Here is a 55,504-nt window from a genome sequence, read left to right on the forward strand (position 1 = left end):
GAACCGGTGGCGGTCGATGCGTGGAGCCCGCTGCCGAGCCCGGACGCCATCCGCGTCTACTTCCTCTCCGGCACTCCCGCCTGCTACGGCGTCCGGGCCGTCACCACCGAGACCGCCGACGCCGTGACCGTCGAACTGCAGTCCGGGTTGCTACCCGAGGCCACGAACCGTTTGTGCACGGCCAAGGGCGTTCTCGCCGCCACGGACATCGCCCTCGAAACCCCGTTGGGCAACCGCGAGGTCCTGAGCCGCTACTGACGGTTCGCGATTACTTCTCGGCGAGATCGGGCATCCTCGGCCCGTGTGAGCCACCTCACACGGTGTAGCCGATCGCTTCGAGGGGGCATCATGACCGCCGACAACCCGGTCAAACGCACCGACGTCGACAAGGCGTTGCTCGGCAGCGCCACCATCGAAGTCTCGGTGAGCAGCGACTGACCCCCGCCGAAGAGCGGTTCGAGAAGGGCCGCCGCACGGTCGGCCTGTTCCTCGCACCCGCGCTCACGATCGTCTTCCTGCTGCTGCCGCTCGACATGCCGCCGCAGCAGCAGACGCTGGCCGGCGTGCTGCTCGGGGTGATCGTGCTCTGGGTGACCGAGGCGGTCCCGATTCCCATCGGCGGTCTGCTCGGGGTGGCGGTCGTGGTGTTCCTCGGGGTCGCTCCGGCCGACGACGTCCTCGGCCCGTTCGGTTCGTCGACGATCTTCACCTTCATCGGCGCCTTCATCCTCGCCCAGGCCATGCTCAAGCACGGCCTCGCCCGCCGCTTCGCCTTCCGCATCCTGGCCTTGCCGCGCGCGGGTCAGTCGACCACCGGAGTCATCATCGCGTTCGGGGCGATCACCTGCCTGCTGTCGGCCTTCGTCTCCAACACCGCCACCGTGGCGATGCTGCTGCCCACCGCGATCGGGATTCTCGGCGTGATCGCCAAACTGCTCCAGAAGCAGGGCAAGGTCGCCGAGGACTTCGATCCGCTGCGGTTGAGGGTCGGCGCGGCGCTCATGCTGATGCTCGCCTACGCCGCCAGCGTCGGCGGCCTGCTCACGCCCGTGGGCAGCCCGCCCAACCTGATCGGCCGCGGCCTCATCGAAGAGGCCACCGGCGAGCGAATCAGCTTCGCGCAGTGGATGTTCATGGCCGCGCCCATCTGCCTGCTCATGTTCGGGGTGCTGGCGCTGGTGCTGATCAAACTGAACAAGCCCGAGATCAAGCACATCGAAGGGGTCGCCGATTACGTGGCCCGGGAACGCGAGGAGATGGGGAGGCTGTCACGGGCCGAGAAGAACACCCTGATCGCGTTCGGGATCACGGTGTTCCTGTGGATCCTGCCTGGCATCATCGCGCTGGTCTTCGGAAACGACTCCGACATCTACTCCACAGTCAGTGACCGGTTGGACGAAGGGACGGTCGCCGTCTTCGGTGCGGCGCTGCTCTTCCTGCTGCCAATCGACTGGGAGCAGCGCGAATTCACACTGCGCTGGCGGGACGCGGCCGCGATCGACTGGGGCACGATCGTGCTGTTCGGCACCGGCATCATCTTCGGTTCGCTGCTCGCCGATTCGGGTCTGGCCGAGACGATCGGCACCTCGGTCGCCGACTCGCTCGGGCTGTCCAGCGTCGTGGCGATCACGATCTTCGCCGTCCTGCTCGCCATCGTGGTCTCGGAGACCACGAGCAACACGGCCTCGGCCGCAGTGGTGGTGCCGATCGTGATCCCGGTCGCCATCGCCGCCGGCGTGAACCCGTTCGTGCCCGCGCTGGCAGCCACGTTCGCGGCGTCCTTCGGCTTCATGCTGCCGGTCTCCACGCCGCAGAACGCGATCGTCTACGGATCCGGCGCGGTACCGATCACGACGATGATCCGCTCGGGCATCACGTTCGACATCGCCGGTGCCATTCTCATCATCGTCTTCCTGCCCTTGATGATCGCGGTGCTGGGGCTCGGTGCATGAGCCCGCAGCCCATCGCCGACATCCCCGGCGATGAAGTCGGCGCGGACGTGGAGGCGTTGGTCGCCCGGTTGCGCTGACGGACCGCCGCAACCGGTACGGCACACTGAACGGGACGCGAACAGGAAGGTGCCGGTGCCGATATGTCAGCAGAGGAGCCGTTGCGGCTCGGTGTGTTGTCCGGCGACGGGATCGGTCCCGAAATCGTCTCCGCGGCAGTGCAGATCGCCGAGCGGGCGCTTGCCGCGGTGTCGGTTCCGGTGGAGTGGCGGCGGCTACGGATGGGCGCCGACGCCATCACCCGTGACGGCACACCCCTGCCGGAACGCACCCTGACCGAACTGGACCGCCTCGACGCGTGGCTGCTCGGTCCGCACGACAACGCGAGTTATCCCGACACGTTCCGCGACGCCCTCTCGCCGGGCGGCGCCATCCGCAAGCGCTACGGGTTGTACGCCAACATCCGGCCCGCCACCCGGCTGAGCGACAGCATCCCCGCGGTGTGTCCCGCACTCGACGTGGTGGTCGTGCGGGAGAACACCGAGGGTTTCTACTCCGATCGCAACATGTACGACGGCGCCGGCGAGTTCATGCCGACCGCGGACGTCGCGATGGCGGTCGCGGTCTTCACCCGGGAGGCGTGCGAACGCATCGCCCACCAGGCGTTCCGGCTCGCCCGGGCCCGGCGCCGCTCGGTCACCGTCGCGCACAAGGCCAACGTGCTGTCGAAGACGACCGGGCTGTTTCGGGACAGCTGCCTGCGGGTGGCCGAGCGCTACCCCGACGTGATGGTGCGCCTCGAACACATCGACGCGCTCGCCGCGCTTCTGGTGGCCCGGCCCGCCGAATTCGACGTCGTCGTCGCCGAGAACATGTTCGGCGACATCCTGTCAGACCTGACCGGTCAGCTGGCCGGGTCACTGGGCATGGCGCCGTCGGTCAACGCCTCCGACACCAAGGCGATGGCGCAATCCGCCCACGGCTCGGCTCCCGACATCGCCGGGCGCAACGTCGCCAATCCGGTCGCGATGATCCTGTCCACGGCGATGTTGCTCGAGTGGCTCGCCGACCACCTTGGGCGCGCACCACTGGCGGATGCGGCGGCCGCGATCCGAAAGGCCGTGCGGCGCAGCCTCGATGACGGCGTCCACACCCCCGACCTCGGCGGAAAGGCGACCACCACCGGGTTCACCGAACACATGCTGGCGGTGTTGGCCGCGGCCTGACCGTCAGCGGTTGAGCCACCAGATGCGCGAGGACAACACCGTCGCGAACGCGCACCACAGCGGATAGGCCGCCAGCGGCGCCGCCCCAGCGCCCTTGGCCTCCACCGCGCGACGGGTCAGATCCGCGCTGCTCACCGCGAGCGCACCCGCACCGATCGCCGACAACGCCAGCTTGTGCTGGTTGAAGAACAGCCAGGACCAGCTCGCATTGAGGACGAGGTTGGCGGCCAGCGCCACGTTGTAGGCCTTCGCCTTGTCCTGATGACCCGTCTGGTTGTAGTGGTCGAGGGTCGCTGCGGAGACGGCCGCGATGTCGGCGTAGAGCGCGGGCCACACGATGCCGAACGCCTGCGCCGGCGGTTGGAAGCTGGGCTTCTTGAGCTTGAGGTACCACAGGGACGGCATGTCCCGGTTGGCGAGACCGCCAATCGCACCGGCGGTGAAGACGGTGGCCGCGGTCTTGGCGAGCGTGGAAGCGCGCATGGATTCCCTTTCTTCGAGTCAAGATCGGCGTACCCCGCGGCGGTCCGCCCGAACCGTGACGTCACGTTCGCGTCACCGCCTCGACGCTAAATCCAAGCGCCACAGGAGAAATCGGACGGCGCTCAGCCCCGCACACCCACCGCGGCGCGCGGCAGCCCGTTGGGTTAGCGTCATAGAAGTAAAGACAAGCTAACGATCGGAGTTCTGGTGGTGGACGCGCGGGTCACGCAGCCGGCCGCGGGCACCGCACGTCCCGCATTGCTGGTGGCCGGGCTCAGCGTCGTCGTCCTCACCGTCGCGGTGCTGCAGACCGCGGTGGTGCCGGTGCTCGGCGTGATCGGGCACCAGCTCGGCGCCTCACCGGTCGCGGTGAGCTGGGCGGTCACTGCCAACCTGTTGGCCGCGATCGCCGCGACGCCACTGCTCGGCCGCCTGGCTGACCTCTACAGCAAGAAACGTGTGCTGCTCGGCGTCCTGATTGTCGTGCTCATCGGGTCGGTGCTGGCCGCGGTCACCGCGTCGCTGCCGTTGCTGATCGTCGCCCGGGTGTTGCAGGGCGCCTCGTACGCGCTGTATCCGATCAGCATCGCGGTTCTGCGCGAGGAGTTACCGCACGGCCGGCTGGCCGGGGCGATGGCGGTGATGTCGGGCACCCTCGGATTCGGCGGCGGCGTCGGGCTCGTCGTCGTGGGGCTGCTGATGAGCGGTGACGCTGACTATCACCGGGTGTTCTGGCTGACCACCGCCTTCACCGTCGTCGTGGTCGGGATCGTGGTGTTCCTCGTACCCGCCCGCCCCCGCGGCGGCTCGGGTTCGGTCGACTGGCTGGGCGCGATCGGACTCGCGGTGGGGCTGTCGGCGGTGCTGCTGGCGATCACCCAGGGCAACGCCTGGGGCTTCGTCTCGGCGCGGACGGCCGCGTGCGCGCTGGGCGGCGTGGCGGTCCTGGTCGGGTGGTGGCTCTGGGAGCGACGACGCGAACACCCGCTGGTGTCGACGCGGATGCTCACCAAGCCCGCGATGCTGCTGACCAATCTCGCGACGATCTTCGTCGGCATGGGGCTCTACTTCGCGTTCCTCGGGCTCACCCAGTTCGTCCAGATCCCGCCGTCGGCGGCCGGTTACGGGTTCGGCGCCAGCGTGTTGCAGTCGAGCCTGGTGTACCTGTTGCCCGGCGCCCTGACCGGGTTCGTGGTCGCACTGGTCAGCGGCCGCTTCATCGACCGGTACGGCGCGCGGCGGGTGCTCGTCGTGGCCGCGATGGCCGGCGTCGTCGGGTTCGTGCTGCTCGCGGTGGCCCATGCGCAGCCGTGGCAGGTGATCGTCGCGGGGATCCTTGCCAACGCCTACATCAGCCTGGGGTACGGGGCGCTGCCCGCGCTCGTCGTCGCCGAGGTCGGCGCAGGCGAGACCGGTGTGGCCACCGGGATGAACGCGATCGCGCGCACGGTCGGCAGTTCGATGGCTGCCGCGGTGGTCGCGGTCCTGCTCGGTCGCCTCGCACCCGGCACCGTGGTGCCGATGGAGAGCAGCTTCGTCGTCGTCTTCATCGCGGGCGCCGTCACCGCGGCGTTGGCGATGACGCTCATCGCGCTCACCCGCACCCGACCGAAACCGATCGACGAGGAGGCGCGCTCACGCACCCGCGAGATGAATCACGAGTGGGGTTAACGCAGCTTCGCCAGATTGCTGACGGATTTGCGGACGTCGGATTCGATGACCTTCGCGACCAGTGAGCCGACCCGGGTGTTGAGCAGCCCGCCGGACAGGTCCGCGACCACGCGGAAGGTGGTCCCGTCCGTCTCCTCCTCGACGTGCAGCGACAATGCGATGCAGATCGCCGGGAAGCCCGTACCGATCAGCTCGATCTCCTTGGGTTCGTCGTAGCGCGTGACCCGCCAGTGGATGGTGTTGCGGAATCCCTTGACCTTGATCAGCGACGACACACAGGTGCCGACCTCGATCTCGGCGGGGACCTCGCTGCGCCAGCCGCCGAAGATCGTGAGCCATTCGTCGAATCGGCGGAGGTTGGAGGCCAACTCCCACGCCTTCTCGGGGGTGAGGTCCGACGAGACCGCCACATCAACCGAAGCCATGCCCCCTCCTTACCCGGCGCATGTGTCGAGGTAAACGAGCTGTGCGGTTTCCGGACGCGACGCACGTCACACTGCGAAACTGATCATGGCCGTGGTGTCCCGTCCCCCGCCGATCGAGGGTCTCGACCGGCCCTGTTGCAATCTGCTCAAAGCGCGGATTCGGCTGCCAGGACCCCCTCTCGATGCAGGAATCCTTTGTAAAAATGTTAAATCCGTGCGGAATCACTTGCGAAGGGTGCGGGGATCGGCGATTGTTTACGCACAGTCCACGGGGGCTGACCTGAGGAGGCGCATTCTGACCGGCACACACACCACTCCGGTGAACCAGACTGTCGACGGGTCAGCCCCGAAGAAGGGCAAAGCTGTCATCGAGATCGACCACGTGACGAAGCGGTTCGCCGACTACGTCGCCGTGGCCGATGCGGATTTCTCGATCGCCTCCGGTGAGTTCTTCTCGATGCTGGGCCCCTCGGGCTGCGGGAAGACCACCACCCTGCGCATGATCGCGGGTTTCGAGACCCCCACCTCGGGGGCGATCCGCCTCGAAGGCACCGACGTCTCGCGGGTCCCCCCGCACAAACGCAACGTCAACACGGTGTTCCAGCACTACGCGCTGTTCCCGCACATGAGCGTGTGGGACAACGTCGCCTACGGCCCGCGCAGCATGAAGAAAGACAAAGCCGAGGTCAAACGCCGCGTCGACGAACTGCTCGAGGTCGTCCGGCTGACCGACTTCGCCAAACGCAAGCCCGGACAGCTCTCCGGCGGTCAGCAGCAGCGCGTTGCGCTCGCCCGTGCCCTGGTCAACTACCCCAGCGCCCTGCTGCTCGACGAACCGCTCGGCGCGCTCGACCTCAAACTGCGCCACGCCATGCAGTTCGAACTCAAGCGGATCCAGCGCGAAGTGGGCATCACGTTCATCTACGTCACCCACGACCAGGAAGAGGCGTTGACGATGAGTGACCGCATCGCGGTCATGAACGCGGGCAACGTCGAACAGATCGGCACCCCCACCGAGATCTACGACCGCCCGTCGACGGTGTTCGTCGCGAGCTTCATCGGCCAGGCCAACCTGTGGCCGGGCCGGCTGACCGCACATCTCGGTGACTACGTCGAGGTGGAGGTGCTCGGCAGCAAGCTCAAGGCCAAACCCGGCGACACCGCGATCGAGGCCGGTGGGCACGCCACGCTGATGGTGCGTCCCGAGCGCCTGCGGGTGTCGATGGAACCCCCCGCCGGCGACGTCACCGCGGTCCGGGCGACCGTGTGCGACCAGACCTTCCAGGGTCCCGTCGTCCGGCTGTCGCTGGCCGCGCCCGACGACTCCCCGATCGTCGCGCACATCGGACCCGAACAGAACCTGCCGATGCTCCGGCCGGGTGACCAGGTGTACGTCTGCTGGTCGCCGGATGCGTCGCTGGTGCTGCCCGCCGCCGACATCCCGACCACCGAGGATCTCGAAGAGATGCTCGACGAGTCCTGATCCCCCTGTCCCGCTCCGCCGACTCCCTTCCGCACATTACGAAAGGCACAGCCGCCATGCCCCGTGAGCTCGACCCGCAGTTCGCTGCCCGCCTCGCCGCCGCACGCACGTCACGGCGCCGCTTCCTCGGCGGCAGCGCCGCAGCGGCCGCCGCGCTGACGCTCGGCTCGTCGTTCCTCGCGGCGTGCGGTTCAGACGGCGGCGACTCGCAGACCACGACCGCCGACGACGGTGGTCCGGCCGCGGGCACGCTGCGGATCTCGAACTGGCCGCTCTACATGGCCGACGGGTTCGTCGCCGCCTTCCAGACCGCATCGGGTGTCACGGTCGACTACAAAGAGAACTTCAACGACAACGAGGAGTGGTTCGCCAAGGTCAAGGAGCCGCTGTCGCGCAAGCAGGACATCGGTGCCGACCTGGTCATCCCGACCGAGTTCATGGCCGCCCGGATCAACGGTCTTGGCTGGCTCAACGAAATCCGTGCCGACCGGGTGCCCAACAAGAAGAACCTGCGGCCCGATCTGCTGAACTCGTCGATCGACCCGGGCCGCAACAAGACCGCGCCCTACATGACCGGCATGGTCGGCCTGGCCTACAACAAGGCCGCGACCGGCAGGCCGATCACCAAGATCGAGGATCTGTGGGATCCGGCGTTCAAGGGCCGGGTCAGCCTGCTGTCGGACACCCAGGACGGGTTGGGGATGGTCATGCTCTCGCAGGGCAACTCCCCCGAGCGGCCGTCGACCGAGACCGTACAGAAGGCCGTCGACCTGGTGCGCCAGCAGAAGGACACCGGCCAGATCCGCCGATTCACCGGCAACGACTACGCCGACGACCTCGCCGCGGGCAACGTGGCCATCGCACAGGCGTACTCGGGTGACGTGGTGCAGTTGAAGGCCGACAACCCCGACCTCGAGTTCATCGTGCCCGAGGCCGGCGGCACCTGGTTCATCGACACCATGGTGATCCCCTACACCACCCAGAACCAGAGTGCGGCCGAGGCGTGGATCGATTACGTGTACGACCGGGCGAATTACGCGAAGCTCATCGCATTCACCCAGTTCGTGCCGGTGCTCGCGGACATGACCGACGAGCTGAACAAGATCGACCCGGCGGTCGCGTCCAACCCGCTGATCAACCCGCCGGAGTCGACGGTGGCCAACCTCAAGTCATGGGCGGCGCTGACCGACGAACAGACCCAGGAGTACAACAGCATGTACGCCGCGGTTACCGGAGGCTGACGAATCACCCATGGCAGGCGTAGCCAGCAGTAGCCGGCAGCGCAGCAGGATCGCCCCGTATTTGATGATCCTGCCCGCGCTGGCCTACCTCGCAATCTTCTTCGTATGGCCGATCATCTCGCTGTTGCGGACGTCGCTGTCATCCACGGGCGGGTCGGTGTTCCTCCCGACGCTGACCTTCTCGTGGGACTTCGCGAACTACGGTGAGGCGTTCAGCAGGTACTCCGATCAGATCCTGCGGTCGTTCGGGTACGCGTTCACCGCGACGGTGGTCTGCCTGCTGCTGGCGTATCCCCTGGCCTATGTGATCGCGTTCAAGGCGGGGCGGTTCAAGAACCTGCTCCTCGGCCTGGTGATCCTGCCGTTCTTCGTGACGTTCCTGATCCGCACGATCGCGTGGAAGACGATCCTGGCCGACGACGGCTGGGTGGTCACGGCGCTGGACACGATCGGACTGCTGCCCAGCGACGGTCGTCTGCTGTCGACGAGCTGGGCGGTGATCGGCGGGTTGATCTACAACTGGATCATCTTCATGATCCTGCCGCTGTACGTCAGCCTGGAGAAGATCGACGCACGGCTCATCGAGGCGTCCAAGGACCTGTACTCCTCGAACGTCCGCAGCTTCACGAAAGTGATCTTCCCGCTGTCGATTCCGGGTGTGCTGGCGGGCAGCCTGCTGGTGTTCATCCCGGCCGCGGGTGACTTCATCAACGCCGAATACCTCGGCAGTACGCAGACCACGATGATCGGCAACGTGATCCAGCAGCAGTTCCTGGTGGTCAAGGACTACCCGGCGGCCGCGGCGCTGAGCCTGCTGCTGATGGGCACCATCCTCGCCGGTGTGCTGCTCTACACCCGCGCGCTGGGCACGGAGGACCTCGTATGACGACCCAAGCCGGCGCCGCGGTGGCGGTCGCGGCCGAGCAGCCGCCCACGCCCAAGACCGTCAAGGGCATGCCGAAGTGGGGCGACTGGAGCCTGCGGATCGTGGCCGGACTGGTACTGCTGTACCTGTTCATCCCGATCTTCGTGATCGTGCTCTTCTCGTTCAACGATCCGAAGGGCAAGTTCAACTACAGCTGGCAGGGCTTCACGCTCGACAACTGGCTCGATCCGTTCAAGTACCCGGCGCTGACCGACGCGATGAAGTTGAGCCTCAACGTCGCCGGGGTCTCCACGGCCATCGCGCTGGTGCTGGGAACGCTGGTCGCGATCGCGTTGGTGCGTCAGCGGTGGCGTGGACAGCGCGCGGTGGACACGTTCCTGGTGCTGCCGCTGACCGCGCCCGAAGTCGTGATGGGCGCCTCGCTGCTCGTGCTGTTCCTCGACCTCGGCTGGGCGACGGGCTACGTCACGATCGTGCTCGCGCACATCGCGTTCGAGGTCAGTTTCATCGCGATGACCGTGCGCGCCCGGGTGCGTGGCTTCGACTGGACGCTGGAGGACGCGTCGATGGATCTGGGCGCCAGCCCGACCCGGACGTTCTTCAAGGTGACGCTGCCGCTGATCGTGCCCGGCATCGTCGCCGCGGCGATGCTGTCGTTCGCGCTGTCGCTCGACGACTTCATCATCACGTACTTCGTCAGCGGGTCGACGGTGACGTATCCGCTCTACGTCAACGCGGCGGTGAAGGCCGCGGTGCCGCCGCAGATCAACGTGATCGCGACCGCGATCCTGGTCGTGAGCCTCCTCCTGCTGGCCGCGGGCACGCTGTACCGCCGCAAGCGCATCGACGTCTGACCCTACCTCTCCGCCGAAACCGCATTCCCTGCTGCCAAGCCGCGCGCTTGGTGACAGGGAATGCGGTTTCGTGTCGGGGGTGGGTCAGCCGATCTCGGCGGGGACCGGCGTCTTGCGCGCCCCGCCGCGGGCGGCGCCGATCCCCGCGGCCACCACGAACACGATGCCCACCACCGCGACGACGCCCGGCACCTGCTGCAGTGCGACGAACCCGATGATCAACGCGAACGCCGGTTCGAGGCTCATCAGCGTCCCGAACGCGGCCGTGCTGAGCCGGCGCAGCGCCAGCAGCTCCAGCGCGAACGGGAACATCGGCAGCAGGATCGCCAGGCCCAACCCGATCAGCAGCAGGTCGGGCGTGAGGCGCTCGAACACCGCGGGACCGGCCACGATCGTGCCGACGATCCCCGCGACGGGCATCGACACGGCCAGCCCGTTGACCCCGGCGACCTGATCGCCGACCCGCTGGGTCAACAGGATGTAGCCGGCCCAGCACACCGCGGCCGCCAGCGCGAAGAGCACGCCGACCACGTCGACGGCTCCGGTCCACGGCTGGGTCATCAACAGCACGCCGACCGCGGCCAACCCCGGCCACACCAGCCGGGTGCGGCCGCTCCCCCGCAGCACCGCCACGCTGAGCGGTCCGAGGAACTCCAGGGCGCTGGCCGTGGCCATCGGGATGCGGTCGAGCGCCGCCATGAACAGCAGGGTGACCCCGGCGGTCACCACGCCGAGGACCACGCACGCCGCGAAGCTCCGCCGGGTGAAGCCCGCCCGGCGGGGCCGCAGGAAGAACAGGAACAGCACGCCGGCCCACGCCAGGCGCAGCCAGGCCGCACCCTCGGCGCCGATCTGGTCGATGAGGCCGACGGCGACCGCCACGCCCAGCTGCACCGACAGCATCGCCGCCACGGCCATCGCTGTTCCCGTGCGCGCGTGGCCTGTGGTCATCGTTGTAGTGATACGGCACCTCACCTCGTTGAGTCCACGACTTTTCGACGGGACCGGTCCGGGCATGTTCCGGATCCGGCTTTTGTCGTCAACTGACGCATTTTTGCCGAATCACCCGCAGCGACCGTTCGGGGCGGGGCACGATGAAGATTGACGCCCGGGTAACGGGGTACCCGCAGGGCGTCGGGGATGGCAGCGAGGGGGACTCGTGGACATCGGCAAGGCGACCGTCGCGGTCGCCGTGACCGCCTTATCGGTCAGCGCATGTGGCTACCGGTTGGGTGCCTCCGTACCCGACCCCGATCCGCTTCCCGAGCACGTCGTCGCCACGCCCGTGGCGGCCGTTCCCGAACCGGTGCTCCAGCATCACACCACCGCCGCCGCGGACCGCGACCTCCCGCCGAACGCCGCGGGCGACCCCGCGTGCCCGCCGTCGCAGGCCTGGGGCAGGCAGCCCGAAGGGTCCGGGGTGTTGGTGACGGTGTGGTCGCACGACCCTGCGGCCGTCACGGTGCTGGTGCGCACCGCCACCGGCACGGACGTCGCCGACCGGGCGGTTCTGGGTCGCGACGACCTCCGCCTGTTCGAGTTCCCCAAGATCGACCCGACCGCGGTGCGCGAGGTGCTGATCATGACCAGCACGCAGCGCTGTTTCGCGATCGCCGATCCGGTCACCTTCAAATGAGCCGGCGGCCCGCCTACGACGTGGCGGGTTCGTACCCGCAGATCGCCTCGACCTTGTCGGCCGATTTGCTGTTGGGATCGAATTCGTAGCCGAGCCATTCGCGCGCCAGCCGACGGGCCAGCTCCAGCCCGATGACCCGCTGTCCGAAGCACAGCACCTGCGCGTCGTTCGACAGCACCGAACGCTCGACGGAGAAGCTGTCGTGGGCGGTCACCGCCCGGATGCCGGGGACCTTGTTGGCGCTGATCGCCACGCCGAGGCCGGTGCCGCACACCAGCAGCGCGCGGTCGGCCTTGCCCTCGGCCACCATGCGGGCCGCGGCCACCGCGATGTGCGGATAGGCGGTGTCCTCGTCGGTGCCCACTCCCACATCGGTCACGTCGGCGACGCGGTCGTCGGCCTTGAGATCGCCCTTGAGCGCCTCTTTGTACTCATAGCCGGCGTCGTCGGAGCCGACGACGATGCGCAGGCCGGATGTCGGTTCAGCAGTCATCTTGTGCTGTCCCCTTTCACTGTCAGGCTCTGGGCGACGGTGCGCGCGCACATCGCCAGTGAGGTGGCGCCCGCGTCGGGGGTCCCGACGCTGCGCTCGGCGAGCGGGCGGGCGCGGCCGACCTTGGGTCGCAGGTCGGCGGTGGCCCGCGCCGCGGTCTCGGCCGTCTCGGCGGCCGCCGTCCACGCGTCCTGCCACCGCTCGCCGTCGGTCACCCGCCGTTCGAGTTCCTCGACGAACGGCAACAGCGCGTCGAGCATGGTCTTGTCGCCGGGCTGGGCGCCGCCCAGTTGTACCAGCGCGTCGTAGCCGTCGCGCATTCCCGCGGCGATGGTCGCCGAGTCCGGCCGTCCGGTGTCCCCGAGGCGGGTGCCCAGCGCGCCGAGCATCGCACCCCACAGCACCCCGGAGGTGCCGCCGGCCTTGGCCGCCCACTGCTTCCCCGCGGCGGCGAGCACCGACCCCTGTCCGGCGCCCGCCTCGACGGCTTCGGCGGCCGCGTCGCGGGCGGCGGCCGAACCCTTCACCATGCCGCGGCCGTGGTCGCCGTCACCGGCGATCGCGTCGATGCGGCCGAGTTCGTCCTCGGCGTCGGCGAGCATCGCGGCCAGTGCCTCGAAGATCGCGGCGACGGTCCGGCCACCCGCCCGCGCGTCGTCGTCGGCGGTGTCGCGCACCGCAGGCGCGGCCGCCGCGGCACGCACCTCGTCGGCGCTGCGACGCTGGGTCGAATCCTCAACTGCGGCTGCACCTTTGCGGTAGGCCGGGGTGTCGGCGGGTGCGCGCCAGTACCGCTCGAGTTCCTCGTCGAGCCACATCACCGTCAGCGAGCAGCCCGCCATGTCGAGGCTGGTGACCAGTTCGCCGACCTCGGGTTCGACGATCTCGTATCCGCGCTCACGCAGCAGTCGCGCGGCCTCACCCCACACGACGAACAGCTCTTCGTACTTGGTGCGGCCGAGACCGTTGAGGATCACCGCGATCCGTTTGGTGTCGGTGTTCGCCGGGGTGTCGCCGAGCACACCGTCGACCAGGGTCGCGGCCAGGTCGGCGGCGGTCGGCATGGCCTCCTCGGCGACGCCGGGCTCACCGTGGATGCCCAGTCCGACGCCCATCTGCCCGTCCGGGACGGTGAACAGCGGATGGTCGGCCCCCGGCAGTGTGCAGCCGTCGAAGGCGACGCCGAGCGTGCGGGTCGCCGCATTGGACGCTTCGGCGACGCGGATCACGCCCGCGAGGTCCAGGCCCTCCTCGGCGGCGGCCGATGCGCACTTGAAGACGGTGAAATCGCCTGCGATACCGCGTCGTTTGGCCTCTTCGCCCTTTGGTGCGCTGGCGATGTCGTCGGTGACGGCGAAGTAGTGCGCGTCGATGCCCTCACCCTTGAGTTGCGTGACCGCGAGCCCGAAGTTCATCACGTCACCGGCGTAGTTGCCGGTGATGAGCAGGACACCCGCGTCACCGTGCGCGGCGCGGGCCACCGATGCGGCCTCTTCGGTGGACGGCGAGGTGAAGATGTTGCCGACCACCGCGCCGTCGGCGAAACCGGCGCCGACGGTGCCGCAGAACGCCGGATAGTGTCCGGAACCGCCGCCGATGACGACCGCCACCTTGCCGGGGCGGGTCTCGCGGGCGCGCACCACACCGCCGGGCACCCCGACGACGTAGCGGGAGTTCGCATCGAGGAATCCGACGAGCATGTCCTCGGTGAACCGGGCCGGATCGTTGAACAGTTTGGTCACCGCAGGCGCTCCCCGGTCTCGACGTCGAACAGATAGACCCGCTCCGGCGGCGCCGTCACGACCACCTGCTGCTCGGGTTCGTAGGTGTCGGCGGCCGGCGTCTGCACGACGATGCCGTCTTCGAGGCCGCGCACCGTGCTGGTGGCCAGACCGAATTCCAGCAGATGCTCGAAATAGGCGACGGTGGTGGCTATTCCGCGTCCGGTGTCGCCGGCGATCGCGCAGTCCTGCGGCCGCAGCCCCACCGTGACAGCGGTGCCGTCGCCGATCCCGGTCACCGCGGTGTCGAGGCTGCCCGCGCCCTCGCCGATCTGGACGCTGACCCGGCCGTCACGCACGATGGCCACGCCGGGCAGCACGTTGATCTGGGGCTCGCCCACGAACTGCGCGACGAACAGGTTCGCCGGATCGTCGAAGACCTCGTCGGGGGTGCCGAACTGCTGCACCACGCCGGCGTCCATCACGGCCAGCCGGTCCGCCAGCGACAGCGCCTCGACCTGATCGTGGGTGACCACGATCGTGGTGTACCCGAATTCGCGCTGCAGCACTTTGAGTTCGCGGCGCACCCGCTGACGAGCGGATGCGTCGAGGTGGCTGAGCGGTTCGTCGAGCAGCAGCACCGGTGGGTTGCGCACGAGCGCACGGGCCAGCGCGACCCGCTGCTTCTGACCGCTGGACAGCCCCGCGGGCCGCAGGTTCATCAGGTCGTCCATCTCGAGGCGACGGCTGATCGAATCCACCATCTGCTCGGCGCCTTTGACCTTGCGCGCCTTCAGCCCGTAGAGCAGGTTCTCCCGCACCGACAGCGGCGGATACAGCGCATAGCTCTCGAAGCCGACGCCGATTCCGCGCTTGGCGGCGGGCAATTGTGAGATCTCCCGGTCACCGATCTTGATCGAACCACTGGTGACGGTCTCGAGCCCGGCGATCATCCGCAGCGTGGTGGTCTTGCCGCAGCCGGACGGTCCCAGCAGGGCGATCAGTTCACCGGGTTCGATGGCGAGGTCGATGCCCTTGACCGCGGTGACGCTCTCCCGCCCGCGCGAGGCGTAGGTCTTCACCAGGTCGGTCAGGGTCAGGCTCTGCGCCGTCTGGGTCTTCGTGGCTTCGACCGTGGTCACTGCGCCGCCTCCAGTGTCTTGTCCGCCGACGTCCGCGGGGTGTCGCCGTCGCCTGCGGCGAAGACGTGCACATCCGATGGGGTCACCGTCATCGCGACCTGGGCGCCCTCCTCGACGCCCTCGCGTCCGGACGCCAGGACGATCAGCGGTACGCCCGCGACGTCGACGGTGAGTTCGATGTTGCGGCCGAGCCGCTCGGCCAGGACGACCTTGCCGCGCAGTCCCGCCTCGCTTGCGCTGTCGGGCACCACGCGGATCTCGCTGGGCCGCAGGCCGACCCGCACCCGGTCGCCCCGCTCGCAGCGGGCGTCGGGGGGCACCGGCACGTCGAAGGAGCCGTCGCCGAGCCGGATGCGGTTGTCGTCGACCACCCCGTCGAGCAGGTTGATCTCCGGCTGGCCGAGCGCCTTGGCGACGAAGGTGTCGGCGGGTCTGCGCCAGATCTCCTCCGGGGTGCCGATCTGCACCAGCCGGCCCTCGCGCATCACCGCGATCCGGTCACCGAGGGCGAGCGCCTCCTGGTAGTCGTGGGTGACGTAGAGCGTCGTGGTGTTCGACATCGCGCCGAGCTGTTTGAGTTCGGCGCGCATCGCCGCCCGCAGCTTCGCGTCGAGGTGGCTCAGCGGTTCGTCGAGCAGGTAGATGTCGGCCGGGCGCACCAGCACCCGGCCCAGCGCCACCCGCTGCCGCTGGCCGTTGGACAGCTCCCGGGGATACCGGTTCAACAGGTGGTTGATGCCCAGCGTGGTGGTCACCTGGTCGATCCGCTCGGTCTGCTCGGCGTCCGAATACCGGCCCGTGCGACCGGATTTCAGCGGTGACGCCAGGTTCTCGCGGACCGTCTTCTGCGGATACAGCGCGTAGCTCTCGAACGCCATCGCGACGTTGCGGTGGTAGGGCTCGACGCGGGTGACGTCGCGGCCGCCGATGTGGACGGTCCCGGCGTCGATGTCGACCAGCCCCGCGACGGACTTCAGCGTCGTGGTCTTGCCGGCGCCGCTCGGCCCCAGGATGACGAAGAACTCGCCGTCGCCGATGTCGACGGTCAACCCGTCGACGGCGCGCGTCTTGCCGTAGGTCTTGTGCAGATCGGCTACAGATACCGTGGCCATCAGGCTTTCACCGCCCCGAACGACAGGCCCCGTACCAGGTAGCGCTGAATGGTCAGCGCCAGGATCAGGGGCGGGAGAGCCGCGATCAGTGCCGCCGCGGCCGTGAGGTTGTAGTACGCCTGGCCGCCGCCGCCGAGGAACTTCGTGATCGCGACCGTGACGGTGCCGGCATTGGTGTCGGCCAGGATGAGCGGGAACACGTAGTTGTTCCACGCGAAGATGAACGCCAGCAGCGCGGCGGCCGCGATGCCCGGACGCACGATCGGCAACGCCACCATGACGAACGCCCGCCTGCGGGTGTAGCCGTCGAGCAGTGCGGCTTGTTCGAGATCCTCGGGCAGGTCCTGGAAGTAGGACCGCAGAATCCACACCACCAGCGGCATCGTCACCAGCTGCAGCACCCAGATCATGCCGACCTTGGTGTCGAACAGGCCGATCTGGTTGTAGATCACGAACAGCGGCACGATCACCATCAGTTCCGGGGCGAACCGGAACGACAGCATCTGGAACATCAGGTCGTTGCTGCCCTTGTACTGCCAGCGGCCCGCGGCGTAGGCGGCCGGGATACCGATCACCAACGACACGATCACCGCGCCACCGCAGTTGATCAGGCTGGTCAGCAGCGAGGTCTTGAAGTCGACGCTGGTCATCTGGGTGCCCTTGTCGGACAACACCGTGGCGAAGTTCGACCAGGTCGGACTGAACGCGAAGTACGTCGTGGTCTGCTCTTCGGCGTTCTTCAATGCCAGCATCAGCATCCAGAAGATCGGGAACAGCGAGAACAGGAACCAGAACACCAGACCGACGTCGGCGGCGACCGATCCGATGGACAACCGCTTCTGCCCGGGCATCAACTCGGTTCTCTGAAGGGCCATGGTTACGACTCCGCTCCGGCAGCACGGCGCTGCGCTTTGCCGAGCACGCTGACGAGGTAGCGCGCGGTGATGAACACGATGATCCAGAGCAGCAGCATGTAGGTGCTGCCGCGCGAGTAGTCGAGGTTGATGATCGAGTCCTCGAACGCGCCGATCTGCAACGTGCGGGTGGCCACGCCGGGCCCGCCCGCGGTCAGCACGTAGATGTGGTCGAACACCTTGAGGTTGTCCATGAACCGGAAGATCACCGCGACCAGGATGTAGGGCCACAGCATCGGCAGCATCAGCTTGCGGAACATGTAGAACCAGTTGGCGCCGTCGACCTCGGACGCCTCGAACGGTTCCTTCGGCAGCGAGCGGATACCGGCGAGCACGAGGATCGCCACGAACGGGGTGAAGATCCACAGGTCGACCAGGATCACCGACCACAGGGCGTTGTCCGAAGACAGCCAGTCGAACGTGTTACCCAGTCCCAGAACGTGATTGAGGATGCCGAACTGCGGGTTGAACATCAGCTTCCAGATCACGCCCGCGATCACGGGCGCGATCATCAGCGGCAGGATGAGCACCTTCTCGAAGATCCTGCCGATGATGCTGGACCGGTTGAGCAGCAGCGCCAGCCCGACCCCCAGCACCGTCTCGACGGCGGTGGCCACGATCGCGAAGATCGCGGTGACCTTCACACTCGACCAGAAGATCTGGTCGCCGAGCACGGAGGCGAAGTTCTCGAACCACACGAAGTGCGGATTCGGGTTCACCGCCGCATAATTCAGGAACGCGTAGTACGCGCCGACGAAGAACGGGTAGAGGATCCCGATGACGATCACCAGCGCGGGTATCGACAGCAGGTAGGGCCGCAGTTTGCGCCGCCACGACGGCACCTCGGGCAGTGCGCGGTCCTGGCCCTGCACCGGTGGGCGCGACGATGCCTCCGGGGCCTTGGACGTCTGAGTGGTCATGAGTACCAGCTCCTAGAGGTTGACCTTGGAGGTGTTGGTCTTGGCGAGGCTGCGCAGCCGGGACGCCGCATCGTCACCGCCGTAGATGTCCTGCAGCGCAACGGCCCAGTCCTTCGTGGTGTCGAAGAACTTCTTCTGCGGGGTGAACTGGATCTTCGAGCTGGGGATCACGGTCTCGAACGTCTCGAGGTAGCCGTACTGGTCGGCGGCGATCCGCTTGAACGTGGTGTCGAATACCGACTGCCGCACCGGATCGGCGTAGATCCCGCCCTCGACGGCCTTGTTCATGGACTCCTTGCCGGTGGCCCACTGGATGAACAGCCAGGCAGGCAACTTGTTGCGGGAGTTGGCGTTCATCGCCCACGTCCACGTCCACAGGTTGGTCTTGTAGTTGCCGTCGGGTCCGGCCGGGCCGGGGTACCAGCCGAGGTTGCCCGCCTGCGCGCTGGCGCCCGGCTTGTTCTTCGGATACGTCGCGCTGTCGGCGTCGTACACCATCATCGCCTTGCCGTCACCGAGATCGCCGGTGGCGTTGGGATAGTCGTAGGTGGTCCACGACGTGGGGCCGGCCTCGTGCTGCATCCGGATCCACTTCTCGGTGAACTCGACCGCCTTGTCGCTGTCCATCTCGGCGACCAGTTCGCGGCCGTCGAAGGTGTAGTCGACGGCGCCCTCGCGGACGTACTGCGTCATGAACCCGGGGTGGATCGTGGCCCACGACTTGGATCCGCGGGTGGCGATGCCGTACCGGTTCTCGGAGCGGTCGGTGAGATCGACAGCGAGCTGGATGAAGTCGTCGAAGTTGTCGGGCAGCTTCTTGATCCCGCGCCGGTCGAAGTACGCCTTGTTGTAGGCGACGACATTGTTCTCGAAACCCCACGGGATGGCCCACTGCCCACCGGTGCCCAGCGGATTGCCGAGTTCGAAGTCCCACCGGGTGGAGGTGCGCAGACCTTCGAAGATGTCCTCGAAGTCGTACTCGGCGTTGGTGGCCGAGGTGTTCTGCAGCCACGGGTTGAGGTCCTCGATCCACCCGGGCGGCCCGTACTGCCAGATGAAGTAGGCGCCGAGCATGAAGGCGTCGTGCTTACCGGTGCCGCCTGCCAGCTCGGTGTTGAGCTTGGTGAAGTAGTCCGCCTCGGGCACCAGGTCGACGTTGACGTTGATGCCGGTCAGCTCGGTGAACTCCTTGAGCAACGGCTGATACGACTGCTGATAGGGGTGCGGGGTCTGCAGGATGTTGATGGTCGACCCGCTGGCCTTCCGCCAGTCGAAGCCTCCCGTGACCTCCGACGCCCCGTTCGGCGCGCTGGCCTTACCGCCGACGCCGCAGGCCGACAGGACCGGCAGGCTCGCGGCCGCCGCGCCGGCAATACCCATGGCGGCCAGCATGTTCCGGCGCGACAGCTGACGGTGCTGTGCGACCCGATCTCGACTCATGTGGTGGGAACCTTCCGGTTTCAGGCAGGGATCAGCGAGACCTTGACCGACTCTTTGCCGCTGGCGACCAGATCGAGGCCTTTCTGGAAGTCGGTGAGCGGCAACTGATGTGTGCAGATCTCGTCCATCGGCAGGACGCCGGACTCGATCATCTTGATGGCGGCGGGCCAGCAGTACGGCCCGAGATGAGCGCCGAGGACGTCGAGTTCCTTGTCGTCGCTGATGATGCTCCAGTCCACCGTCACGTCGCTGCCGAAGACGCCGTACTCGACGTACCGTCCGAGCTTGCGCAGCAGGTTGAGGCCCTGCGGCACGGCCGAGGTGTGGCCGGTGCCCTCGAGGTACACATCGGCGCCGTACCCGTCGGTGAGCTCCTTGACGATCTTCTCGGCGTCCTGTTCGGCGATGTTGATCGTGAGGTCGGCACCGCACTTCTCGGCGAGCTTGAGCTTCTCCGGCGCCATGTCGAGCGCGATGACGCGCATGGGGTTCTTGGCGCGGGCGCCGGCGATCATGCCGAGCCCGATCGGTCCGCAGCCGGCCACCACGACGGTGTCCTCGAACGTGATCTGGGCGCGCTCGACGGCGTGTAGCGAGCACGACAGCGGTTCGGCGAATGCGGCGTGCTGAGGCTTGACATCCTTGGACACCTTGTGCACCAAGGCTTCCGCGGGATAGACCATGTAGCTCGCCATCGCGCCGGGGGTGCGGCGCTTGAAGCCGTACAGGTCGTGGGGCTGGCACATGTGGTACTGACCGCGCTTGCAGAAGCGGCACTCCCAGCACGGCACGATCTGCTCGGAGACCACCCGATCACCGACCGCGATCCCCCACCGCTGGGCGGCCTCGTCGTCGAGTTCCACGACGGTGCCGACGAATTCGTGGCCCGGGATGACCTCGGTCTCGGCCCAGGCGGGGCGGTTCTCGTCGCCCCAGAATTTCGCCGCGCCGTGGTAGCACTTCAGGTCGCTGGCGCAGATGCCGACGGCTTCGACGCGGATCAGCGCCTCACCGGGTCCGCGCTGCGGCACCGCGATCTCCTCGAGGCGGTAGTCACGGGGCCCGTGACAGACCACTGCCTGCATCTTCTCCGGGATCTGATCGGTCATCAAACGGCTCCTCCTGTGTGGCTGCGCTCACAGTAGCCAACCGGGTGCACATCTGTCCAGAACATCTGTTCAGAGAAAATCTGTTCAGTGTCCGGTGTTCAATGTCATACTCTCTGACGTGCCCCGGTCCGCACAGCCCTCACCCCCTCCCGGTGTCGACGCCCCCGCGTCGGACGCCGACGAAGGCCATTTCCCGGCTTCGCTGCTGTATGCCGCGGCGAAGCTCTACTACACCGAAGACGCCACCCAGGCGGAGGTCGCCTCACAGCTCGGCACCAGCCGCGCCACGGTCAGCCGCCTGCTCGCCGAGGCCAAACGCCGCGGCATCGTGCGCATCGAGGTGGTGCCGCCGGCCGAACTGATCTCCGGCGACCTCGCCGACCGGGTCGCCCGCGCGCTGTCGCTGACGACGGTGTTCCTCAGCCATCCACTGCCCAGCCCCGGGCCGGGACGCGGAGTGGTCGACGTGATGGGCGCCGCGCTGGCGCCGGCCGTCGGCCGGGCGCTGTCGGGGGCTGGTCTGCTACCCGGCGACGTGTTGCTGGTGTCGTCCGGCCGCACGGTGTACGAGGTCGCCCAATACGACCTCGTCCCGCTGCCCGGGGTTCTCGTCGCGCCCACCGTCGGCGGCAACGACCAGCCCGAGGAGTGGTATCAGACCAACGAGATCACCCGCCGGGTCGCCAACCGGGTCAACGGCAGGCCGAATTATCTGTTCGCGCCGGCGCTGCCGGGTCCGGATCTGTACCCGTCGCTGCTCAACGATCCGAGCATCCAGCGCGTCCTGCACCTGTGGCCGCACGCCCGATGCGCACTCATGGGCGTCGGCGCGCCCCCGCTGATGCGTTCGGACATCCCGCAATTCGTGCCGACCCGGTCGAACTCGCTGCGCGGGGCCGTCGGGGACGTGTGCTCGCGCTTCTACGACCGCGACGGCAACGAGGTCGACTTCGAGGGCAGCGACCGGTTGATCGCCGTCGAACTCGAGGCGCTGCGCCACATCCCGGTCACGATCGCGGTGGCCGTCGGCACCGACAAGGTGGCCTCGATCGTGGCGGGCGCCCTGGGCGGCTACTTCAACCAGCTGGTCACCGATCCGGCGACCGCGGCGGCGATCCTGGAGAGCGTCGGGGGCTGACTCAGTCCGGGTCGAGCGCCGACAGCCGGTGCACCTGCGGGCGGGTCGCCGGATACAGCTCGAGCCACGTCCCGTAAAGGTCGTCGTAGAGGGCCTGTCGCTGGGGGTCCGGCTCGATCACGCGGGCGATCTTCGCCCAGTCGGTGCTCGGCTCCACCAGACCCGTACCGATCGCGGCGAGCAGCGCGTCACCGTAGCTCGCGCCGATCGCCTGTTCGGGCACCAACTGGGGCCGGCCGGTGATGTCGCTGAGCGCCTGCGCCCACACCGGGCTGCGCAGCCCACCGCCGACGGCTACGGTCCGGACCGCGGAGTGCGCGTCGTCGAACCGTTCGAGGATCTGCCGGATCCCGAACGAGATGCCCTCGTAGGCCGCGCGGAACAGGTGACCGCGGCCGTGCCGCAGGGTCAGGCCGGCCACCACGCCGCGGGCGCGCGGGTCGAACACCGGGGTGCGCTCACCGGCGAGGTACGGCAGCATCAACAGCCCCTCGCTGCCCGGTGGCACCGCCGCGGCCTCGGCCGTCAACTCCTCGAACGACGCCCCACCGGTGGTCGCCTGGAGCCAGCCGATGAGACTGCCCGCCGTCGACGTGCCCGCGGCCAGCGCCAGGCTGCCCGGTTCCACTCCGGTGGTGGTCCACAGCGTCGGATCGCTGAAGTACTCGTCGATGACCTGGACGAGGAACATCGTCGAGCCGTACATCAGCATCTGGTCGCCGGGCCGGCGCACGCCGACCGAGAACGCCTCGGAGTAGGCGTCGATCGTGCCCGCGGCCACGGGGGTGCCTGCGGGGACGCCGGTCGCCGCGGCCGCTTCGGCGGTGACCGTGCCCACGACGTCGCTCGGCCACACCAGCCGCGGCAGCGGCAGCTCACCGCAGATCCGCTTGGCCCAGTCGTCGTTCCACTCGAAGCGGCGGGTGCAATAGAGCGGATCGCACTGGCTGGCGGTGTGGTGGTCGATGATGTATTCACCGGTCAGCTTGGCGGCAATGTAGGAGTTCGACCCGTACCAGCCGGTGGCACGGTCGAACACCTCGGGTTCGTGGTTGCGTACCCACTCGATCTTCGGGCCGACGGCCTGGCTGGAGAGCAATGTGCCCGCCCGCTCGAGGATGTTCTCCTCACCGAATTCGGTTGTCAGCGCCTCGATTTCCGCGGTAGCCCGGGTGTCGACCCCGTACAGGATGGCCGGCCGCAGCGGTCGCAGCTGATCGTCGCAGAGGACCAGGCACGGCCCCACCCCGCTCACGCACATCCCGGCGACCGTCCCGCCGGCGGGCACCTGCGCCATCAGCGCGGCGCTGATGCGGCAGACCTCCCGCCACCACATACCCTCGGCGTCGGCTTCGGCCCAGCCGGGCCGCGGCAGGCTCATCGCGTGGGCGATGGTCTCCGACGCGATGAGCGAACCGCTCACGTCGACGAGTACGCCCTTGGTGCTCCCCGTCCCGATGTCGATACCGAGCAGCAGATCCACGTGCCAAACCCTACGTGGAGGTCAGTGCGTCCTGGACGGAAAGGGGTCGGCGGAGAAGTCGATCTGGGCGGCCGGGTTGCTCACGGCGGTCACCATGCCCGCGCCGAACGCGCCCGCCCGGTCGTAGAGCGTCGCGGTGCCCACCGAGACGCCGTCGGCGACCCAGTGCGAATCCGCCTGCACCCCGACCCACTCGTCGACCGGCAGGCGGGACAGCGCCACCGTGAGGTCACCGTTGATGTACCCCACCCCGGCCGTACCGAGGTTGGTGACCAGGCTGGTGCCCTCGGCGGCCATCACCGCGTCGACGAACGGGGAGTTCCCGGAGCCGGCGACCACCTGCACCGCGCGACTCCAGGTGCGTTTGCGGGCGGTGTTCTGGTGGTCGACGATCGCGTTGGTCCAGCCCAACCCGTCGCTGCCGAGGTGGATCATCCGTGCCGGATCGACCTCGGGCGGGACCTCGTACGGGCCGGGAGCGACCCACTCCGCACCGCGCGGCGCCTCGGCGCGCCGGTACTGCACCAGGGTGGCCCGGGCGACGGTGACGCCGTCCTGCACGAGCTCGCATTCGCTGTTGCGGATCCGCCTGCCGTCGCGCAGCAGGTTCGTCTTCGCCGTCGTGCGGACGCCGCGTGCGGCCTTGAACAGGTCGACCGTCAGCCGCGTGGGCAGGAATTCGTCGTGGCCGTACTCCGACTCGAGCACGCGGGCCGCCAGCCCGACGACCGCGGGTCCGTTCAGGTGGTCATCGCCCCAGTGACTCTGCGCGAACCGGGTCGGCAGGAACGCGCCGTCGTCGCTGGGTTCGAAGTGGAACGGATGTTCGCTCATTCCGGCATCGTCGCACAACCGGCCATGACCGGCCGGTGACGCCCACCGCGGCCCCGTTTCCCCGCGACGGCGACGGGTAGTCGACCGCCATGACCTCATCCGAACAGAACGCTCCCCTGCGCGCGCTGGCCCTGACCTGCAGCCTCAAACCCAGCCCGGCCCCGTCGAGCAGCGCGGTGATCGCCGACCAACTGCTCGACGCCATGCGGGAGTCGGGGGTGCAGTGCGAATCCGTGCGCTGCGTCGACCACAACCTGCTGCCCGGTGTCGAGGCCGACATGGGTGACGGGGACGAGTGGCCCGCGATCCTCGAGAAGATCGTCGCCGCCGACATCCTCGTCATCGCCACGCCGACCTGGGTGGGACACATGTCGAGCATCGCGCAGCGCGTCCTCGAACGCCTCGACGCCGAACTGTCCGAGACCGACGACGCGGGACGGCCCCGCCAGGTCGGCAAGGTGGCGCTCGCCGCGGTCGTCGGCAACGAGGACGGCGCGCACAAGATCGTCGCCGATCTGTTCCAGGCGCTCAACGACATCGGGTTCAGCATCGCCGCCCAGGGCTGCACCTACTGGAACGACGAGGCGATGGGCGGCCGGGACTTCAAGGACCTCGACGAGACCCCGGAGGCCGTTGCGAGCACCACGAAGAACGCCGCCCGCAACGCGGTGCACCTCGCGAAAGTGTTGCGCGCCAACCCTTATCCCGCATACTCCTGAGTCACGCCACCCCGAGCGCGTCGGAGACCGCGTCGTAGAGGTGGTGGTACTCGGCGGTGAACCGCAGTTCGCGGATGTCGCGCGGTCGGTCGAGGGGGTTGACGAACTCCTCGACGATGCGTCCCGGTGACGGGCTCATCACTGCCACGCGATCCGCGAGCAGCAATGCCTCGTCGACGTCGTGGGTGACGAAGACGACGGTGGTGCGCAACCTCTCCCACAGTGCGAGGAAGTCCGCGCTGATCTCGCGGCGGGTCAGCGCGTCGAGCGGGCCGAACGGTTCGTCCATCAGGAACACCGTGGGCTCCGATGCCAGCGTGCGGGCCAGGGCCACGCGTTTGCGCATCCCCCCGGACAGCTGCCGGGGCAGGTAGTCCCCGAAGTCGGAGAGGCCGACGAGGTCGAGCAGTTCGGCGATCCGCTGGTCCTGACCGGTGCGCCGCCCGCCGTCGATCTGCAACGGCAGACGTACGTTGTCGACGACCGATCGCCACGGCAGCAGCGCGTCGTTCTGGAAGACCATGCCGACTCTGGCCGTCGATTCGCCCACCGGGGCCCCGCCGACCAGCACCTGTCCGGCCGTCGGCGCGACGAGCCCGGCCGCCGCCTTGAGCAGCGTGGACTTCCCGCACCCGCTCGGACCGACCAGCGCCAGGAACTCCCCCGACGCGACGGTCAGGTCGGCCCGTTCCACGGCGAGCCTGCGTCCGGTGCGGGTGCGGTAGGTGATCTGCGTACCGCGGAAGTCGATGCCGCTCACGGCGATTCCAGCAGCGAGAAGTCGAACGCCGCACCGAAGGCGGGCGCCTTGCCCGCCTCGACCTGACCGACTTCCTCGAGCAGCGCGACGGTGTCGGCGTAGGTGGATTCGGGGACGACGAGACCCTCGGGCGCCTGCTCGAGCGTGGTCTTGACGACCTCCTCGAGCACGGTCTCGTCGAGACCCGGGGCCTGCTTGGTGGCGACGTCGACGGCGGCGGGCAGATCGGCGAGCGAACGTTCCTGGGTGGCGCGCACGCCCTGCACGAAGGCTTTGAGCGTGTCGCGGTGGGCGTCGACCCAGGACTTCTTGGCGATGACCGCCAATGCGATGTAGAGGAATTCGGGTTTCCAGGTCAGTGTGAAGTTCCCCGACTGCAGCATGGTGGTCAGCGTGGGATCGCTGACCATGCCTGCGGCGGCGCCGCCCTTCTCGATGGTCGCCTGCATGGTGGCGCCGGTGCCCGCCCCGATCACCCGGATGCTGTCGTAGGCGACGTCGGATTCGGCTGCGGCGCGCTGCAGTTCGGTGTCCGACAGGCTGCCGGGTGCGGTGACCGCGACGGTCTTGCCCGCGAGGTCGGACACCTCCCGCACGGGGGCGTTGTTGCTGCTGACCAACGAGTACGGCGGGGTGTGGCTGAGCACTGCGTATCCGGTCACGTCGAGGCCTTTGATGCGGTTGCGCACCACGTGCTCCCCCGCGCCGATGAATGCGTCGATGCTGCCGCCGCTGAGCGCCTGGACCGCATCCGACCCGCTGTCGAAGCACACCTGCTCCGCGTCGACGCCGTCGATCTTGCCCTCGTCGATGGTCAGTGCGGCCAGGCTGATGCCGCCGCACACGATGCCGACCTTCAGCGTGGAGGCGTCGTCGTCGGAGGCGCCCGCGCAGCCCGCGCTGACCGCGGTGGTGGCGGCGAGGAGCGCGGCGAGGCGCCGGAAACGGGTCGAGGGCATGGGAGTCCTTCCGAAGGGTCTTCCGAGGGGGGTGGTCACCGCGGTGCGACGCGGCGTTCGAGGCGTTTGAGGAGTTGTTCGAGCGTGATGGCGACGACGGTGATGACGGCCAGACCCGCGAACACCCCCGTGACGTCGAGGAGGTTCGACGAGTACTTGATGTAGTAGCCGAGCCCCTGGCTGGCCGCGATCAGCTCGGCGATCACCGCGCCGATGAGGGCGATCCCGATCGACAACCGCAGCCCGGTGATCAGCCACGGCACCAGCGACGGCAGCACGATCCAGCGCAGCGTCTGGAATTTGTTGGCGCGCAGCGATTTGGCGACGTCCAACAGGTCCCGCTCGATCTCCTGGACGCCCTGGTAGACGTTGTAGAACACCACGAAGACGACCATTGTCACGACCATGGTGACCTTGGAGACCAGCCCGACGCCGAACCAGATGATGAACAGCGGGGCGAGCACCACCCGTGGCAGGCTGTAGAGCGCCATCATGTAGGGCAGCAGCCATCCGCCGAGCAGGGTCGAGAAGCCCAGTGCCACACCGAGCACCGCGCCCAGCGGTACGCCGATGAGCAGTCCGAGCGCGACTTCGACGAGAGTCTGGGTCAGGTGCGGCCACAATTCGCCGGTGGCGACGAGTGACCCGAGCCGCTCGACCACTGCCGCGGGTGAGGACACGTAGAACGCGGAGATCAGCCGGTCCGATGCGAGCTGCCACCCACCCACGAACAGCACGGCGATCCCGATGCGTCCGAGCAGGATGATCCGGCGTTGACGCCTGGCGTCCCGCCTGTCGGCGCGGCTCACCGCATCGCCGGCCTCGGTGGGCCTGCGGGGCCGGACGAGGCGGGCGCGACCACGGGTGGCGGTCATGAGGTGCGCAGCCCGGTGCGGGTCTCGACGGGGCGCTGCGGGTCGGCGCTCCACGCGGAGAACGACCCGACGAACAGCGGTGCGGTCACACCGTGATGGGCGAGCACCGCGACCGCGTGGGCCCCCGCGACACCCCCACCGCAGTAGAGTCCGGGCACCTCGCCGGAATCCAGTCCGTAGAGGCCGCGGATCACGTCCGCATCCGCCAGCGTGCCGTCAGCGGTCAGCGTCGCGGCCGAACTCACGTTGCGGGCGCCGGGGATGTGGCCCTTGTCGAAGGCGTCGGCGCCGCGGGCGTCGATCAGGGCACCCGCGTCCGCGAGTCGTGCGGCGTGGTCGGCGTCGAGTTGGGGCAACCCGCCGGGCCGCAGCGTCGCGTCGCCCTCGGGGAGGTCACCGGCGAGGCCCCCGGCGGGATGCCCTGCGCGCCTCCAGGCGGGCCAGCCGCCGTCCAGGATGGTCACGTCGTCGAGCCCGGCCCACCGCAGCACCCACCACCCGCGCGCCGACGCGAAATCCAGGTCATGGTCGTAGACCACCACCGCGGTGCGAGCGCCGATACCCCAACGACGCACGGCGCGTTGCAGATCCGCGATGTCGGGCAGCGGCCTGCGGCCCGCGGTGGCCGGCGCACCGGGGCGGGCCAGATCGTCGACCAGGCTCACCGGGACCGCACCCGGGATGTGGCCGGGCACCGGTGCGGTGTCGTCACGGCGGACCTCCAGCACGCGTACGTCGTCGCCGGCGGCGAGCCGCGCGGCGAGCGTGTCGGCGGCGACGAAGACCCGCGCGGTCACGTCGCCGCTCCCACGGTGTGGAATTCGCCTGCGGTGAAACGGTTCTGCGGCCGGGACAGTCCGAGGTGGTCACGCAGCGTCGACCCCGCGTACTCCCGGCGGTGCAGACCGCGGCGCTGCAACTCGGGCACCACCAGGTCGACGAACGCGCCGATGCCGTAGGGCACTCGGGGTGGGAAGATCATGAACCCGTCGGCCGCCCCGGTGGTGAACCACTCCTCGAGGACGTCGGCGACGTCCGTCGGTGAACCCACCACCTCCTTGAACATGCCGCCGCGGATCAGCGATGCGGTCACCTCGGCGACGGTCGCGCGGTCGTGACCGTAGAGCGTCGCCGCCGAATCGACCACCGCGCGCGCCGACCCGGTCAGCGCGGCCACGTCGACCACATCGGCCAGAGCCGTCTCCCCCGGCACCGCCGAGAGGTCGACACCGAGGGCCTCCGAGAGCTGTGCGCGTCCCTTCGCGCCGGTGTTGAGCCGCCGCTGGAGATCCGTATAAGCGGCGTGGGCAGCCGATTTCGTCTCCTCGACGTACACCGCCACACCGGGGATGATGAGCTGATCGTCGGGCCGGCGGCCGTATCGGGGCAGCCGCGCCTTGAGGTCGGCGTAGTAGGCGCGGGCGCCATCGAGACCGAGGGTTGAGGAGTTGGTGAACCGCAGGTCGGAGTACTGCGCGCCGAGTTCGCGGGAGCGTTCCGACGCGCCGGCGTTGACGATGGGCAGCAGCCCCTGCACTGGCCGTTCGACGTTCAACGGCCCGTCGACGGAGAAGAACTCGCCGCGGAAGTCGATGCGGTGCACGCGGTGGGGGTTGACGAACTGTCCGGTGACGCCGTCGGCGACACGTGCGTCGTCTTCCCAACTGTCCCACAACAACTGCAGCACCTGGATGTACTCCGACGCCCAGTCGTAGCGACGTTCGTTGTCCCAGTGCTGATCTCGCCCGAAGTTGCGGGCGGCCTCGACGTTCTTGCCGGTGACGATGTTCAACCCGACCCGGCCGCCGCTGAGGTGATCGATGGTGGCGGTGGCGCGGGCGACGTTGTAGGGGTCGGAATACGTGGTGTTGACGGTGGTGATCAGACCGATGCGACTGGTGGAGGCGGCGATGAAGGACGCCAGCGTCAGCGCCTCGGGCCGCAGCACCTCATTGGGGTTGGCGAACTGCGATTCCGGCAGCCCGACCAGGCGGTCACCGATGAAGAAGAAGTCGAAGACGCCGCGTTCGGCGGTGCGGGCGGCCTCGGCCAGCAGGGTCGGGTTCGAATTGCCGTCCGGGAACGAGCCGGGCACCCGCCACGCGGCGGGGTGGAACCCGGTCGGCCAGATCGTCAAACCCAGGTGCATACGACGAGATTCGGTCATGTGACGCAGTGCCTTTCGAGAGCGAGGTACGCCGCCCGGGGCGGCCGTCGACGACGACTACGCGGGCATGCGAGCTCTGATGGGTTTCAACGAAGCGATCAGACGGGCGACACCGCGCACGCGTGACGCGCAGCGGCACCCGTCAAGGCGTCAGCGACAACAAAGACAGCTGTTGATGAGCAGCAGGTCGACGTAACGGCGCCGCACTAGATACCTGGCGCGCAGGACGGACGCGGCCGGCGCAGGCAAACCCGCCGGGGGCGCGGTTCGCTGTGGCCACATCACGTACGCGAGCGTATACGCTGGCTGTGGGGGCGTCAAACGTCAGGGAGGATAGGATCGCCGTGATCAAAAACGTTGACAGCGAACACGTATCGCGTGCCGACGCGCACTACCTACGCGTCAAGCAAGATTTGCTGACTGGCCGCTTCGAGCCCGGCACCGTGCTGCTGGAGACCACCCTCGGCAAGCTCTACGGGGTGTCGCGCACCCCGATGCGCGACGCCCTGGCCCGCCTCGCACACGACCGGCTCATCGAACGCCACGAACGCGGGTTCATTGTCCGACAGCGCTCCGCCGAGGAGGTGGCCGCAATCTACGAGGCGCGTATCCCACTCGAGGCGCGCGCCGCCGCGCTCGCGGCCCAGCGCCGCGGCGCCGTCGACCTCGAACGGCTCGAACACACCCTGACGTTGCGGCGCGAGGAACGCGACCCGGCCCTCTATCCCGAACTGAACGGGCTGTTCCATCTCGCGCTGCGCGGCGCCGCCCGCAGCGACGTCATCGAATCGACGCTCGGGCACCTCGACGACATGCTCACCGACTACCGCCCCGACAACGCAGCGCCGAAGGTGGCCGGTCGCGGCCTGGCCGAGCACGAGGAGATCATGACGGCCGTCCGCGACAACGACGCCGCCGCGGCGAGCGACCTGATGACCGCCCACCTGGAACGCATGCGGGATCTGCGCATCGCCGCCCACGTGCGCAGGCAGAGCCGACCGGTCAGCGGATCGGCAGACCCGTCAGCGCACGGCCGATGACCAGACGCTGGATCTCACTGGTGCCCTCGAAGATCGTGAAGATCTTGGCGTCCCGGTGCATCCGCTCCACCGGGTAGTCGCGGGTGTAGCCGTTGCCGCCGAGGATCTGGATCGCCTCGTCGGTGACGTAGACGGCGGTCTCGCTCGCGTACAACTTGGCCATCGACCCCTCGGCGGAGGTGAACGCCTTGTTGTTGCGGTGCATCCACCCGGCGCGCCACACCAGCATCCGGGAGGCGTCGATGCGGGCCTTCATATCCGCGAGTTTGAACGCCACCGCCTGGAACTCGCCGATCTTGCGGCCGAATTGCTCACGCTGGCAGGCGTAGTCGAGCGCGTACTCGTAAGCCGCACGCGCGACGCCCAGCGCCATCGCCCCGACGAACGGCCGGGTGCGCTCGAACGTCGCCATCGCGGCCTGGCTTGCGGTGCGCTGTCCCTCCTTGGCCCGCGCCATCCGCTGTTCGAACTTCTCCCGCCCGCCGAGGATCAGCTCCCCCGGGATGCGGACGTTGTCGAGGACCACCTCGGCGGTGTGTGAGGCGCGGATGCCGTGCTTCTTGAACTTCTGTCCCTGCGAGAGGCCCTTGGTGCCCGGCGGGATGATGAAGCTGGCCTGCCCGCGGGTGCCCAGGTCGGGGTACACGGAGGCGACGACCACGTGGACGTTGGCGATGCCGCCGTTGGTGGCCCAGGTCTTGGTGCCGTTGAGCACCCATTCGTCGGCGGCTTCGTCGTAGACCGCGCGCGTGCGCACCGCTCCCACGTCCGAACCGGCGCCGGGTTCCGACGAACAGAACGCGGCGACCTTGGTGTCGCCCGGGGTGCCGAACATCGCGGGCAGCCAGTCCCCGATCTGTTGCGGTGTCCCGTTCGACGCCAGCGCCGCGGCGGCGAGTCCGGTCGCCAGGATCGACAGCGCGATGCCGGCGTCGCCCCAGAACAGTTCCTCGAACACGGTGATCAGCCCGATACCGCTGCTCTCACCGGCCATCTGGGCGAACAGTTCCGGGGTGTAGAGCCCGACCTTGGCGGCCTCCTCGATGATCGGCCACGGGGTCTCCTCGCGCTCGTCCCATTCGGCGGCGGCGGGCCGGACCACGTCACGGGCGAACTCGTGCACCCAGTCGCGCACCGAGACGACGTCCTCGGGAAGGTCGAGCGAGAAAGTGGGCTCCATCGCGAGTCTCCTGTTGTCGGCGCGGCATTCGCTGCCATCGTGTCATGACCGCGGGTGCATGGCCGCGCTCAGTCCTGCTCGGCGGCCGCCCCACCGGTGCCTGATTGGGCGCCCGCGCCCGGACCCGATTGGGCGCCCGCGCCCGTGGCCTGCTGGCCGTAACCGGCCAGCCTGCGGCCGACCTCGGCGATCTCGTCGTCGCTGAGGACGCGGACCTCGGCGCCGCTGGCCATCGCCCGCAGCTGCACATCGCAGAGGTACTCGAGGTAGGGCACCATGTCGAGCACCTTGGGCAGCGACCGGCCGACCAGCACGGCACCGTGATTGCCCATCAGCGCGGCGGTGCGGTCGACGAGCGCGGCGGTGACGTTGTCGGCGAGCTGCTGGGTGCCGAACGTGGCGTAGGGCGCGACGCGCACCGCACCGCCGAACAACGCCGCGTAGTAGTGCGACGCGGGCAGCACGTCGAACACCGTCGACGCCGCGGTCGAGGCCGGGGCGTGGGTGTGCACGACGGCGGTGTGGCTCGACCCCCGGTAAACGGCCAGGTGCAGGGCCAGCTCGCTGGAGGGCTGCAGCACCGCGTCGACGGGGCTGCCGTCGAGATCGTGGATGCCGACGTCGCGCGGCGACATCGCCTCGTAGTCCACCCCGCTCGGCGAGATGACGACGAGGTCGTCGACCCGCACCGACACATTGCCCGCCGTCCCCACCACCAGCCCCGAGCGGCTCAGGGCGCGGCAGGCGTCGACGACCTGTTGGCGTTCGCGGCCCAGCCGCAGTTCCTGGCCGCTCACGGTTCGAGGATGTACTTCGAACCGCGGCCCGCGGCCATGTCCTCGAGGCTGGGCACCAGCGCCTCCAGCGGACGGCGTTCGGTGATCAGCATCGATCCGTCGACCTTCCGGCTGGCGAGCAGGTCCACCGCGACCCGGACGAAATCCGGCGTGTGGTGGAAGACGCCCTTGAGCGTGTACTCCTCGTAGTGCATGGCGCTGGAGTCGACCGAGAAGAGCGCGCCCTTGGGGGTGCCGCCGAAGAGCACCGCCGTCGCACCGGGGCGCAAAGTGCGCACCGTCTGCTCCCAGACCTGCGGCAGGCCGACCGCCTCGATGCCGACGTCCGCGCCGCGGCCGTGCGGGGTGCGGCTCTTGATCAGCGCCACGCGGTCCTCGAAGTCCGTCACCTCCGAGATGTCGACGGTGTCCACCGCACCGGCCCGCTTGGCCTGTTCGAGCCGCCACGAGGACTGGTCGACCGAGATCACGTCGGCGCCCCGCAGCGTCGCCAGCCGTACGAACATCAGACCGATGGGGCCCGCCCCGTGGACGACCACGGTGTCCCCCAGCTCGATTCCGGTCTCGTGCATTCCGTGCACCACGGTGGCCAACGGTTCCAGCGGTGCGGCGTCGGCAAAATCGAGGTCGTCGGGCAACCGGTAGGTGTTGCGCTGCACGATGGCCGCCGGGATGATCACCTCCTCGGCGAACGCGCCGTTGAGGAATTCGAGGTTCTCGCAGAGACTCTGGCGGTTGCGGGTGCACGCCCAGCAGTGGCCGCACGGCACCGTGTTGGCCGCCGTGACCCGGTCCCCGACGGAGAAGTCGGTCACGCCGTCGCCGACGGCGGTCACGACACCGGCGAACTCATGGCCGAAACGCGAAGGGAGAACGGGGAAGAGCTTCGGATGTCCGCGGCGGTACGACTTGAGGTCGGTGCCACAGGTCGCGGCGGCCCTGACCTCCACGAGCACCTCGCCCGGGCCGGGTTGGGCACTGGCGACGTCCTCGAGTCGTAGTTCGCCGGGCCCGTAGAACATGGCCGCTCTCATCGTGGTTCTCCTTCGTGCTGGGGTAGGTCGTGCAGTGCGTGCAGCATGTTCTTCGCGTCGGCGTACATCCGCTCGTAAACCGTTCGCAGCCGGGCGTATTCGGCCACGGACGCGCTTCGCGGTTCGACGACGGCGTCGATCTGCGCCACCGCGGCGGAGGCGTCGGGCAGCGTCGGGTACTGACCGATGGCCGTCAGCGCGATCGCCGCCGCGCCGAGTGCGCTGACCTCGCCGGAGGCGCAGACCTCCAGCGGACGGCCGAAGACGTCGGCGAGGATCTGGGTCCACAGCGCGCTGCGGGCGCCGCCGCCCATCGCGCGCAGCACGTCGACGCGTTCGCCGCGGGCCTGCTCGAGTCCGTCGAGCTGCACGCGCAATTCGAACGCGATGCCCTCGAGCAGCGACCGGTAGAAATGCGCACGAGTGTGGCAGCCGCGCCAGCCCATCGTCAGACCAGAAGCCTGGGTGTCCCAGTACGGGGTCTGTGCCGCGTTCCAGTACGGCAGGGTCAGCAGCTTCTCGCTGCCCACCGGCAGCGCGGCGGCGTCGCGTTCGAGTTGCGGGTCGGGCGCCCCGCCGAGGTCCGGATCGCCGAACTCCTGACGGAACCAGGTCGGCAGATACGTGCCGGACGCGCTGAAGGTCTCCACCGTCGTCTGTCCCGGGATCGCCGAGACCATCGACCGGTACGCGCGCGAGGGCAGGTAGGACACGGTCTCGCTGCCGATCACGACCGCGGTCCCGAGCACCAGGTAGGCGGCGCCCGGATCGGTGACGCCCAATCCCACGCCCGCGGCCTGGCCGTCACCCGTCCCGGCGACGACCACGACGTCGCGGCTCAGGCCCCACCGGTCGGCGACGTCGGACCGCAACCGCCCCAACGAGGTTCCGGTGGGTACGAGTTCGGGCAGCTGTTCGCGGCGCAGTCCGGCCAGCGTGAGCAGTTCGTCGCTGTAGTCGCCGGTGGCCTGATCGATCAGCGCCAGCGGATCGGTGGAGGCGAGGCTCGACACCCAGCGTCCGGTCATCGCGTGCACGAGGTACGAGTGCACGTCGGCGATGCGGTGTGCGCGGGCCATGATGTCGGGCTCGTGGTCGCGCAGCCACAGCAGCTTGTACAGACCGGGGGTGATGTCGGCGGGTTTACCGGACAGCAACTCGACCCGTTCGGTGCCGTACCGGCGCACCTCGACGTCGGCGCGGCCGTCCATCCACAGGATCGCGGGCCGCAACGGTGAACCGGCGTCGTCCAGACAGACGAACGTCTCGCGCTGATGGGTCACGCAGATCGCGGCGACGGCCCCGGTGTCGTCGTCGATGTCGCCCAGCGCCTGGGTGATCGCGCGGTCGGTGGCGGTCCACCAGTCGGGGGCCTGCTGTTCGAACCAGTGCGGCGCCGGGCTTTTCGTCTCCAGCGCGTGCGACCCCGACCCGACCAGCCGGCCGCCGGCGTCGACGACGATCGCCTTCGCGGCCGTGGTCGAGCAGTCGACCGCGATCACCAGAGGTGACGTCATCGTGGTGCGCCTCCGCTCTCGTCCGTCTCCCCCGCCGCGGCGGTGGTACCACGCGGAACCACGACGAGGTGTGCCCCGCTGTCCTCCATGCGCTGCCTGTCCTCGGCGCCCAGACCGTCGTCGATCACGACGGCGTCGAACGCCTCGAGATCGCAGATGCGGTGGATGGCGCGGCGCGCCAACTTGGTGTGGTCGATCATCAGCACGCGGATCTCGGCACTGTCCATGAACGCGCGTTTGAGCTCGGCGGCCGCGCTGGACGGGTGGTAACACATCCCGCGCGAGACGGCCGGTACGGACATGAACAGCACGTCGTAGTGCATGTCCCGCAGCGCCCGCACCGACTGCGGACCGACGAACGAGGAGAACTCGGGGACGAAGTCGCCGCCGATGGCGTTGAGGCGGACGCGCGGGTCGGCCGACAGCTCGTTGATGGCGGGCAGGAAGTTGGTGACCACGGTCAGGGGGAGGTGCGCGAGCAGCGTGGGCAGCAGATGCAGCGCGGTGGTGCTGTCATCCAGGGCGACCGCCTGCATGTCGACGCGGCCCGCGGCCCAGGCGAAACCCGCTTGTGCGACAGCCTGTTTCTCGGCGAGGTTGAGGCTCTTGCGCAGATCGATGTTGCGCTCGAACGCCTCGCTGGGCGGCGCCTCGGCGCCGGACCGCACCTTGCGCAGCATCCCGCGGGCGTGCAGATGGTCGAGGTCACGGTGGATCGTCATGGTGCTGACGCCGAACACGTCGGCCAGTTCGTCGATGCGGGCGCCGCCCCGCACCTTGACGAATTCGACGATCTCCGAACGCCGGTGAGAATGACTGCCGGCGCGCGACGACTGTGTGGACACCGCGAACCTCCTCCGCATGCAGCATCACATTGCGCCGCGAACGTATCATGGAAGTTCACATACTCAACATGAACCGTGTTACGTCATAGGTGGACGTAACACGCGGTGGTCACTGCCCCAGCGTCAACGCCTGGGCGGTCATGTACCGCTCGGTGACGTGCGGGGTCGGCTCGGCCTCGTAGGAGGCCGTGCCGCCGAACGACCAGTCGGGCGGGGCGTCGCCCCCGCTGCGCACCCAGGCGGCCTGCCGGGCGGCGCCCAACGCCACGTACTCGGCGGGATTCGGCACATGCACGGGCCGGCCCAGCACTGCGGGCGCGATGCGGCGCACCGCCTCCGACCGCGCACCGCCGCCGATGAGGATGATCCTCTTCACGTCGACGCCCTGATCGGAGATCTTGTCGATGCAGAACGCCATCGACGCCAACAGACCCTCCACCGCCGCGCGCGCCACGTTGGCGGGCGTGAAGTTGCGGGTGGTCAGACCGTGCAGCGCACCCGTGGCCTCCGGCAGGTTGGGTGAACGCTCCCCGTCGAAGTACGGCACCAGCGTGACCCCCTCGGCGCCCGCGCCGGCCTGCAGCGCCAGGCGGTCGAACTCGTCGAACTCGACGCGCAGCATCTTGGCGGTGGCCGCCAGCACCGGGGCGCCGTTGAGGGTGCACACCAGCGGCAGCTGCCGCCCGGTCGCATCGGCGAAGCCCGCGACCAGACCTTCGGGATCGTGGGGCGCGGTGGCGGTCACCGCGCTGACCACACCCGAGGTGCCCAGCGACACCACGCAATCCCCCGGCGCCGCACCGAGTCCCAGCGCCGCGGCGGCGTTGTCGCCAGCACCCGGACCGAGCAGCGCTCCGGAGGCGGTCCGGCCCGCCGTGTCGACCGGGCCGAGCACCTGCGGCAGCGCGGGCCTGCGGCCCCGCATCGCGAGCTCGAGCAGGTCGACGACGTACTCCCCGCTCTGAGCGGAGAAGTATCCGGTGCCGCTGGCATCGCTACGGTCGGTGCGCACGTCGGCGATGTCCTGCGATCCGGACAGCCGCCACGTCAACCAGTCGTGCGGCAGGCACACCGCCGCGGTCGCGTCGGCGTTGCCGGGTTCGGCGTCGGTCAGCCACCGGAGTTTGGCCGCGGTGATCGCGGCGACAGGGACCACCCCGATCCGGTCGGCCCACGCACCGGGGCCACCGAGCTCCTCGACCAGGTCGGCCGCGGCGGCAGCCGATCGAGTGTCGTTCCACAGCAACGCATCTCGCACGACGCCGCCCGAGGAGTCGAGGCAGACCATGCCGTGTTGCTGGGCGCCGACGGACACCGCCTCCACGTCGTCGAGGCCGCCCGCGGCGGTCGCGGCCGACTGCAGCGCGGCCCACCACAACTGCGGATCGACCTCGGTGCCGCCGGGGTGCGGTGAGGTCGCCGAGCGGACGATCTCACCGGTGTCGGCGTCGCACACCAGGATCTTGCAGGACTGGGTCGACGAATCGATGCCGGCAACCAGTGCCACGGCGACCTCCTCACGTAGGGCGACTCGACCACCCACCCTAGTCAGCGCCACACACCGCCCCGCGGGCTGGGAGAATCGACTGATGACCGGCGAAGACACCGACCACCGGCACAGTCAGCGGTGGGATCCGAGCCGCAACGAGACCGAGACCGAACGTCTCGACCGCAACTGGTCGAGCCTGCTGCAGGAGCTGCGGGTCGCCCAGACCGGTGTGCAGGTGCTCACCGGGTTCCTGCTGATCCTGCCGTTCCAGGAGCGGTTCGGCGACCTCGACGGCGGGGCGCGGGTGGTCTACCTGCTGACGGTGATGTCGTCGATGGGCTCGACGGTGCTGCTGGTGGCGCCGGTCAGCATGCACCGCATGTTGTTTCGTCGCCGCAGGCTCGACGTACTGGTCGCCTCGTCGCACCGGTTCGCGATCGCCGGGCTCACGTTGTTGGGGACGGCGTTGACGGGGGTCGCGGCGATCATTTTCGACGCGGTGCTCGGCGCGCCCGCGGCGTGGGCGGCGGGCGCGGTGACGGCGGTGGCGCTGGCGTCGTCGTGGTTCTGGCTGCCGGTGCGCAAGCGTTGAGCACCGGCCCGCACTTGGGGAGTTTGTGTCCCGCACGGCGGGGGAACACAGCGCAACATGCTGATCCGACGTATCGCGCGACCCATGTTGTCTGCAGTGTTCATCGGGCGCGGAGTGGAGGCTCTGCGGAGCCCCAAGCCGGCTGTCGATGCGGCCAAGCCGACGCTCGAAGGCTTGAGCAAGCTGCCTGATCCGGTGGGCACGAACGTGCCCAGCGACGCCGAGACCGTCGCCAAAGTCGTGGCGGGTGTGCAGATCGGCGGCGGGCTCTTGCTGGCATCGGGCAAGCTGCCGCGGCTGGCATCCGCCGCGCTGGCGCTCAGTGTCGTGCCGGGCAGCCTCGGCGGACACATGTTCTGGAACGAGACCGACCCGGCGCGCAAGGCCGACGAGCGGCGCGCCTTCCTCACCGATGTGAGCCTGATCGGCGGCCTGATCATCGCGGCCGTCGACACCGAGGGCAAACCGTCGCTGGGCTGGCGCGGCCGCCAGGCGGCGCACAAGGTTTCGGCGGCGCTGCCGGTCGGTGCGGCCGCCGGCGGCTCGCTGGCCGACAGTGAGTTGGCCGAGAAGCTCGGCCACGGCCTGCACGTCGGCGCCGAGCGTGGCCGCGAGTTGGCCACCGTGGCGAGCAAGCGCGGCGCCGAGCTGGCCGAGGTCGCCCGGGAACGCGGCGCCGAGTTCGCCGAGGTCGCCTCCAAGCGCGGCGCCGAACTGGCGGAGGTCGCCAGCAAGCGCAGTGCGGAGCTGGCCGAGGTGGCGAGCAAGCGTGGCGCGGTGCTGGCCGAGGTCGCCCGTGACCGCGGTTCCGAATGGGTCGACGTCGCCCGCGACCGTGGCCCCGAACTCGCCGACGTCGCCCGGGGCCGCAGTGCCGAGCTGGCGCTGCTGGCGCAGAAGCGGGCCAACGAACTGGCCGAGACCACGCGCAGCCAGGTCAAGCAAGCTCAGAAGCAGGCCCGTAAGGATGCCAAGCGCGCCAAGAAGCGGTTGCGCTGACGCGGGGAAGTGATCTTGTCGAACCGGGCGCGCCGAAGCGCCCGGTTCGTCGTTTCCCGACGGTAGATTCGTCTCCACCGACGACGCGTTCAGGAGGCAGCGATGACGACCGGTGACTATCCCCCTCAGTACGGACAACCCCAGTACGGGTATCCCCCGCCGTTCGGCGGACAGGTCCCCGGCGGCCTCGGCCTGCGGTTCCTGGCCCGGATCATCGACGGCATCATCGTCGGGATCATCGGCTTCGTGCTGGCAATGCTGACCGATTCGCTGTCCAACGTCTGGGTGACCGGCCTGTTCACCGGCGCGCTGTCCTTCGTGTACTACCTAGCGTTCGAGGTGACGCAGGGGTGGACGCCGGGCAAGAAACTGCTGGGGCTGAGCGTGCGCGGCCCCGGCGGCGCACCGAAACCGTCCGCGTCGCAGGCGGCGATCCGCAACCTGTTCACACTGCTGCCGATCATCCCGTTCATCGGTGGTCTGCTCGGCGTCGTCGCGATCATCGTCATCGCGGTGACGATCAGCGGGAGCCCGACCAAACAGGGCAAGCACGACGAGATGGCGGGCGGCACCCAGGTGGTCAAGGGCTGAGGCCCGGCCCGTCGGTGGACGGGGACGTCCGCGCGACGTACTCCTCGATGATCGCGTCGATGCTCTGGTCGACGTCGATCGCCAGACCGCGTTCCTCCGGGGTCAGCGGCTCCAGGGTGGCGAACTGCGACGCCAACAGCGAGGCGGGCATGAAGTGTCCCGGCCGACTGGCCTGCCGTCGCGCGATGACCTCAACGGCACCGGCCAGGTGCAGGAATTCGACAGTGGGGCAATGCGTTCGGAGTTGGTCGCGGTACCGCACCTTGAGCGCCGAACAACTCATCACCCCGCCGTCGGAGTGGTCGGCCAGCCAGGTGCCGATGGCTTCCAGCCACGGGTGGCGGTCGTCGTCGTCGAGTGGTTGGCCCGCCGTCATCTTGGCGATGTTGGCGGGTGGATGGAAGTCGTCGGCGTCGGCGAACGGGACCCGTAGTCGCTGCGCCAGTGCCGCACCGACCGTGGACTTCCCCGATCCGGAGACGCCCATGACGACGATCGGTGCGCCCATCTGATCGAGATACCCGATCGGGGTGTCCGTCACACCGGGGCGATGGTGTAGTCCTGTTGAGGTGAGTAGAGGTCCCGAATTGGCCCGCCGGCTGTTCGACCGCATCGAACCGGTGCACGCCGTCACCTACTTCGCGCCCGAGGCGCGTTCGGCCCTCGACGACCTCGGCTACCGCGGTTTCTGGATGGGCTATTTCGCCGCCCGCTCCGCGCCGCTGGGCCGGGTGCCCGCCGACGTCGTCACCGCGATCTTCTACAACTTCGCCCCGCACCGGGTGGCCAAGGCACTGCCCGCCGCGTGGGACGTCGCCCCGCCCGAAGTGGCGCTGCAGGCCAGGGAACGCTCCGCGGTCGCCGCGCTGGAGCGGTGCGGTGTGCGCGACGACGACGGTGCGCGCACGGCGGCCGCGCTGGCCGCGAGGGCGGCCCGCGACCTCCCGGTCGACGGCAGACCGCTCTATGCGGCGAACAAGGCGCTGGACTGGCCCGACGACCCGGTCGCGATGCTCTGGCATGCGGCGACCCTGCTGCGGGAGCACCGCGGCGACGGGCACGTCGCGATCCTCGCCGCGGCGGGCCTGAGCGGGCGCGAATGCAACGTGCTGCACGCCGCCGCGGGCCGGGTGCCGCGCGAGATGATCATGCGCAGCCGTGACTACGACGACGCGCAGTGGCGCGACCACGTCGAACAGCTGGCCCGACGCGGTCTGCTCGACACCTCCGGTGAGCTCACCCCCGCCGGTCACGCGGTGAAGCAGCAGATCGAGGACGCCACCGACACGTTGGCGCTGACCGCACTCGACGGGCTCACCGACGAGGAGGTCGAGACGCTGTTCCAGACGCTGACACCGATCACCCGTGCGGTGGTGTCCGCCGGCATCGTCCCGTCTGCCACGCCGATGGGGTTGTCCCGCGACGACCTCGAGGACGCGAGCGCGCACTTGGGCTGACCGGCGTCACTTCTTCAGCGGATCGTGGCCCCAGTTCATCAGTGAGTACCGCCACGGTGTGTCGGAGACGTCCCCGGACGGCCGCTGCGCGAGGTGGCGGTGCACGTACCCGACGACCTTGCGCATGTGGGCATGGTCGTCGTCGTCGAGATCGGCCTTCTTGCTCCGCAGGATCTCGACGATGCGCCGCCCGCTCGCGTGGCCGGTGGCCTCGCCGCCGCCGGACTTCTGTCCCACCGACTTCGACTCGTCGCCCTCCAGCCACTTCTCCAGGTCGCCCGCGGACATGTTGACCGCGTCCTTGAACTCCGACCAAGTCCGCTCGGGGTCGTTGTCTGCCGACATCACACGCTCACTTCTTGTCGAGCGCGCCGGGCTTGTGGACCGCGTCGCCGCCGCTCTTGTCGCTGACCACCCGGTACTGCGGTTCGTCCTTGGACGCCTTGACCTTCCGGCCCGCCGCCTCCGTCTCCGAGGTGATCTTCTCGACCACCTCGCCCTCGGCGGTGCTGCCATGGCTCTTCCAGGTGACCTTGTCGCCCTTCTTGAATTCCTGATCGCTCATGGGAAGGCGGGTACCCACCGGTCCCCCGGTCACGCGACCGGGTCGCTGACCGTCACAAACACGTCGGATCAGCGCGGCGCGTACATGATGAAACCGACCCCGGCCAGGCAGATCAGCGCGCCGGTGATGTCCCACCGGTCGGGCCGGAACCCGTCCACGACCACACCCCACAGCAGCGATCCGGCGACGAACACCCCGCCGTAGGCGGCCAGGATGCGCCCGAAATGGGCGTCGGGCTGGAATGCGGCGACGAAACCGTAGGCCCCCAGCGCGAGCATCCCGGCGCCGGCCCACAGCCACCCGCGGTGCTCCCTCACCCCCTGCCACACCAGCCACGCACCACCGATCTCCAGCAGCGCGGCGAGGAGGAACAGGACGACCGATTTGAGCACGAACACGCCCGTCAGCCTGCCGTGAGCGTGCGCGAACTGCCGCAGATTCGCGGCGTGTCGTGCATCAGACACGCACGCTGGGCGTCAGGAGCGGCCGATGTTGTGGTTCCACTCCAGCCAGCCGACGCCGGTGCAGCCGTCGCCGGTGGTGACGACCGCCCACCCCCGCGGGAAGTGGCTGACCCGGCGGTCGGCGGCGACCAGGCGCACCGGGGCGAAACCGCGGACGTCGACATCGACGGTGAGGTCACCCGGTTGCACCGACAGCGAGGTGGTGACCGGGAGCCCGGTGTCGGCGAAGGTCGCCTGCGCCGACATCTGGGTGGTCTCGGCCAGCGGTGCGCCCGGCGGCTGGACGTAGCCGATGCTGAGCGGGCCCATGTCCGGGATCCGGAGGTCGACGCCGTGCAGGTGGGTGCCGTCGTCGAGATGCAGGGCCTGCCACACCCAGTCCATCGCCCACCAGTCGCGCACGCCCCACGAGTGGTCGCGCTGGCCGGGAACCGCGTCGAAGGTGTACTCGTGGCCGTCGGCGGTGACCGTGCCCGACACCGTGCAGGCGATCTCGTAGCGCGGGGTGATGCGGTACTGGTAGGGCGTGCCGACGGTGGTCCACGTCAGGTCCATCGTGAGGTCGACGGGTCGGCCCGACTCACCGCGCAGCAGTGCCGCCGGGTCGTCGTGCGCCTCGCCGCGGCCGCGCACGGTCACCCGGAAGGTACGCAGCGGGTCCACCGGCTGCAGCCCGAGATGTGCCTGCTCCGTTGAGGTTTCGGTGAAGTCGGCGGGCAGGGGCGCTTCGAAGTCGACGATGCCGATGGTCGGCATCCCGGGTCCGCAGACGAGCGCGTTGACCCAGGCGACACCGCGGTTGGGGTACAGGCCCAGCCGCACCCAGCCGCCGACGTCCTGGGCGGCGTCGACGAAGTCGAAGTACCAGCTCTCGTTCCACAGCTCCTCGTCGCCCGGTGGGTGCGACCCCTCATCGGCAGGCTCGGGCTGCAGGGGTTCATCGGCGGACGGTTCGGGCAGCGCGGCCAGCGCGTCGGTGTCGAGGACGTGTTCGCAGTGCCTGCGCAGCATCGTCATGAACATCTCGTCGCCGCGTTCGGTCCGCGCGACGAGCATCGACGAGACGATCGCCATCATCACGCCGAAGAAGCTCTGCCTGCGGACGCCGTCGCGCACCGCCGCGAGATCCACCGGCGCCTGCGGTCCGAGCGCCTCGTGGTAGGCGCGCAACAGGTCGTCGTAGTGGGCGCGGCGCTCCTCGACGGGCAGCGCGCAGCCCAGGAAGTACGCCACGTCGGTGAAGGCGGGACCCCAGGTGACGGTCTGCCAGTCGACGACGGTCAGCGTCCGGTCGGCGCCGGGTTGGCCGAACAGCATGTTGTCGAGCCGGTAGTCGCCGTGCACCAAGCCGTGCGGACGGTCCTCGGCGCCCTCGGCCGCCAGATACGCGTCGAAGACCGCGACCAGCCGCTCGCACACCGCGCGGTGTTCGGGCGCTATCGCGTCGCCGTAGCGGTCGGCGAACCCGGCCCACAACTGGCCGATCAGCGCCTGGTTCAGCGGCGCCTCCCGGTTGAGCCAGGCGGCGTCGGCCAGCGCCTCGTTGCCGAGCAGCGGTCCGTGTACGCGGCCCAGCTCGGCGAGCGCGATCATGGCCTCTGCGGGGGTGGCGCCGCGGATCTCGTCGCCCACCACCGCGGGCGCGGCATCGCCGAGCAGCAGGTCGAACGCGCCGGTCTCGGCGTCGTAGGCGGCGTGGTAGCAGGGCGCCACCGGACCGGGCAGCCCCGGCGCGATGTCGGTGTAGAACCGCACCTCGCGTTCGTAGAGCCCGAGCGCGAGCCCGGTCTGGCGGCTGCTGGGGTCGGTGGCGGCGACTTTGAGCACCACTGAGGTGGGCCCGTCGGACCCGTCGGCGTAGGTCAGGTGGACGCGGTAGCACTCGCTCATCTGGCCGGTGCCGATGCGTTCGGACCGGAAATCGGTGACGGTGCCGCCGACGAGCACCATGGTCAGCCATTCGGCGGTCAGATCGGCGGGACGTTCGATCAGCAGGTCTGCAGTGTGAGCCACGCGATGAACCTAGCAGTGGGCTGAATCACAGGTTGACGGGTGTCAACGCTTCAGCGCGCCGAGAGTGTGAACCCCGCCCAGGCTTCGCGGCGGTGTGCGTCGGGGTCGTCTTCGACGCGGGATTTGCGGTCGAAGACCAGCACCGCACGCTCGTCGGCGCTGTAGGCCGGCCAGCCCTGCCCGGGGGTTCCGGTGCGGCTGAACTCCCGCCACCGGCGCTGGATGTCCTTGCTGACTTTGATCGCCGACCCCCGGTCGGCGGCGGCGGTGAGCAGGGCGCCGAACCGGGTGCGGTAGGTGTCGAAGACCGCGAGCAGTTCGGTCGCGTGGGTGGCGCCCAGCCCGGACCACTTGAGCGTGCGGGGCGCGTAGTCGTAGCGGTACACGTAGGTCGGCGCGTGCCGGGAATGGGCCTCGGAGATCTGCCACGTTGCGGTGCCGAACGCGAAGTCGCCGCCCAGCTGCATACATGCCGACGAGTTCGGATAGCCCGGGTAGGCGCCGGTGATCCGCTCGCGGCGGTCGGCGTCCGAATCGGCCAACAGGGTCTCGATCATCGGTTCCGACATCGGCAGCAGCGGCAGGAACCGGCTGAACAACCGGCCCTCCTCGGCGTTGTTGCCGACGATCAACGGCACTCGGTGCGCACTGCCCTCGGCCATCGCCGCGACGGGTTCGACGGGCAGGTAGTCCGATCCGTACGACGGGCCGACCGGGAACGCGCCGGGCAGATCGGTCATACCACGCCGGATCACGTTCTCGAGCGCCTTGCCCAGCTCCGACGGACGGGCGGCCTTCAGCGCGGCCGCCCCGTCCTGCGGGCGTGCACCGAGGACGTCGACGAAGCGTTCCGCGAAATCGGCGGCGGCGTCCTGTGAACGCACCATCCCGCTGGCCGGACTCTCCGAGATCGCTTGGTGGAAAAGGCCTTTGGCCTGCGGGGTGGCCAGCAGCGTGGCGACCGCGTGCGCGCCCGCGCTCTCCCCGAAGATCGTCACGTTGTCCGGGTCGCCGCCGAACACCGCGATGTTGTCGCGCACCCACCGCAGCGCCATCACCAGGTCGCGCAGGAACAGGTTGTCGTCGATCGGATGTTCCGGGGTGGACAGCGACGAGAAGTCCATGGCGCCCAGCGGCCCGAGGCGGTAGTTGACCGAGACGTAGACGCACCCGCGGCGGGCCAGCGCCGCACCGTCGTAGATGGGGGTGGCCGAACTGCCGAAGGCGTAGCCGCCACCGTGGATGAAGAACATCACCGGCAGCGGGCCGTCGGCGGGCTTCTCCGACGTCACCACGTTGAGCGTCAGGCAGTCCTCGCTCATCGGCTGACGCTTGTTCACGCCGAGCAATGCGTACTTGGGATCCTGCGGGGCGCAGTTGCCGACACTGTGGCAGTACCGGACCCCGCGCCACGGTTGCGCGGGCAGGGGTGCACGCAGGCGTAGCGAGCCCACCGGAGGCTGCGCGTACGGGATTGCCCGCCACCGATGCACCCCGTCGCGGGTGAACCCTTCGATCGTTCCGGTGCTGATCGTCGCGCGGACGGTACGGTCGTGCATGTTTCGACGGTAGCGAACGCGCGCCGCCGCCGCGCCTGACCAGGGTGTGCGTGTCGGCCCGCTAGCCTGGCCAGCATGCGATTCGCTGTGCTGCTCGCGGCGTCTTTGCTGGTCGCAGCCTGCTCGCAGGCGGTCGACGGGCAGGCGCGGCAATCCGAGAGTTCCCAGTCGGTCCCGTCGGGCACCTCCCGCACCGCCCCGTCGTCGACCACCGCGCCCCCGCCGACGGCCGCCCCGAAGGCGCAGGCGCCGATCGGAGAGGTGGTGCGCTGGATCGAGGCCGCCGCCCCCGCCGCACCCGAGGAGTTCCGCACGGTCAGCCGCGAGGGTGCCAGCACCGACCTCGGCGAAGGCGTTGCGTTCACCACCCCGGCGGGGACGTCGAAGTGCATGACCAACCGCGGCGCCGACGGTGCGCTCACCTGTCTGGTCGAGCTACGTGATCCGCCGGAGCGGCCTGCCGACGTGTACGGGGAGTGGAAGGGCGGTTGGGTCGACTTCCCGGGCGCCACCCTCGACGTCGGGTCCGCACACGGCGATCCGGGACCGTTCTCCGACGGGTTCGGAGCCGAGCTCCCCTACGGCGAGGCGCTGAGCTTCGGTGACTACCGGTGCCGCACCGATCCCGCGGGGCTGTTCTGCGTCAACTACGCCCATCGGTCGGCCGCGCGGTTCAGCGACGCGGGCATCGAACCGTTCGGGTGTCTTCAGGAGGTCTCGCCGCCGCCCGACATCGGTGCCCGGTTCAGCTGCTGAGGGCGCCCCTCCCACCGCGAGCGTGCGTGTCTGCACACGACACGCCGGGGTTTTCCTACAACTGCGCACGCTCGCGCCAGGGTGAGGGTGCTACTCGACCGGCCGCGCCCGTTCGCGCACCCGCTGCGGATAGGCGTGCGTCATCCCGACCGCACCCACGATGACCACCACCGGGATGACGTAGTTGGTCCAGTCGCCGGTGTGCGGGACCCGTGCGGCGAGCAGGCCGAGCACCGCGATCAATGCGAACACCAACGCCCACATCAGCGTCAGCACCTGGTTGGTCCGCCGGAACACCGGCTCTTCCCAATCATGTTGCGGCACGCTCTCTCTGGCGTACTGCTCGGTGAACGGCACGAACGCCAGCGACACCATGCACATCACCGCCAGCACCGCGCTGGACACCGTCGTCGCATAGGTGTCCATCCAGTCGCGGTCCGCCGCACCGACGCCCATCGCGATCACAGTGACGCCGGAGAAGAACACGATCGTGACGATGTCGAGCCACCGTGGCCCGCCCCGGCCCATCGCGATCCCGAGGATGACCGCGGACAGCACCGCGCACAGGGCGCCGAACATCCAGGTGCTCGGGCCGTCGGCGACGACCCAGTAGATGATCCACGGCGCGAAGCCGACGAAGGGGCTGCGGTCGAACCAGTCATCCATCAATCCGGCAGCGTACGCCGGGTGGTGGTCAGGCCACGCCCTTCTGCCGCAGAAGGGTGCGGCCGCCGCGCGACACAGTCGTCAAGCGCTGTCCCTCCGCCCCCACTTCGCATGTGTCGCAGCGGTTTTGCCGATCTGTCGGGAGCAGGCCTATGCGGGCGGCAGCCGGAATTCGCCGTCGACGATCACGGCCTCGACGGGCTGACCGTCGATGGTGGCGCCCCATTTGCCGTCCGGTTGCTGCTGGAGCGGACCGGCCTGCCGCAACAACCGCCGGTTGCGCACTTCGGCGCGGAACTGTTCGTCCTTGAGCTGCTGCTGCTTCTCGAAGATGTTGTCGTCGTCGTCTCGACCGAAGTCTCCGCCGAGGCCGCCGAACTGCACACCGACCGCAGAACCGTTGGGGCGCAACACCCATGACTCGCGCACGCCGCCCCGTGCCGCGGTGTACACACCGGCCGGTGCGGCCACCTCCGCGGCGGTGAAGGTGTAGGTGACGCCGTCCATCGTCAGATCGCCCCCGACGTCCCCGCCGGAGAACGAGGCGTCGAGGGTGTCGCGGAACCTCGACGTCGCCCTGACCACACCGTCGGCCTGGTCGCCGAAGAACCAGGCTTCGTCGTCGGTGCCGTTGCAGGCGTAGGCGGCGAACCGGTCGCCGTCGACGGCGATCCCGATCGTCATCGGTCGGCCGCCCTGCTCCATGTCGGCGATGAACGTGGCCGAAGGAGGGAACGCCTCCGCCGACGCGGGGGCGGCGGTGGTGCCGGGCTCGGTGGTGGTCTCGGTGGTGGATCCACCGCCCGAGCACGCCGACAGCGTGCCGAACGCGCAGATCGCACCGACCCCCAGACGCAGGGTGCGGTTGTGCTTGCGGATGTGCTGTGCCATCTCACCAGGATGATTTCCTGACCGCGGCCTCACACGGGCTTCAGTGGAGAATCTGGGGAACCTTCTGGTCGAGACGGTGCGTATCGACCGTGTCAGCGGCCGAGGCGAGCGCGATCTGGCCCGGCGTCGCTCCCTTGTCGTCGGCGATCTGCCGGGGCAATTCGACCAGCGCCTGATCGGCCCGGCGCGCTTCACGTGTGAAGCGCGGCAGGGAGCGGCGCAGGTCGTCGTCGTCCGGCGGTGTGCGGGGCTCGATCGTGCCGGTCAGGTGGTGCTCCCTGCCTCGTGGGCCGCCGACCAGATCACCGCGTCGTGAGCAGGTGGTTCGCCTCGACCGCGGACATGGCCAGCGTGCGGTACCCGTAGTCCTCGAACAACACGGTGACGCGGTCGCTGTCGCCGCCGATCACCACGCCGTCGCCCCACTCCTTGTGCGCCACCGCGGTGTTGACCGGGATGGCCGACTCTTCGCCGGCATCGGCGCCTGCATCAGAGGCGCCTTCGCCGTCGCGGCAGCGGTCGCAGTTCCCGCACGGCTCCGCGAGGGCCTGACCGAAATAGGTGAGCAGGAACTGCCGCCTGCAGTCCCTGGCCTCGGCGTAGCCCCGCATCATCTCCACCCGGCTGCGGTCCACGCGTTCTCGTGACTCGACCGCCTCCGTCGCGCCGTCGACCGCATCGCGGGGCCGGATCCCGTTGGACAGGAACCCTTTTCGCGTCGACCGGATGGCGTCGGCCTGTTCGAGCAGGTTGATCGCGTTGGTGAGGCGGCGACCGCGGATGTCGAGCCGCTCCCGCAGGTGCTTCAACCGGCGGGGTTTGTCGGTGCTGATCGCCTTGTACACCTTCTTGATCAGGTCGGCGTCGGGGCGGTGGGTGGTGAAGAACCGGGCCAGCCCGAGGTCCTCGGCGCGGTAGAGCAGCAGCGCCAGCGCATCGTCGCCGTCGCGGCCGGCCCTGCCGATCTGCTGGTAATAGGAATCCAGCGAATCCGGCACCGACGCGTGGACCACGAACCGCACATTGGGTTTGTCGATGCCCATACCGAACGCCGAGGTCGCCACCACGACGTCGACCTCGTCGTCGCGGAACCGTTCGTGGACCGATTCCCGTTCTGCCGCCGCCACTCCCGCGTGGTACACCGCCGCGCGGACCCCGCGCTCGCCCAGCTCCTCGGCGTACCGTTCGGCGTCCTTGCGGGTCGCGGTGTAGAGCAGTCCGGGCCCGGTCAGTTCGGCGACGGTGTCGACGACCGCGGCGCGTTTGTCGGCGTCGCGGACGAACTGCTGCACCTCCAGCGTCAGGTTGGGCCGGTCGAAATCGCCGACGACCATCAGCGGATCGCGCAGCCGCAACCGTTCCACGATCTCCCGCCGCACAATCACCGAAGCCGTGGCGGTCAGCGCCACCACCGGGGCGCCCTCGCCGAACTGCGCGAACGCATCGGCCAGACGCAGATAGTCGGGCCGAAAGTCGTGGCCCCACGCCGACACACAATGCGCTTCGTCGACGACGATCAGCGACACGTCGGCCTCGGCCAGGCGGCCCAGCACCTCCTCGTTGGCGAGCTGTTCGGGTGAAACGAAGATGTACTCGGCCTCGTTGCTGTCGACCGCCTCCCAGTTGTGCTCGGTGACCGTCGACCGCTGCTGGGAGTGGATCGCGACCGCCTCCGGCGCCCGGGTGTCGGCCAGCCCGGCGATCTGGTCCTGCTGCAGGGCGATCAACGGGGACACCACCACCGTCGCGCCGTCGAGGAGCACCGCGGGCACCTGGTAGATCGCCGACTTGCCCGATCCGGTCGGCAGCACCGCCACCACGTCCCGGCCCGCCAGCACCGCCTCCATCGCTTCGAGCTGCTCGGGATGCAGTTCCTCCCAGCCGAACACTCGCCGGGCCGTGCGGTTCAACTCGTCGGTGCGCTTGCCTTCTCCAACCACCGCGTCCAGTTACCCGAAGCGCGGGGCGGAAAACCTAACGCCAGCCGTCGGCCGCCTTGGCCGCACGCATCAACGCGTCACAGAGCTGGCGCAGCTCTTCGGAGCCGGCGCCCTCGTCCACCGCGGTCGCGACGTCCTCGGCCGCACACCGCACCTCGAAGACCCGGTCGGCGAGCAGCGTCGCCTCCTCGGCGGTCAGCACCACCGCGTCCGGCGCCAGCGACGTGCCCTTGACCATGGCCCGCTGTTCGTAGGCGCGCTGCCTGCACGATTGGCGGCAGTACTGGCGGCGGCGGCCCATCCCTGCGTCGGCGACCTCACGCCCGCACCACCGGCACGGCTGCGGCTTGGTACGCCGTCTGCTCGCGGTCTCCACGGATTCTGACTGTAGACGGGTCACCCCACCGATCCCGGTATCATGGACGGTCGAGTCGGGAACCGTTCGTGGCTCCGCCGCGTTGATAATCCGGCAAGAATCTTTGATGAGGAGTGTTGACGATGGCTGATCGTGTCCTGAGAGGCAGTCGCCTCGGAGCCGTGAGCTACGAGACCGACCGCAACCACGACCTGGCGCCGCGTCAGGTCGCCCGCTACCGCACCGACAACGGCGAAGAGTTCGACGTCCCGTTCGCCGACGACGCCGAGATCCCCGGCACCTGGCTGTGCCGCAACGGCCTGGAGGGCACCCTGATCGAGGGTGACGTGCCGGAGCCGAAGAAGACCAAGCCGCCGCGTACGCACTGGGACATGCTCCTGGAGCGGCGTTCGGTCGAAGAGCTCGAGGAACTCCTCAAGGAGCGCCTCGAACTGATCAAGACCAAGCGGCGCGGCAGCTGACCGGCTAGCGCCGGTACTCGAGTCCGCGGGCGCGATCGAAGCGCCCGCGGATTCCCCAATCCGCGACCTTGAGCATGGCCTCGCGGATGTTGGATCCGCTCATCTTCGACTGACCCAGCTCGCGTTCGGTGAACGTGATCGGCACCTCGACGACCGTGTAGCCGTTGTTGATGGTCCGCCAGGTCAGGTCGATCTGGAAGCAGTACCCCTTCGAATCGACCGCCGACAGGTCGATCTTCTCGAGCACCTCACGCCGGTAGGCCCGGTATCCCGCGGTGATGTCGTGGATGTCGACGCCGAGCAGCACGCGGGCGTAGGTGTTCGCGGTCTTGGACAGCGCATAGCGGCGGCGCGGCCAGTTGCGGATCGTCCCGCCCGGCACGTACCGCGACCCGATCGCCAGGTCGGCGCCCGCGTCGACCGCGTCGAGCAGCCGGTGCAGCTGCTCGGGCGCGTGGCTGCCGTCGGCGTCCATCTCCACCAGCACCGAATACTCGCGGCTGAGCCCCCACGCGAACCCGGCCAGGTATGCCGCGCCGAGACCGTCCTTGCTGGTGCGGTGCATCACATGCATGCGGTCGGGGTCGGCCAGTGCCAGTTCGTCGGCCAGGCGGCCGGTGCCGTCGGGGCTGCCGTCGTCGACGACGAGGATGTGGACCTGCGGGCACGCGGTGTGCACCCGCTCCACGATCAGCGGCAGGTTCTCCCGCTCGTTGTAGGTCGGGATGATGACCAGCGTCCGCCGACTCGGGCGAGCCGGACGGTGCGCGTTCGCCGCGGGGTCGGTCATGGTGCTCCTTCTTCGCTACTGCGTGCCGGGGTCGCGGTTCGCTGCCGCCGCAACCTCGCGGGCACGAAATTTCCATTGTGCCGTATGGCGGCGATCACGGCGCCCACCCCGGCGATCGCCAGCAGGGCCTGCATCAGCGGTCCCCACCGGGTGGCGGGCGTGATGTCCGTCTTGAGCCGGATCTGGGTGTCCAGGTAGGCGGGTTCGAAGAAGGCGGTCTCCGCGAGGTCCCTGCCGTCCGGGGAGATCACCGCGCTGATGCCGGTCGTGCCGGCGACCACCGCGTACCGGTCGTGTTCGACGGCGCGTAGTCGGGCGAACGCGAGCTGCTGGCGGCTCATCGCCTCGTCGAAGGTGGCGTTGTTCGTCGGCACCGCGAGTACCTGCGCGCCGTTGCGCACCGATTCCCTGGCGGCGCGGTCGAAGATCACCTCCCAGCACGTGGTGATCCCGACCGGCACGCCCGCCGCGGTCACCACCCCGCTGCCGTTGCCGGGCACGAAGTAGCCCGCCCGGTCGGCGTATGACGAGAGCTTGCTGAACAGGCCGCGCCAGGGCAGATACTCGCCGAACGGCTGCACGATCCGTTTGTCGTGCCGGTCGGCCGGACCGGTCGCCGGATTCCACACCAGCACGGTGTTGTTGGCCACCTGGGTCTCGGGCGTCCAGTCGGGCGTGCGCACCACGGTCCCGACGAGGATGGGGGCGTTGATCGCCGCGGCCGCGGCGGAGATCTGCGCAGCGGCGTCCGGATTGGCCAGCGGGTCGATGTCGGAGGCGTTCTCCGGCCACACGACGAACATCGGGTGCGCGGCCCGCCCCGCCCGTACGTCCTCGGCCAGCCGCATCGTCTCGGCGACGTGGTTGTCGAGCACGGCGCGGCGCTGGGCGTTGAACTCCAGGCCCAGCCGCGGCACGTTGCCCTGTACGGCCGCGACCGTCACCGGTTGGTCGTCGACCGCGCCCATCCCCGACTGCCGGACCTGCGGCCACACCAGCGCGGTGCCGAGCAGCACCACCGCGATCGCCGCGCCGGGCAGCACGACCGCGGGCGGCGCGCCGGTCGCGGGTTCGTGGCGGTGACTGCGCCTGATCCAGTCGACGGCCTCGACCGTCAGCGCCGTCAGCGCGAACCCGGCCAGCATCACCGCGAACGACAGCAGCGGCGCACCGCCGATGCGGGCCAACGACAGCATCGGGCCGTCGGTCTGGCTGAACGCCACCACACCCCACGGGAACCCGCCGAACGGCAGCGTCGACTTCAGCCACTCCTGCACCGCCCACAGCGCGGCGAACCACAGCGGCCAGCCGGGCAGCCGGCGCACGACGACCGCGGCGAGCCCGAACAGCGCCGGGAACAGCGCCTCGACGGCGGCGAGCGCCAGCCACGGGACCGCCCCGACCAGGCCACTGATCCACGGCAGCAGCGGGACGTAGAACGCCAGCCCGAACAGGTAGCCGTAGCCGAACCCGCCCGCGCGGGTCGTGCTCTCGGTTCGCAGCACCCACCCCAGCAGCGCCGCGGAAGCGAACGCGCAGTACCACCACCCGAACGGCGGGAAACTGACGCACAGCAAGAGTCCCGCGGCGACGGCGGCGACGAGCTGCCACGTCCGGTCCAGGACGGCCCGCCCGAACCGGCGCAGCCGCGGCGTCACCCGCCCGGTCGCGGGCTCAGCCATGGAGGACGACACCCCGGTGGACCGTCCGGCGGCAGCGCGGCAGCGGATCGCCCGCCTCCAGGCGAGGCAGTGCGGGTACGCGGGAGCGCGGGTCGGTCGACCAGCGCTGGACGGAATCGGCGGGGGCGCTGACCGCGAAGTCGTCGGCCTCCCAGATCGCGTACGACGCGGGGGCACCGGGCACCAGCGTGCCGGTGACGCCATCGCGCACCCCGGCCGCGCGCCAGGCGCCGCGGGTGGCGGCCGCGAACGCCGCGCGCAGCGAGATCGCGCTGCCCGGGGTGTGGTGGGCGCTGGCCGCGCGCACGCTCGACCAGGGGTTCATGCTGGTGACGGGGCTGTCCGAGCCGAAGGCCATGGGCACGCCTTGGGATGCTAACAGCGCGAACGGGTTGAGCCCGGCGGCTCGATCGGCGCCGAGCCGCTGGGCGTACATACCCGTCGGCCCACCCCACAGCGCGTCGAAGTGGGGTTGCATGCTGGCCACGACCCCCCAGGCCCCGAGCCGGGCGGCCTGCTCCGCGCTGACCATCTCGAGGTGTTCGAGGCGGTGTCCGCACCGCGCCACGGCCGGGGCACCGAACTCGTCGACGATGGCGGCGAAAGCGGCCACCACGGTGCCGACCGCCGCATCCCCGATGACGTGGAAGCCCGCGGTGATGCCCGCCGCGGTGCACGCGCGCAGGTGGGTGGCCACGGCGTCCTCGTCGAGGTAGCTGTTGCCGCACTCCCCCGGCGCATCGGCGTACGGATCGCTCAACCACGCGGTGCGGGAGCCGAGCGCGCCGTCGACGAACAGATCGCCGGCCAGCCCGCGCGCGCCGGTGCGGGCGAGGAGGTCGCGGGCGTGGTCCTCGTCGGTGGCGGACTCACCCCAGTAGCCGACGACCTCGACCCCGTGGGTGGTCTCACGCAGTTCCAGCCAGTCCTCGAGGCCGCCGATCTGTGGGCCCGCGCACTCGTGGACGGCGGCGATGCCATGAGCGGCGGCGGTGTCGAGCGCAGCGCGACGGGCCTGCGCGCGTTGGCCTGCGGTCACCAGGGCGCGGGCGGCGGCACGGACACGGTGGTGCGCATCGGCGGTCAGCGGGCGCTGCGGGTGGAAGCCGACGGCGCCCGGCAGAGCGTCGGCGGCCGCCCGCAGCGCGGTCGACGCGACCGCGGAGTGCACATCGACGCGGGCCAGGTAGGCGGCCCGCGGCCCGACCGCGGCGTCGACGTCGTCGGTGCTCGGCGCGGTGCGCTCCGGCCAGCCGGAGTCGTCCCAGCCGTGGCCCCAGATCACCCCGTCCGGATGACTGCGGGCGTACTCGGCGAGCAGATCGAGGCAGTGCCGCAGCGACGTGGCGCCGCGCAGGTCGAGGCCGATGAGGGTGAGCCCGGTCGCGGTGAGGTGAACATGGCTGTCGACGAAGGCCGGGGCCACGAAGCCGCCGTCGAGGTCCACGGTCTCGGCGTCGGGGAACTGAACGCGGCCGACGTCGTCGCTGCCCAACCAGACGACGGTGCCGTCACGCACCGCCATCGCGGTGGCGTCGGGTTGGGCGGGGCTGTGCACCCGGCCGTTGAGCAGCAGTGTCGTCACGGAGCCGACAGACTAGCGGGGTCAGTCCGCCCGGCGCTCCACGGCCGGGGTCTCGGCGTCGACCACGTCGACGACCTCACCGTCGATGTAGTCGCCGCGACGCGGTCGGCCCGGTGCGCCGACCACGACGAACGGGACCCCGCGGCCGAGCCGGCGTGCGGTCAGCGCGGTGACCACCGGACGGGCCGCGGCCCGCGTCGGCGGCAGCAGCAGGAGTGCGCCGACGACGGTGCTGGCGAGCCCCGGTACCACCACGAGCACGGTGCCCAGCGCGACGAGCGCGCTGTCGGTGACCGCACCTTGGGCGGTCGTCGCGGTCAGACCCGACCGCAGCCGCTGCAGCTGTCGTTTGAGCTGGGAGCCGGCCAGCAGCAGCCCGGCGACGAACGTCGCCACCGAGATCAGCAGGGTCCACCCCAGGCCGACGGTCGACACGAGCGCGACGATCACCGCCGCCTCCAGGACCGCGTAGAGCACGAACAGCCGCATTGCCATGCCCCTCCAACGTCTGCCGGGGCGAGTGGGTTCCGTACATTCGGAGCCATGATCAATTCGGTGTCCACCGTGCAGGTCGA

The 55,504-nt window shown here is 69.4% G+C and carries 57 protein-coding genes and 1 pseudogene (2 of these 58 running past the window's edge); 20 read left to right on the forward strand and 38 right to left on the reverse strand.

Annotated features, from left to right (window positions below; genetic code table 11):
• The 3 genes and pseudogenes from AU194_RS29090 to AU194_RS29100 all read left to right on the forward strand — a co-directional run.
• A protein-coding gene (locus AU194_RS29090; RefSeq protein ID WP_059092714.1) for a hypothetical protein crosses the window boundary here: on the forward strand, positions 1-258 show its 3' portion. Its footprint begins 162 nt before the window's first position; 258 of the gene's 420 nt are visible here — the last part of the coding sequence; its start codon lies beyond the left edge, outside the window; it ends in the stop codon at positions 256-258.
• A gap of 90 nt (positions 259-348) precedes the next feature.
• Positions 349-1,952: pseudogene (locus tag AU194_RS29095) on the forward strand (DASS family sodium-coupled anion symporter).
• A gap of 140 nt (positions 1,953-2,092) precedes the next feature.
• Complete coding sequence (locus tag AU194_RS29100; RefSeq protein WP_059092715.1) at positions 2,093-3,175, forward strand: isocitrate/isopropylmalate dehydrogenase family protein; 1,083 nt, start codon at positions 2,093-2,095, stop codon at positions 3,173-3,175.
• A 3-nt stretch (positions 3,176-3,178) separates the two neighbouring features.
• Here the strand turns inward: AU194_RS29100 and AU194_RS29105 are convergent, their stop codons facing one another.
• Complete coding sequence (locus AU194_RS29105; RefSeq protein WP_059092716.1) at positions 3,179-3,658, reverse strand: TspO/MBR family protein; 480 nt, start codon at positions 3,656-3,658, stop codon at positions 3,179-3,181.
• A gap of 207 nt (positions 3,659-3,865) precedes the next feature.
• Between AU194_RS29105 and AU194_RS29110 the strand changes: the two genes are divergently transcribed.
• Positions 3,866-5,329 carry an MFS transporter gene (locus AU194_RS29110; protein WP_059092717.1) on the forward strand — a complete coding sequence of 488 codons (1,464 nt, stop codon included), beginning with the start codon at positions 3,866-3,868 and terminating at the stop codon, positions 5,327-5,329.
• On the opposite strand, the gene AU194_RS29115 is transcribed toward AU194_RS29110, so the two are convergent.
• Positions 5,326-5,754 carry an SRPBCC family protein gene (locus AU194_RS29115; RefSeq protein ID WP_059092718.1) on the reverse strand — a complete coding sequence of 143 codons (429 nt, stop codon included), beginning with the start codon at positions 5,752-5,754 and terminating at the stop codon, positions 5,326-5,328. The genes AU194_RS29110 and AU194_RS29115 overlap by 4 nt on opposite strands.
• Before the next feature lie 319 nt (positions 5,755-6,073).
• Between AU194_RS29115 and AU194_RS29120 the strand changes: the two genes are divergently transcribed.
• From AU194_RS29120 to AU194_RS29135, 4 genes are read left to right on the forward strand one after another with little or no spacing between them, the layout of a single operon-like run.
• On the forward strand, positions 6,074-7,237 hold the full coding sequence (locus AU194_RS29120; protein WP_059092719.1) for an ABC transporter ATP-binding protein: 1,164 nt from the start codon (positions 6,074-6,076) through the stop codon (positions 7,235-7,237).
• A gap of 56 nt (positions 7,238-7,293) precedes the next feature.
• The gene (locus AU194_RS29125; RefSeq protein ID WP_059092720.1) at positions 7,294-8,478 is read left to right on the forward strand and encodes a spermidine/putrescine ABC transporter substrate-binding protein; all 1,185 of its coding nucleotides are present in this window, start codon (positions 7,294-7,296) and stop codon (positions 8,476-8,478) included.
• 10 nt (positions 8,479-8,488) lie between these two features.
• Positions 8,489-9,364: an ABC transporter permease gene (locus tag AU194_RS29130; RefSeq protein WP_059092721.1), complete on the forward strand. Its 876-nt coding sequence runs from the start codon at positions 8,489-8,491 to the stop codon at positions 9,362-9,364.
• The gene (locus AU194_RS29135; RefSeq protein ID WP_059092722.1) at positions 9,361-10,218 is read left to right on the forward strand and encodes an ABC transporter permease; all 858 of its coding nucleotides are present in this window, start codon (positions 9,361-9,363) and stop codon (positions 10,216-10,218) included. Before AU194_RS29130 ends, AU194_RS29135 begins: the two co-directional genes overlap by 4 nt.
• Positions 10,219-10,302: 84 nt before the next feature.
• Here AU194_RS29135 and AU194_RS29140 read toward each other — a convergent pair whose 3' ends face one another.
• Positions 10,303-11,169, reverse strand: a complete 867-nt coding sequence (locus AU194_RS29140) for a DMT family transporter (protein ID WP_059092723.1) — start codon at positions 11,167-11,169, stop codon at positions 10,303-10,305.
• Positions 11,170-11,377: 208 nt separating this feature from the next.
• Here AU194_RS29140 and AU194_RS29145 point away from each other — a divergent pair, with 208 nt between their 5' ends.
• Complete coding sequence (locus tag AU194_RS29145) at positions 11,378-11,854, forward strand: hypothetical protein (protein WP_059092724.1); 477 nt, start codon at positions 11,378-11,380, stop codon at positions 11,852-11,854.
• Between the two features lie 13 nt (positions 11,855-11,867).
• Here the strand turns inward: AU194_RS29145 and derI1 are convergent, their stop codons facing one another.
• From derI1 to eltD, 8 genes are read right to left on the reverse strand one after another with little or no spacing between them, the layout of a single operon-like run.
• On the reverse strand, positions 11,868-12,347 hold the full coding sequence (derI1, locus tag AU194_RS29150; RefSeq protein WP_059092725.1) for a D-erythrulose 4-phosphate isomerase DerI1: 480 nt from the start codon (positions 12,345-12,347) through the stop codon (positions 11,868-11,870).
• Positions 12,344-14,089: a D-erythrulose 4-kinase gene (derK, locus tag AU194_RS29155; RefSeq protein WP_059092726.1), complete on the reverse strand. Its 1,746-nt coding sequence runs from the start codon at positions 14,087-14,089 to the stop codon at positions 12,344-12,346. The genes derI1 and derK overlap by 4 nt, the downstream gene beginning before the upstream one ends.
• Complete coding sequence (locus AU194_RS29160) at positions 14,086-15,210, reverse strand: ABC transporter ATP-binding protein (protein WP_059092727.1); 1,125 nt, start codon at positions 15,208-15,210, stop codon at positions 14,086-14,088. The genes derK and AU194_RS29160 overlap by 4 nt, the downstream gene beginning before the upstream one ends.
• A complete protein-coding gene (locus tag AU194_RS29165; RefSeq protein WP_059092728.1) occupies positions 15,207-16,322 on the reverse strand; it encodes an ABC transporter ATP-binding protein in 1,116 nt (371 codons plus the stop codon). Before AU194_RS29165 ends, AU194_RS29160 begins: the two co-directional genes overlap by 4 nt.
• Complete coding sequence (locus tag AU194_RS29170; RefSeq protein WP_059092729.1) at positions 16,322-17,197, reverse strand: carbohydrate ABC transporter permease; 876 nt, start codon at positions 17,195-17,197, stop codon at positions 16,322-16,324. Before AU194_RS29170 ends, AU194_RS29165 begins: the two co-directional genes overlap by 1 nt.
• A gap of 2 nt (positions 17,198-17,199) precedes the next feature.
• On the reverse strand, positions 17,200-18,156 hold the full coding sequence (locus AU194_RS29175; protein ID WP_059092730.1) for a carbohydrate ABC transporter permease: 957 nt from the start codon (positions 18,154-18,156) through the stop codon (positions 17,200-17,202).
• Between the two features lie 12 nt (positions 18,157-18,168).
• The gene (locus tag AU194_RS29180; protein WP_059092731.1) at positions 18,169-19,596 is read right to left on the reverse strand and encodes an ABC transporter substrate-binding protein; all 1,428 of its coding nucleotides are present in this window, start codon (positions 19,594-19,596) and stop codon (positions 18,169-18,171) included.
• 20 nt (positions 19,597-19,616) lie between these two features.
• Entirely contained in the window at positions 19,617-20,705 is a 1,089-nt protein-coding gene (gene eltD, locus AU194_RS29185; protein ID WP_059092732.1) for an erythritol/L-threitol dehyrogenase, read from the reverse strand.
• A gap of 118 nt (positions 20,706-20,823) precedes the next feature.
• Between eltD and AU194_RS29190 the strand changes: the two genes are divergently transcribed.
• The gene (locus tag AU194_RS29190; protein WP_059092733.1) at positions 20,824-21,843 is read left to right on the forward strand and encodes a sugar-binding transcriptional regulator; all 1,020 of its coding nucleotides are present in this window, start codon (positions 20,824-20,826) and stop codon (positions 21,841-21,843) included.
• 1 nt (position 21,844) lies between these two features.
• On the opposite strand, the gene AU194_RS29195 is transcribed toward AU194_RS29190, so the two are convergent.
• Entirely contained in the window at positions 21,845-23,326 is a 1,482-nt protein-coding gene (locus tag AU194_RS29195) for an FGGY-family carbohydrate kinase (RefSeq protein ID WP_059092734.1), read from the reverse strand.
• 21 nt (positions 23,327-23,347) lie between these two features.
• A complete protein-coding gene (locus tag AU194_RS29200; RefSeq protein ID WP_059092735.1) occupies positions 23,348-24,160 on the reverse strand; it encodes an acyl-CoA thioesterase domain-containing protein in 813 nt (270 codons plus the stop codon).
• Between the two features lie 89 nt (positions 24,161-24,249).
• Here AU194_RS29200 and AU194_RS29205 point away from each other — a divergent pair, with 89 nt between their 5' ends.
• On the forward strand, positions 24,250-24,879 hold the full coding sequence (locus AU194_RS29205; RefSeq protein ID WP_059092736.1) for a flavodoxin family protein: 630 nt from the start codon (positions 24,250-24,252) through the stop codon (positions 24,877-24,879).
• Position 24,880: 1 nt separating this feature from the next.
• Here the strand turns inward: AU194_RS29205 and AU194_RS29210 are convergent, their stop codons facing one another.
• Genes AU194_RS29210 through AU194_RS29230 form a run of 5 tightly spaced genes read right to left on the reverse strand, consistent with a single transcriptional unit; the run spans position 24,881 to position 29,640 of the window.
• On the reverse strand, positions 24,881-25,639 hold the full coding sequence (locus AU194_RS29210) for an ABC transporter ATP-binding protein (RefSeq protein WP_059092737.1): 759 nt from the start codon (positions 25,637-25,639) through the stop codon (positions 24,881-24,883).
• Entirely contained in the window at positions 25,636-26,598 is a 963-nt protein-coding gene (locus tag AU194_RS29215) for an ABC transporter substrate-binding protein (RefSeq protein ID WP_059092738.1), read from the reverse strand. The genes AU194_RS29210 and AU194_RS29215 overlap by 4 nt, the downstream gene beginning before the upstream one ends.
• Positions 26,599-26,633: 35 nt before the next feature.
• Positions 26,634-27,473 (reverse strand): ABC transporter permease, encoded by an 840-nt coding sequence (locus tag AU194_RS29220; protein WP_059092739.1) that lies wholly within the window; start codon positions 27,471-27,473, stop codon positions 26,634-26,636.
• Complete coding sequence (locus AU194_RS29225) at positions 27,470-28,270, reverse strand: sulfurtransferase (RefSeq protein WP_059092740.1); 801 nt, start codon at positions 28,268-28,270, stop codon at positions 27,470-27,472. Before AU194_RS29225 ends, AU194_RS29220 begins: the two co-directional genes overlap by 4 nt.
• A complete protein-coding gene (locus AU194_RS29230; RefSeq protein ID WP_059092741.1) occupies positions 28,267-29,640 on the reverse strand; it encodes an NtaA/DmoA family FMN-dependent monooxygenase in 1,374 nt (457 codons plus the stop codon). Before AU194_RS29230 ends, AU194_RS29225 begins: the two co-directional genes overlap by 4 nt.
• 344 nt (positions 29,641-29,984) lie before the next feature.
• Here AU194_RS29230 and AU194_RS29235 point away from each other — a divergent pair, with 344 nt between their 5' ends.
• Positions 29,985-30,680, forward strand: a complete 696-nt coding sequence (locus AU194_RS29235) for a GntR family transcriptional regulator (RefSeq protein WP_059092742.1) — start codon at positions 29,985-29,987, stop codon at positions 30,678-30,680.
• Here the strand turns inward: AU194_RS29235 and AU194_RS29240 are convergent.
• The 6 genes from AU194_RS29240 to AU194_RS29265 all read right to left on the reverse strand — a co-directional run bounded on the left by AU194_RS29240 (position 30,643) and on the right by AU194_RS29265 (position 37,560).
• Positions 30,643-31,860 carry an acyl-CoA dehydrogenase family protein gene (locus AU194_RS29240; protein ID WP_059092743.1) on the reverse strand — a complete coding sequence of 406 codons (1,218 nt, stop codon included), beginning with the start codon at positions 31,858-31,860 and terminating at the stop codon, positions 30,643-30,645. The genes AU194_RS29235 and AU194_RS29240 overlap by 38 nt on opposite strands.
• Positions 31,861-31,928: 68 nt before the next feature.
• The gene (locus tag AU194_RS29245) at positions 31,929-32,657 is read right to left on the reverse strand and encodes a class II aldolase/adducin family protein (RefSeq protein ID WP_231743620.1); all 729 of its coding nucleotides are present in this window, start codon (positions 32,655-32,657) and stop codon (positions 31,929-31,931) included.
• A complete protein-coding gene (locus AU194_RS29250; RefSeq protein ID WP_059092744.1) occupies positions 32,654-33,691 on the reverse strand; it encodes a zinc-binding dehydrogenase in 1,038 nt (345 codons plus the stop codon). Before AU194_RS29250 ends, AU194_RS29245 begins: the two co-directional genes overlap by 4 nt.
• On the reverse strand, positions 33,688-35,208 hold the full coding sequence (locus tag AU194_RS29255; RefSeq protein ID WP_082698900.1) for an FGGY-family carbohydrate kinase: 1,521 nt from the start codon (positions 35,206-35,208) through the stop codon (positions 33,688-33,690). The genes AU194_RS29250 and AU194_RS29255 overlap by 4 nt, the downstream gene beginning before the upstream one ends.
• Positions 35,205-36,053 (reverse strand): DeoR/GlpR family DNA-binding transcription regulator, encoded by an 849-nt coding sequence (locus tag AU194_RS29260; RefSeq protein ID WP_059092746.1) that lies wholly within the window; start codon positions 36,051-36,053, stop codon positions 35,205-35,207. Before AU194_RS29260 ends, AU194_RS29255 begins: the two co-directional genes overlap by 4 nt.
• A gap of 109 nt (positions 36,054-36,162) precedes the next feature.
• Positions 36,163-37,560, reverse strand: a complete 1,398-nt coding sequence (locus AU194_RS29265; RefSeq protein WP_059092747.1) for a xylulokinase — start codon at positions 37,558-37,560, stop codon at positions 36,163-36,165.
• 82 nt (positions 37,561-37,642) lie between these two features.
• Here AU194_RS29265 and AU194_RS29270 point away from each other — a divergent pair, with 82 nt between their 5' ends.
• The 3 genes from AU194_RS29270 (at position 37,643) to AU194_RS29280 (ending at position 39,724) form a co-directional block, all read left to right on the forward strand.
• Positions 37,643-38,134, forward strand: a complete 492-nt coding sequence (locus AU194_RS29270; RefSeq protein WP_059092748.1) for a DUF6328 family protein — start codon at positions 37,643-37,645, stop codon at positions 38,132-38,134.
• Between the two features lie 57 nt (positions 38,135-38,191).
• Positions 38,192-39,133: a DoxX family membrane protein gene (locus AU194_RS29275; RefSeq protein WP_059092749.1), complete on the forward strand. Its 942-nt coding sequence runs from the start codon at positions 38,192-38,194 to the stop codon at positions 39,131-39,133.
• 102 nt (positions 39,134-39,235) lie between these two features.
• Entirely contained in the window at positions 39,236-39,724 is a 489-nt protein-coding gene (locus AU194_RS29280; protein ID WP_059092750.1) for an RDD family protein, read from the forward strand.
• On the opposite strand, the gene AU194_RS29285 is transcribed toward AU194_RS29280, so the two are convergent.
• On the reverse strand, positions 39,714-40,232 hold the full coding sequence (locus AU194_RS29285; RefSeq protein WP_059092818.1) for a gluconokinase: 519 nt from the start codon (positions 40,230-40,232) through the stop codon (positions 39,714-39,716). The genes AU194_RS29280 and AU194_RS29285 overlap by 11 nt on opposite strands.
• A 61-nt stretch (positions 40,233-40,293) precedes the next feature.
• Between AU194_RS29285 and AU194_RS29290 the strand changes: the two genes are divergently transcribed.
• The gene (locus AU194_RS29290; RefSeq protein WP_059092751.1) at positions 40,294-41,181 is read left to right on the forward strand and encodes a hypothetical protein; all 888 of its coding nucleotides are present in this window, start codon (positions 40,294-40,296) and stop codon (positions 41,179-41,181) included.
• A gap of 6 nt (positions 41,182-41,187) precedes the next feature.
• On the opposite strand, the gene AU194_RS29295 is transcribed toward AU194_RS29290, so the two are convergent.
• The 5 genes from AU194_RS29295 to AU194_RS29315 form a co-directional block, all read right to left on the reverse strand.
• On the reverse strand, positions 41,188-41,526 hold the full coding sequence (locus AU194_RS29295) for a DUF3140 domain-containing protein (RefSeq protein WP_059092752.1): 339 nt from the start codon (positions 41,524-41,526) through the stop codon (positions 41,188-41,190).
• A 7-nt stretch (positions 41,527-41,533) separates the two neighbouring features.
• Positions 41,534-41,746, reverse strand: coding sequence for a DUF2945 domain-containing protein (locus AU194_RS29300; RefSeq protein WP_059092753.1), 213 nt, complete (start codon positions 41,744-41,746; stop codon positions 41,534-41,536).
• Between the two features lie 68 nt (positions 41,747-41,814).
• Positions 41,815-42,138, reverse strand: a complete 324-nt coding sequence (locus tag AU194_RS29305) for a YnfA family protein (RefSeq protein WP_197417776.1) — start codon at positions 42,136-42,138, stop codon at positions 41,815-41,817.
• 84 nt (positions 42,139-42,222) lie between these two features.
• Positions 42,223-44,223, reverse strand: a complete 2,001-nt coding sequence (locus tag AU194_RS29310) for a phosphotransferase (protein WP_059092754.1) — start codon at positions 44,221-44,223, stop codon at positions 42,223-42,225.
• A 50-nt stretch (positions 44,224-44,273) separates the two neighbouring features.
• Positions 44,274-45,782: a carboxylesterase/lipase family protein gene (locus tag AU194_RS29315; RefSeq protein WP_059092755.1), complete on the reverse strand. Its 1,509-nt coding sequence runs from the start codon at positions 45,780-45,782 to the stop codon at positions 44,274-44,276.
• Between the two features lie 75 nt (positions 45,783-45,857).
• On the opposite strand from AU194_RS29315, the gene AU194_RS29320 reads away from it, so the two are divergent.
• Entirely contained in the window at positions 45,858-46,538 is a 681-nt protein-coding gene (locus AU194_RS29320; RefSeq protein ID WP_059092756.1) for a hypothetical protein, read from the forward strand.
• 90 nt (positions 46,539-46,628) lie between these two features.
• On the opposite strand, the gene AU194_RS29325 is transcribed toward AU194_RS29320, so the two are convergent.
• Together AU194_RS29325 and AU194_RS29330 are read right to left on the reverse strand one after the other, a co-directional pair.
• Positions 46,629-47,204, reverse strand: a complete 576-nt coding sequence (locus AU194_RS29325) for a hypothetical protein (protein WP_059092757.1) — start codon at positions 47,202-47,204, stop codon at positions 46,629-46,631.
• Between the two features lie 150 nt (positions 47,205-47,354).
• Positions 47,355-48,083: a hypothetical protein gene (locus AU194_RS29330; protein WP_059092820.1), complete on the reverse strand. Its 729-nt coding sequence runs from the start codon at positions 48,081-48,083 to the stop codon at positions 47,355-47,357.
• A gap of 55 nt (positions 48,084-48,138) precedes the next feature.
• Here AU194_RS29330 and AU194_RS29335 point away from each other — a divergent pair, with 55 nt between their 5' ends.
• Positions 48,139-48,411 (forward strand): hypothetical protein, encoded by a 273-nt coding sequence (locus AU194_RS29335; protein ID WP_059092758.1) that lies wholly within the window; start codon positions 48,139-48,141, stop codon positions 48,409-48,411.
• Here the strand turns inward: AU194_RS29335 and AU194_RS29340 are convergent.
• Both AU194_RS29340 and AU194_RS29345 read right to left on the reverse strand, forming a co-directional pair.
• Complete coding sequence (locus AU194_RS29340) at positions 48,398-50,035, reverse strand: ATP-dependent DNA helicase RecQ (RefSeq protein ID WP_059092759.1); 1,638 nt, start codon at positions 50,033-50,035, stop codon at positions 48,398-48,400. The genes AU194_RS29335 and AU194_RS29340 overlap by 14 nt on opposite strands.
• 34 nt (positions 50,036-50,069) lie before the next feature.
• Entirely contained in the window at positions 50,070-50,411 is a 342-nt protein-coding gene (locus tag AU194_RS29345) for a hypothetical protein (RefSeq protein WP_231743621.1), read from the reverse strand.
• Positions 50,412-50,533: 122 nt separating this feature from the next.
• Here AU194_RS29345 and rbpA point away from each other — a divergent pair, with 122 nt between their 5' ends.
• A complete protein-coding gene (gene rbpA / locus AU194_RS29350) occupies positions 50,534-50,872 on the forward strand; it encodes an RNA polymerase-binding protein RbpA (RefSeq protein ID WP_059092821.1) in 339 nt (112 codons plus the stop codon).
• Positions 50,873-50,876: 4 nt separating this feature from the next.
• On the opposite strand, the gene AU194_RS33115 is transcribed toward rbpA, so the two are convergent.
• Genes AU194_RS33115 through AU194_RS29370 form a run of 4 tightly spaced genes read right to left on the reverse strand, consistent with a single transcriptional unit; the run spans position 50,877 to position 55,424 of the window.
• Positions 50,877-51,662 (reverse strand): polyprenol monophosphomannose synthase, encoded by a 786-nt coding sequence (locus tag AU194_RS33115; RefSeq protein WP_059092761.1) that lies wholly within the window; start codon positions 51,660-51,662, stop codon positions 50,877-50,879.
• Positions 51,659-53,344 carry an apolipoprotein N-acyltransferase gene (lnt, locus tag AU194_RS29360; RefSeq protein WP_059092762.1) on the reverse strand — a complete coding sequence of 562 codons (1,686 nt, stop codon included), beginning with the start codon at positions 53,342-53,344 and terminating at the stop codon, positions 51,659-51,661. The genes AU194_RS33115 and lnt overlap by 4 nt, the downstream gene beginning before the upstream one ends.
• Positions 53,337-54,929 (reverse strand): amidohydrolase, encoded by a 1,593-nt coding sequence (locus tag AU194_RS29365; protein ID WP_059092763.1) that lies wholly within the window; start codon positions 54,927-54,929, stop codon positions 53,337-53,339. Before AU194_RS29365 ends, lnt begins: the two co-directional genes overlap by 8 nt.
• A 21-nt stretch (positions 54,930-54,950) precedes the next feature.
• Complete coding sequence (locus AU194_RS29370; RefSeq protein WP_059092764.1) at positions 54,951-55,424, reverse strand: FxsA family protein; 474 nt, start codon at positions 55,422-55,424, stop codon at positions 54,951-54,953.
• A gap of 48 nt (positions 55,425-55,472) precedes the next feature.
• Here AU194_RS29370 and AU194_RS29375 point away from each other — a divergent pair, with 48 nt between their 5' ends.
• Positions 55,473-55,504: the beginning of a dienelactone hydrolase family protein gene (locus tag AU194_RS29375; RefSeq protein WP_369804252.1), read on the forward strand. 676 nt of this gene lie beyond the right edge of the window; 32 of the gene's 708 nt are visible here — the first part of the coding sequence; it begins with the start codon at positions 55,473-55,475; the stop codon falls past the right edge of the window.

The sequence above is a fragment of the Mycobacterium sp. GA-2829 genome, from assembly GCF_001499965.1.
Taxonomy (GTDB): Bacteria; Actinomycetota; Actinomycetes; order Mycobacteriales; family Mycobacteriaceae; genus Mycobacterium.

Coding starts and splice junctions, on each gene's coding strand:
- AU194_RS29215 (WP_059092738.1), bottom strand. CDS start 26,598: ATGCCCTCGACCCGTTTCCGGCGCCTCGCCGCGCTCCTCGCCGCCACC.
- derI1 (WP_059092725.1), bottom strand. CDS start 12,347: ATGACTGCTGAACCGACATCCGGCCTGCGCATCGTCGTCGGCTCCGAC.
- AU194_RS29135 (WP_059092722.1), top strand. CDS start 9,361: ATGACGACCCAAGCCGGCGCCGCGGTGGCGGTCGCGGCCGAGCAGCCG.
- AU194_RS29315 (WP_059092755.1), bottom strand. CDS start 45,782: ATGCACGACCGTACCGTCCGCGCGACGATCAGCACCGGAACGATCGAA.
- AU194_RS29170 (WP_059092729.1), bottom strand. CDS start 17,197: ATGGCCCTTCAGAGAACCGAGTTGATGCCCGGGCAGAAGCGGTTGTCC.
- AU194_RS29275 (WP_059092749.1), top strand. CDS start 38,192: ATGCTGATCCGACGTATCGCGCGACCCATGTTGTCTGCAGTGTTCATC.
- AU194_RS29105 (WP_059092716.1), bottom strand. CDS start 3,658: ATGCGCGCTTCCACGCTCGCCAAGACCGCGGCCACCGTCTTCACCGCC.
- AU194_RS29100 (WP_059092715.1), top strand. CDS start 2,093: ATGTCAGCAGAGGAGCCGTTGCGGCTCGGTGTGTTGTCCGGCGACGGG.
- AU194_RS29250 (WP_059092744.1), bottom strand. CDS start 33,691: ATGAGAGCGGCCATGTTCTACGGGCCCGGCGAACTACGACTCGAGGAC.
- AU194_RS29285 (WP_059092818.1), bottom strand. CDS start 40,232: ATGGGCGCACCGATCGTCGTCATGGGCGTCTCCGGATCGGGGAAGTCC.
- AU194_RS29300 (WP_059092753.1), bottom strand. CDS start 41,746: ATGAGCGATCAGGAATTCAAGAAGGGCGACAAGGTCACCTGGAAGAGC.
- rbpA (WP_059092821.1), top strand. CDS start 50,534: ATGGCTGATCGTGTCCTGAGAGGCAGTCGCCTCGGAGCCGTGAGCTAC.
- AU194_RS29230 (WP_059092741.1), bottom strand. CDS start 29,640: ATGACCGAATCTCGTCGTATGCACCTGGGTTTGACGATCTGGCCGACC.
- AU194_RS33115 (WP_059092761.1), bottom strand. CDS start 51,662: ATGACCGACCCCGCGGCGAACGCGCACCGTCCGGCTCGCCCGAGTCGG.
- AU194_RS29205 (WP_059092736.1), top strand. CDS start 24,250: ATGACCTCATCCGAACAGAACGCTCCCCTGCGCGCGCTGGCCCTGACC.
- AU194_RS29140 (WP_059092723.1), bottom strand. CDS start 11,169: ATGACCACAGGCCACGCGCGCACGGGAACAGCGATGGCCGTGGCGGCG.
- AU194_RS29320 (WP_059092756.1), top strand. CDS start 45,858: ATGCGATTCGCTGTGCTGCTCGCGGCGTCTTTGCTGGTCGCAGCCTGC.
- AU194_RS29255 (WP_082698900.1), bottom strand. CDS start 35,208: ATGACGTCACCTCTGGTGATCGCGGTCGACTGCTCGACCACGGCCGCG.
- AU194_RS29115 (WP_059092718.1), bottom strand. CDS start 5,754: ATGGCTTCGGTTGATGTGGCGGTCTCGTCGGACCTCACCCCCGAGAAG.
- AU194_RS29175 (WP_059092730.1), bottom strand. CDS start 18,156: ATGACCACTCAGACGTCCAAGGCCCCGGAGGCATCGTCGCGCCCACCG.
- AU194_RS29280 (WP_059092750.1), top strand. CDS start 39,236: ATGACGACCGGTGACTATCCCCCTCAGTACGGACAACCCCAGTACGGG.
- eltD (WP_059092732.1), bottom strand. CDS start 20,705: ATGACCGATCAGATCCCGGAGAAGATGCAGGCAGTGGTCTGTCACGGG.
- AU194_RS29220 (WP_059092739.1), bottom strand. CDS start 27,473: ATGACCGCCACCCGTGGTCGCGCCCGCCTCGTCCGGCCCCGCAGGCCC.
- AU194_RS29325 (WP_059092757.1), bottom strand. CDS start 47,204: ATGGATGACTGGTTCGACCGCAGCCCCTTCGTCGGCTTCGCGCCGTGG.
- lnt (WP_059092762.1), bottom strand. CDS start 53,344: ATGGCTGAGCCCGCGACCGGGCGGGTGACGCCGCGGCTGCGCCGGTTC.
- AU194_RS29200 (WP_059092735.1), bottom strand. CDS start 24,160: ATGAGCGAACATCCGTTCCACTTCGAACCCAGCGACGACGGCGCGTTC.
- AU194_RS29370 (WP_059092764.1), bottom strand. CDS start 55,424: ATGGCAATGCGGCTGTTCGTGCTCTACGCGGTCCTGGAGGCGGCGGTG.
- AU194_RS29295 (WP_059092752.1), bottom strand. CDS start 41,526: ATGTCGGCAGACAACGACCCCGAGCGGACTTGGTCGGAGTTCAAGGAC.
- AU194_RS29130 (WP_059092721.1), top strand. CDS start 8,489: ATGGCAGGCGTAGCCAGCAGTAGCCGGCAGCGCAGCAGGATCGCCCCG.
- AU194_RS29125 (WP_059092720.1), top strand. CDS start 7,294: ATGCCCCGTGAGCTCGACCCGCAGTTCGCTGCCCGCCTCGCCGCCGCA.
- AU194_RS29165 (WP_059092728.1), bottom strand. CDS start 16,322: ATGGCCACGGTATCTGTAGCCGATCTGCACAAGACCTACGGCAAGACG.
- AU194_RS29180 (WP_059092731.1), bottom strand. CDS start 19,596: ATGAGTCGAGATCGGGTCGCACAGCACCGTCAGCTGTCGCGCCGGAAC.
- AU194_RS29270 (WP_059092748.1), top strand. CDS start 37,643: ATGACCGGCGAAGACACCGACCACCGGCACAGTCAGCGGTGGGATCCG.
- AU194_RS29240 (WP_059092743.1), bottom strand. CDS start 31,860: ATGGAGCCCACTTTCTCGCTCGACCTTCCCGAGGACGTCGTCTCGGTG.